This window comes from Actinomadura rayongensis, assembly GCF_009831215.1.
GTDB lineage: Bacteria > Actinomycetota > Actinomycetes > Streptosporangiales > Streptosporangiaceae > Spirillospora > Spirillospora rayongensis.
The window spans coordinates 848,315-904,543 of sequence record NZ_WUTW01000001.1 but is presented as its reverse complement, the minus strand read 5'-3'; the positions used below and the strand labels follow the sequence as shown (position 1 = coordinate 904,543).

Here is a 56,229-nt window from a genome sequence, read left to right as displayed (position 1 = left end):
GTCCGCGCGCTGGCCGCCCGGAACGTTCCCGTGCGGGCGCTGACCCGCGATCCGGGCCGGGCCGCGCCGGTCCCGGGCGTGGAGTTCACCGGCGGCGACCTCGGCCGTCCCGAGACGCTGCGGCCCGCGTTGGACGGCGTGTCCGCGCTGTTCCTGCTCCCCGGCTACCCCGGCCTGGAGACGCTGCTCGCCGACGCGCGGGCGGCGGGGGTGGAGCGGGTCGTGCTGCTGTCGGGCGGGTCGGCGGCGTCCGGCGACCGGACGAACGCGATCACCCGGTACATGGCCGAGTCGGAGGACGCCGTGCGGGCGTCGGGGCTGCCGTGGACGTTCGTCCGACCTGCCCAGTTCATGTCCAACGCGCTCCAATGGGCGCCGCAGCTCAAGGAGGGCGACGTGGTGACGGTGCCGTTCGCGGACGTCCGCGTCGCCGTGGTCGACCCGTTCGACGTCGCGGCCGTGGCGGTCGAGGCGCTGACCTGTGACGGGCACGCCGGGGGGATCTACTGGCCGACCGGCCCGGACTCGACCGTGGCGGCCGAGCGGCTGGCCGTCCTCGGCGACGTCCTCGGCCGCGACCTGCGGCTCGTCGCGCAGCCCGACGACGAGGCGCGCGCGGAGATGCTGAAGACCACGCCGCCGGAGTACGTGGACGCCTTCTTCGACTTCTACGTCAACGGCTCGCTGGACGAGTCGCCGGTGCGGCCGACCGTCCGGGATGTCACCGGCCGCGAGCCCCGCACGTTCGCGCAGTGGGCGGCCGAGCACGCGGACGCCTTCCGGTGACGGGTCAGCACGCCGCGTAGAGGACGGGCAGCGGAAGCGACCGACCCTGCGGGTCGGGTCAGCACGCCGCGTAGAGGACGTCGCGCAGCCCGGGCAGGTCCTCGCGGTCCGCGCGCCAGACCAGCCGCAGCAGCAGGTCGGGGGCGGGCAGCGCGAGCCGGATCAGCGTTCCGGTTGCCAGCGCGTCCGCGACGGCGAATCCCGGCAGCAGCGCGACGCCGAGCCCGCGTTCGGCCCAGGCGCGCATGACGGCGACGCCCCCGGCGTCCACGCGGTGCGGGACTGTCCCGAGGATCCGGTCGGCGGCCATCCGGAACGAGCAGCCCGGCACGTTGACCAGCAGGTTCTCCCCCGCGAGGTCGTCGGCGGCGAGCGCGGGACGCGCGGCGAGCCGGTGCCCGGGTGCCGCGACGAGCGCGAGCGGCACCGGGTCGAGGTCGGCGAACGTCAGCGGCTCGCGCGGGACGGGGAAGCCGAGGTCACCGAGCGCGGGCCCGGTGTCCAGGAGCAGGGCGGCGTCGAGGCGTCCGGCGGCGACGCCGTCCAGCAGCTCGTCGCGGCGCCCGGCGGTCGCGACCCGCACCGCGACCTCGGGGCGCCGCGCGGCGAGCCGGGCCAGCAGCGGCGGGACGTGGACGGCCGCCAGCGTCTCCAGCGCGCCGAACCGCAGCGCCGCCGGTTCGGCGCGGACCTCGCGGCGCGCCCGCTCGGCCTGGTCGAGGAGGCGGCGCGACCAGCCGAGCAGCCGTTCCCCGGCGCCGGTGAGCCGCATCCCGCGCGCCTCCCGCTCGAACAGGGCCACGTCCAGGGACCGTTCCAACGCCCGAACCTGCGCGGACACCGAGGACGGCGCCAGGTCCAGCGCGACGGCCGCGTCGGTGACCGTCCCGTGCCGGACGACCGCCTCGAAGATCCGGAGCTGACGCAGTTCCACCCGTCCCCCACCGTTCGACTTTCCCGAACGCAGCGTACGCAACGGCCGGTGGAGGCGGGGACGCGCGGCGCCCGACAGTGTCCGGCATGAAGCACCGGATCACTCTGCTCGGCATCTCGCTCGGTTATTTCATGGTGTTGCTCGACATGACCGTCCTGTCGGTCGCCGAACAGGATCTCGCGCGGTCGTTGCACACGTCCGTCGCGGGCCTCCAGTGGGCGACGACGGCCTACACGGTCGTGTTCGCGGCGCTGCTGCTGTCGTCCGGCGCGGTCGCCGACCGGTTCGGGGCGCACCGGGTGTTCCGGACGGGCGTCGCGGTCTTCGGCGCCGCGTCGCTGCTGTGCGCGCTGGCCCCGACGCTGGGCGTCCTGGTCGCCGTCCGGGCGGTGCTCGGCGCGTCGGCGGCGGCCTGCGTGCCCGCGTCGCTCGCGCTCATCGGCCGCCTGTACCCGGACCGGGCCGCGCACGCGCGCGCCGTCGCGCTCTGGGCGGCCGTCAGCGGGAGCGCGGTCGCGGCGGGGCCGGTGGCGGGCGGGCTGCTGGTGGGCCTGGCGGGCTGGCGGGCGATCTTCCTGGTCAACGTGCCGCTCGCGGCGCTCGTGCTCGCGGCCGTCCGGGGCGTCACGGCCCCGTCCGGGACGCGGCGCGTCGACGCGGCGGCCCAGTTCGCCGCCGCCGCGACCCTGGCCCTGCTCACCGACGCGCTGATCGCGGCGGGCGCGGGCGCGTGGCCGCACGCCGCCGCCGCGCTCGGGGGAACGGTCCTGGCGGCGGCCTTCTTCGCGGGCCTGGAGCGCCGGAGCGCGGCGCCCGTCCTGGACCGCCGGTTCCTGACGCGCCGCGTCCGCGCGGGCCTGACGGTCGGCGCGGCGGCGAACCTCGCGCTGACCGGCGACCTGTTCGTCCTGCCGCTGCTGCTGCGCGACCACGCGTTCGGGCCGGTCGCGACGGGTCTGGCGTTCCTGCCGCTGACGCTTCCGTTCGTCCTGCTGCCACCGCTGACCGGACGGATCGTCGCCCGCCACGGGCCCCGCGTACCGATCCTCGCCGGAACGACGCTGCTCGCAACGGGCGGAGCCGCGCTGGCGCTCGCCGCGCACGCGGGTTATCCCGCGCTCGTCCCCGGCCTGCTGCTCACCGGCCTCGGGATGCCGCTCGTCCTCCCGGCGCTGGTCGCGGCGATCGTCGGCGCCGCCCCGGCCGGGACGGCGGGCGCGACCGGCGGCGTGCTCAACGCGTCCCGGCAGGCCGGCGCCACGCTGGGTGTCGCCGCGCTGGGCGCGCTGCCCGCCCCGGCGGCACTCGGGCTGGCCGGGCTCGCCTGCGCCGGAGCGGGCGCTTGGTTCGCCCGGGCAAGGTGAGAAAGCGCACACTTACCACGTTTGTGCAGGTGACGTGGATCACCACCAAAGCGCTCGCTCGGTTTTGTCGACGGGTGTTATGGCGGGATACCAGGTCCATCACGGACAATGGGGACGTGAGCGACCTACCTCGCCGCGCGGTGACGCGGTCGGCAAAGCTGGCGTCCCTTCCGCTCGGGTTCGCCGGGCGCACCGCGCTGGGCCTCGGCAAGCGCACGCTCGGCCGGCCCGCCGAGGCCGTCGCGATCGAGATCCAGCAGCGCACCGCCGAGCAGCTCTTCAAGGTCCTCGGCGAGCTCAAGGGCGGGGCGATGAAGCTCGGCCAGATGCTGTCGATCTTCGAGGCCGCGCTGCCGCCGGAGATCGCCGGGCCGTACCGCGCCACGCTGACCCGGCTCCAGGAGGCCGCTCCCCCGCTGCCCGCGTCCGCCGTCCACAAGGTCCTCGCGGGCGCGCTCGGCCCGGACTGGCGCGACGCGTTCGCCGAGTTCGACGACAGCCCGGCCGCCGCCGCGTCCATCGGGCAGGTCCACAAGGCCGTCTGGTCGGACGGCCGCGCGGTCGCCGTCAAGGTCCAGTACCCCGGCGCGGGCAAGGCGCTGATCAGCGACTTCAACCAGCTCGCGCGGCTCGGGCGGCTGTTCGGCGTCCTCATGCCGGGCCTCGACGTCAAGACGATGCTCGCCGAGCTGAAGGAGCGCGTGGTCGAGGAGCTCGACTACACGATCGAGGCGGCGTCGCAGACGCGGATGCGCGAGGCGTACCCGCCGGACGACCCCGACTTCTACATCCCCGAGGTGATCGCGCAGGCCGGGGACGTCCTCGTCACCGAGTGGATCGACGGCGTCCCGCTGTCCAAGGTCATCAGCGACGGCGACCAGGACCAGCGGAACCACGCCGCGCTGCTCTACTGCCGGTTCCTGCTGTCGGGCGCCAAGCGCGCCGGGATGCTGCACGGCGACCCGCACCCGGGCAACTTCCGGCTGCTGGACGACGGGCGGCTCGGCGTCCTGGACTTCGGCGCCGTGGACCGCATCCCGCCCGCGTTCGCCGAGCGCATGGGCCGCCTGCTGCGCATCGGCACCCTCGCCGACATCGACGAGATCGAGCGGGCGCTGCGCGACGAGGACTTCATCCGCGAGGGCGTCACGATCGACACCGAGTCGCTGCAGGCGTTCCTCGCGCCGATCACCGAGCCGTTCATCACCGAGACGTTCAAGTTTAACCGCGAGTGGCTGCGGGACATGGCCGCGAAGGTCACGGACCTGCGGCCGACGAACGTCGTCCGGCAGCTCAACCTGCCGCCGGAGTACGTGATCGTCCACCGGGTGCTGTCGGCCGGGACGGGCGTGCTCTGCCAGCTCGAATGCGAGATCCCCGCGCGCGCCGAGTCGATGCGGTGGGTGCCGGGCTTCGCCGACCCCGAGCCGGCCGCGCCGTAGAACGGCGGAAGCCCGCGCGTTGATGAGACGCGCGGGCTTCCGGCAGGGCGCCGGGACGGGAGGGAACCGTCCGCGGGCGCCCCGGGAGGCCCGGCCGGGAGGCGCGCGATCCGTCGAAACCATCCCAGAAAGGACGGACGGCGCCTGCGACCGGCCGGGCACGTTCAGCGGCCCCGGACCGCCCCCGCAGGAGGCCCGGGCCGTTCGGCTACCGCTCCCGGACGCGGTGCTCCGGGAGTTCCCCGGGCCGCACCGGGGCGAGCAGCACGCGCCGGACGCGGGCGGCGCGGATCTGCGCGTCCCGGCGCGTCCGGCGCACGAGGGCCGCGCGCCGCAACCGCTCCGGGGCGGCCGTCGTCATCGTCATCTCTCTCCTCCACGGCGGGGCGGGGCGGCTTCGGCCGCCCCGCCCACCAGGTCAGACGCCGTCCGGCAGCGGGTGCTTCCGGGGACGGCCACGGGGCCGCTTGCGCGCGACGATCTCGCCGCGCACGAACAGCTCGCCGCCCCAGACGCCCCAGGGCTCCTTGCGCTCCATCGCGCCCGCGAGGCACTGCTTGCGCAGCGGGCACTCCAGGCACAGCGCCTTGGCGAGTTCCACGTCGGCGGGAGCCTCGGCGAAGAACAGCTCCGGGTCGGTCCGGCAGGGAAGGGTGAGGTCCTCTTCGCTCATCGCGAGAGCCCCCTGCGTCACGGTCACCCTTGTTCCTCTCGTTGGATTCCAACGGGTGTGTCGGTGGTCTTCGGGAAAACAAAAGGCCGCGGATCCGGTGATCGGATCCGCGGCCTGGGGGCTCGCCGGTGGTTCTAGACCGGTTGCCTCCAGGGGTACGGACCCGACACATCTCCCCGCGGGGAGAGTTCGGCCATCGCCGGGGAGCCGAAGCCGTCGAACGCACGCATGGCGTTGACGGACTCATGGCCGCCCAGCGGCGCCTGGACTCGCTGTGCGCTCGGACGCTGCGCGCCGGCGACGTCGCCCGTGACGGGCAGGACGTCGCGCCGCTGCAGACCGCTCGGCGTCACCGTGCCGCGAAGGGCCGGCCCGCCGTCGTTCAGGGACGCGCCAGAGCACGCGGCGGTCAGGCTCTGCCACGTTTTCGCGTAAATGGTGATCACCGGACTACACACCGCCTCTCTGGCGCATCGGGGCCGTTCGCACGGCCGGTTGATTGCTCGCGTCGAGCGTACGGCGCCCGCCGCGAAGTCGGCAAGATATTTTTGACCTGCGGTTTCGTGGTTCAGTTCACGTCGCGCGGCCCGAACTTCGGGCCGCGCTCCGGCGTCTCAGGCACCGGTGGTGCGGATGAGACCCTCCTGCATCACGGACACGACGAGCTGACCGTCCCGCGTGAACACCTGACCGCGGGCGAGGCCTCGGGCGTTCCCGGCGAACGGGGTGTCCTGCTGGTAGAGCAGCCAGTCGTCGGCGCGGAACGGCCGGTGGAACCACATGGCGTGGTCGAGGCTGGCGCCCATCGTCCCCTTCTCGCCCCACGCGAGGGCGTGGTTGAGCAGGACGGTGTCCAGCAGCGTCATGTCGGACGCGTAGGTCATCAGGCAGACGTGCAGCAGCGGGTCGTCGGGGAGTTCGCCGTCCACGCGCAGCCACACCGACGAGACGGGCGTGGCGAGCGACGGGTCCTTGATCGCCTCCCAGGTCAGCGGGGTCGCGTGCCGGACGTCGAACGGCCGGCGGCTCACCCACTTCTCCGCCAGCTCGGCGCCCCACAGCGGCGCGAACCGCTCCCGCGCGGTCGGCAGCGTCTCGGGCGCGGGCGCCTCGGGCATCACGGCCTGGTGCGTGATGCCCTCCTCCTCTACCTGGAACGACGCCGAGAGGCTGAAGATCGCCTTGCCGTGCTGGATCGCGAGGACGCGGCGGGTCGTGAAGGACCGTCCGTCCCGCACCCGGTCGACCGTGTAGACGATCGGCACGAGCGGGTCGCCCGGACGGATGAAGTACGCGTGCAGCGAGTGCACCTGCCGGTTGGGCGGCACGGTGCGCCCGGCGGCGACGAGTGCCTGGCCCGCGACCTGGCCGCCGAACACGCGCTGCTGACGTTCCTCGGGACTGCGCCCGCGGAAGATGTCGTTCTCGATCTGCTCCAGATCCAGCAGATCGAGCAGTTCTTTCAGGGACTCCTTCACATCGGCAAGTGTCCCAAACGTCCGACCATGCGTGCGTCGCCACCCCGTCCGCCACCGGCCGCGTTCGCCACTTCACAGCCGGTAAAGGTGACGAACCGCAGGTCCGGGGGCGTTTCAGGGGATTGAGCGCCGGACCATGCTGTCAACGTGGCTGCCGCCTCACCGATGGTGACCGTCGGCGTGCAGGGTTTTCGCCGTTGCCGTAACAGCCGCGCCACCCGCCGCAACGACGTGGGCACGACCGCCGGGCCGCAGGCGCTGCGGTCTCCGCTCCTACAGCGCGCCCGCCGTGACGATGGCCGCCATGACGCCGACGCGGTCGGGAAGTCGGTGAACCCGCTGCTGCCGATCGCGGGCCTCGTCTGCGTCGTCGCGGACGGCGTGATCCGCCGCAGCGTCGGCAGGTCCGCCGCGACGGCCATGGTGGCCGCCCCGGGGACGTACGGGCTCCTCGTCCTCGCGGGGGCGATCGCGGTGTTCGTCGCGGCGGTCGCGGGCCTCGCCGTCCGCCGTGGCCGTCGCCCGGGGCGACGCGTGAGACGCGGCCTTCGTGGCCGAGCGCAGACGCGGTCAGCCGAGCGTCCCTTGGAGGCCGGACGTCGCCCGGTTCACCGTGCCGTCGTCGCTGAACTCGACGCGCACCTCGTGCAGGCCGCGCATCCCGATCAGCATCTGCGGTTCCGCGACGGTGAGCGGCTTGATCCCGTAGGCGTCGAAGTAGCCGAGGACCATCGCGCGCATCGTCGCGTAGCGGACGGCGGCCGGGGTCAATTCCTGGAGGAACTGGGCGGCGGACAGCAGGACGTTGGGCATGAGCGCGATCGACGCGGCGGGCTCGGGGACGCGCGTGTCGGTGATCGCGACGTAGCGCTGGTCGTCGCCCTCCGGGATGCGGGCCAGGCCTCGCGCCTTTCCCCGGTGGACGGCGGATCGTGCGAGAAGGATGGCCGGGTAGATCTGGACGTCGCTCGGCGGAAGCGTCACCTCGTCGGCGGCGATGTGGTCGGCGCCGTGCTCGCGGGCGGCTTCGCGGACGCGTGCGGCGCCGTCCCAGTCGCCCCACGTCCAGGTGCCGGTGTCGGCGTGGAAGACGCCGATCTCGTGGGCCTCGGCGGTGAAGACGTCGCCGTAGCGGGCACGGCCGTCCTCCCAGACGGGCGGCCCGGCGGTCCAGCCGAGGGCGTGGAGGTGGTCGCCGAGGGCGACCGAGCCCCGGTCCAGCGCGGCGGCGGAGTCGCGGGCGAGATCGGCGAGCAGCGCGGCGGGGAAGAAGGTCGCGGCGGGGTCGTCGGAGGCCGGGGCGGGGCGGATCTCCTGCTGCTCCACGGGCCCGTCGGGGCCTTCGACCCGGACTTCGATCAGATTCCCGTCCTCGATGCGGGCGTGGACGCGGTGGCCGTCCTGCAGTTTCAGTTCCAGGCCGGCCTGGACGGGCTCGACGACGAGTCCGTGGTGGTCCGCGTAACCGGTGACCAGTATTTCGGCGTTCACGTTCGGCAGCAGCAACGCGGCCGTGCCGAGCGCCGTGCCGACTTTTGCCGGGTCAGGGACGGCGGCGGGAAGGCCCGGGTCGTCGGCGACCAGGAGCGTCAGAGCCCGTCCGCCGTGGGAGAAGTCGAACGCGCCGCGCGCGCCGAGCAGGCCCGTGGCGAGGAGCATGAGCGTCCGCGCGGCCCGCCTGGAATCGGAGAAATGGCCGAGGTCGACCATTCCGTGGGTCAGTTCGGGGACGGCGTGCTTCTCCCCCAGTTCCTTCAGCCGCAACGACGCCCGCAGGCCGGGTGCTCCGACCAGGCCGCTCTTGTCCCAGGCCCATTGGAAGGTGGCGTCCTCGGCATAGGACCCCAGCAGTTCCGCCGACCGTTCGTCACCGCCAATCCACGCGACCCCGAGCGCCGCGTCGTGCTCAACGGCCCCCGGCGGGAGGGCGGCGTTGAACGTGTCGTTCTGCTCGATCACCCAGCCGAGATGGGGAGCGGCGATTGCGAGCAGAGCGTTACTGAAAGTATCCATTCCGGGTGATCGTAGCGGGATCGCCCCTTACGCTCACCCGGTTCGTCACGGATGGACGAGTTCGCACTCGTACCCGCGCACCTGCCCGTTCTCATAGGCGTGGACGCGCTTGCAGTCGCGGGCCTGCGCGTATTTCGTGATGACGAGACGCCCGGGCCCGACACCGTCGCCGTCCGGCCCGGAGCAGTCGTTCGCCGGAACGAACGTGGACGACCTCATCGTGCTGACCGTCCTGTTCCTGTCCTCGCGCGCGACCGGCCGCCCGAAGCCATGGCAGATCTGGGGCGGCCAGCTCAGTGGTCAGGAGCAGAGGGAGAGGACGGCCGGGCCGTAGCGGTCGAGCTTCACCTTTCCGACGCCGGGGATCTGGGCCAGGTCTTCCAGGGTTTCGGGGGCGCGTTCGGCTATCGCCTGGAGGGTCGCGTCGGTGAAGACCACGTAGGCCGGGACGCGTTGTTCCGCCGAGATCTCGGCCCGCCAGTCCTTCAGCGCCAGCAGGACGTCCTCGTTCATCTCCGACGGGCAGTCCTCGCAGCGGCCGAGCTTGCGTTCCACCGCCGCCGTCAGCGGACGGCCGCAGACCCGGCACGGCTGGGGACCCTTGGCCGCGCGGCGGGGCTTCGTCCGGTCCACGGGCGGCGGGGCGTGCGTGGACGCCTTGGGCGTCAGGCCGTCCAGGAAGCGCGACGGCTGCCGTTGCCGTCCGCCGCCGGGCGAGCGCGCCAGGCCCCAGGACAGGTGCAGGTGCTCGCGGGCTCGCGTCACGCCCACGTAGAGGAGTCGGCGTTCCTCCTCGACCGCCGCCGGGGTGTCCGCGTAGATGATCGGCATCATGCCCTCGACCAGGCCGACGAGGAACACCGCGTCCCACTCCAGGCCCTTCGCCGCGTGCAGGGACGCCAGCGTCACGCCCTCCAGCGGCGGGGCGTGCTGGGCCGCCGCGCGGACCTCCAGCTCCGCGACGAAGTCCGGCAGGGTCGCGCGCGGGTTGTCGGCCGCCATGTCCTCGGCCAGCTGCGCCAAGGCGGCCAGGGACTCCCAGCGCGCCCGCGCCACGCCCGCGCCGTCCGGCGGTCGGTCGCTGAACCCCGCGCCCGACAGCACGTGCCGCACGGTGTGGATGAGGCCGGTGCCGTCGGTCTCGGCGTCCGCGCCGGCCCGGGACGCGCCGCGCAGCCGCACCACCGCCTCGCGCACCTCAGGACGCTCGAAGAACCGCTCCGCCCCCCGCACCACGTACGGGACGTTCTGCGACGCCAGAGCCGACTCGTACGCCTGCGACTGCGCGTTCACCCGGAACAGCACCGCGATCTCCCGCGCGGGCACGCCCTTCTCGATCAGCTCCCGCGCGCGGCGCGCCACGTCCTCCGCCTCGGCGATCTCGTCGTCGTAGGCGGTGAAGTCGGGTTCGGGGCCGGGCGGACGCTGCGCGACCAGCTCCAGCCGGTGCCGCCGCGCCTCCTCCCCGACCGCCCGGTCGATCACCCCGTTGGCCAGCGCGACGACCTGCGGCGTCGAGCGGTAGTCGCGGACGAGCTTGACCACCGTCGCGTCCGGGAACTCGCGCGTGAAGTCCAGCAGGTAGCGCGGCGTGGCCCCGGTGAACGAGTAGATCGTCTGGTTGGGGTCGCCGACGACGCACAGGTCGTCCCGGTCGCCGAGCCAGGTCGACAGCAGCAGCTTCTGCAGCGGGTTGACGTCCTGGAACTCGTCCACCACGAAGTGCCGGTACTGCTCGCGGACCTCCCGCGCGACCTCGGGATGCTCGCCGATCACCGCCGCCGTCAGCTCCAGCATCCCCTCGAAGTCGAGCAGGTTGCGCTCGCGGCGGAGCTGCTCGTACATCGCGTAGAGGTTGGCGACGTCCACCACGTTGACCGACGACTTGCGCCCGGCCCGCGCGACGCCCGCCGCGTAGTCCTCCGGACGGTGCTGGGTGACCTTCGCCCACTCGATCTCGTCCGCGACGGCGCGCAGCTCGGTCCCGCCGAGCGACACCCGGCACACCGACGCCGCCTCCCGGACGAGCGGGATCTTCGAGTTCAGGATCGTCGGCCGGTCGCCCCCGATCACGCGCGGCCAGAAGTAGGAGAGCTGGCGCAGCGCGGCGGCGTGGAACGTCCGGGCCTGGACGCCGGTCGCGCCGAGCCGGGTGAGCCGCCCGCGCAGTTCCCCCGCCGCCCGGTTCGTGAACGTCAGGGCGAGGACGCGCTGCGGGCTCATCCGCCCGGTGAGGATGGCGTAGGCGATCCGGTGGGTGATCGCGCGCGTCTTGCCCGTCCCGGCTCCGGCGAGCACGCACACCGGACCGCGCACGGCCTCGGCGACCGCGCGCTGTTCCGGGTCGAGGCCCGCGAGCACCGCCTGTGCGTCCATGGGGGTCATCTTTGCAGGAGGGACGGACGGAGCGAAGCGGAGCCGAGGGGTTGTGGATAACCTCCGGAATGCCGCACCCGGCGGCGCTGTTGTTCCAGACGCCGAGACGCCCGAGCAGCGAGGAGACGACGCACCGATGGCCACGCCCCTCACCATGTACACGACGACCTGGTGCGGATTCTGCCGCCGCCTGAAGTCCCAGCTCGCCCGCGAGGGCATCGAGATGGTGGAGATCGACATCGAGCGCGACCCCGCCGCCGCCGAGTTCGTGATGAGCGTGAACGGCGGCAACCAGACCGTCCCGACCGTCACGATCGGCGACGACGTGGTGCTGACGAACCCCAGCGCCAAGGAGGTCAAGCGGCACCTGGCCGAACTCGGCGCCCTTTGAGCGAACGACGTGGAGAGCCCGTCCGGACGGACGGGCTCTTCGCGTCTCAGAAGTCCGGCATGTGCGGCAGCGGCCCGCCGTACCAGCGCATGATGAGCTGGGCGGCGATGGACAGCGGGCCGGGCGCGATGATGTCGCCGGATTCGATAGCGGCGGTCAGCTCGTCCCGCGAGTACCAATCGGCGTCGGTTATCTCGGCGCTGTCCGGACGCAGGAGCGTCGAACCGTCCGCCCGCGCGAAGAACCCCAGCATGAGGCTCTGCGGCAGCGGCCACGGCTGACTGCCGAGGTACCGGACGTCCCGGACCTCGATCCCCACCTCTTCCCGCACCTCCCGCGCGACGGCCTGCTCCAGCGACTCCCCCGGCTCCACGAACCCGGCGAGGATCGAGCGGCGGTCGGCGGGCCACTGCGGGCCGCGCGCGAGCAGGACGCGGTCGTCGTCGTCCCGGACGAGCATGATCACGGCCGGGTCGACGCGCGGGTGGTGCTCGCTGCCGTCGTTCGGGCAGACGCGGACGTGCCCGGCGGACTCGACGCGCGTCTCCGTCCCGCAGCGCGGGCAGAACCGGTGCGTGGCGTGCCAGTGCGCGAGCGCGACGGCGAGCGTCAGCAGCCCCGAGTCGCGGTCGCCGAGCAGCGCGCCGACGTGCCGGATCCCGGCCGGTTCGGCGCCCTCCACGACGGGCAGCGGCCCGGCGACGGCGAAGTGCGGCGTCCCGTCGGGCTCGACGCCGAGCAGCCACGGGTCGCCGGGCGGGGCGTCGGCGGGCGCGACTTCGACCAGTTCGCTGCGGTCCGCGACGAGCGCGCGGCCCTTCTCCACGACGAGCACGCGGGCGCGCGGATCCTTCCACAGCGCGGCGATCCAGTCCGCGTCGCGGCGGCGGTCGCCCGCGCGGTCCAGGTCCCCGCGCGCGAGGGCGAGCCATTCCAGCGGCGTTGTTTCCACGATCGTCCCTAACGCAGTGCGGCGGCGAGTTCGTCCCACAGGTACGCGGCGGCCTCCGCGCCCTTCAGCAGCAGCGGGATCTCGACCTTCTCGTTCGGCGCGTGGATGCGGTCGCCGGCCAGGCCGACGGCGAGGAACACCAGCGGCGCGCCGAGGACGTCCGCGAGATCGGCCTCGGGCCCGCTGCCGCCCTCGCGGGTGAACAGGATCTCGGTGCCGAACGCCCGCTCCATCGCGGTGCGGGCGGCGCGCACGCCCGGCGAGTCGATCGGGGAGAAGCACGGCCGGACGCCGCCGCCCGGGATCCGCACCTCGACCGCGACGCCCGGCGGCGTGTGCGCGGCGACCCACGCGCGGAACTGCTCCTGGACGCGCACCGGATCCTGCCCCGCGACGAGCCGGAACGAGATCTTGGCGTGCGCCTCGCGCGGGACGATCGTCTTGCCGCCCGGCCCGGTGTGCCCGCCCCACATCCCGTTGACCTCGGCGGTGGGACGGGCCCAGACGCGTTCCAGCGTCGTATAACCGGCCTCGCCATATGCGGCGCGGCTGTTCCCGGCGGTGCGCAGCCACGCGTCCTCGTCGAACGGCAGCTTGGCGAACAGGACGCGTTCGTCGTCGGTCAGCGGGATCACGTCGTCGTAGAAGCCGGGGAGCGTGACGCGTCCGTCCGCGTCGTGCAGCGCGGCGACCATCGTCGCGAGCGCGTGCAGCGGGTTCGGGACGGCCCCGCCGAACGACCCGGAGTGCAGGTCGGTGTCCGGTCCGCGCACGGTCAGTTCGACCTCGGTGAGTCCGCGCATCCCCGTGCACATGGACGGGACGTCCTGCGCCCACATCGTCGTGTCGCTGATGACGACGACGTCGCACGCGAGCCGGTCGCGCCGCTCCCGCAGCAGGTCCGCGAAATGAACGGACCCGGACTCTTCCTCGCCCTCCACCAGCAGCTTCAGCGTGACGGGCGGCGCGGACGCCTTCGACGCGGCCAGCCCGGCGCGCAGCCCGACGGTGTGGAAGAAGATCTGGCCCTTGTCGTCGGACGTGCCGCGACCGATCAGCCGGTCACCTTGCCGGACGGGCGCGAACGGGTCGGTCTCCCATTCGTCCAGCGGCTCGACGGGCTGGACGTCGTGGTGCCCGTAGACGAGCGCGGCGGGCGCTTGCGCGTCGGCGGCGGGCCACTCGGCGAACACGGCCGGGTGGCCGCCGGTCTCCCAGACCTCGACGGTCGGGAACCCGGTGCGCCGCAGGTGCGCGGCGAGCCATTCGGCGGAGCGCCGCACGTCCCCGGCGCGGGCCGGGTCGCCGGACACCGACGGGATGGACAGCCACTCCGTGAGATCGGAGAGGAAGGCGTCGCGGTGCGCCGCGATATACCGGACTACGTCGTTCACCTGCCGGAATCCCCCTAGTGTCGTCTCTGCACACGCACTCTAGGGGAGGCGAGTCCGTGATCTACATAGATCCGCCGCTGTGGCCCGCGCGCGGACGGGTCTGGTCGCATCTGGTCAGCGACGTCTCCTACGACGAGCTGCACACGTTCGCGGCGCGGATCGGGATGCCGCCGCGCGCGTTCGACCGCGACCACTACGACGTCCCCGAGGACCTGTACGCGGCGGCGCTGGCGGCGGGCGCGCAGGCGGTCGGCTGCCGGGAACTGCTCCTGCGTCTCAAGGCGGCGGGGCTGCGCCGGCCTAAGCGCCGAGGAGCATGAGTTCGGTGCGGATGTTGGCGCGGGCCCGGTCCTCGAAGCGGGCGCGGGCCTCGGGCGTCCGGTAGAGGGACGGGACGTCGGCGAGCCCGTGCAGAACCTCGGCGCGCGCCGCCCGGAAGATCTCCTCGGGGACGAACGCGTACTCCTCGCGGACGGCGGCGGCGTACGCGGCGTAGGCGTCCGGTTCCGCGCCGAGGACGGCCAGGTCCGCGTCGCACAGCACCGCGCCGTTGCCGTCGCCCTCCTCGGGGTCGTGGTTGGTCGTGAGCCGGACGAGCCGGACGACCTCCGCGACCGTCGCCTCCGCCAGGTCCGTCCCGCCGAGGATCCGGGCCGCGAGGCGGGCGCTGCGCTCCTCGTTGTCGGCGCGCTGCGGGTCGTACACGGCGTCGTGGAACCAGGCGGCGAGCCTTACGGCGTCGGGGTCCTCGGCGTGGGCGGCCAGCTCGTCCACGAGGTCCAGGACGGCGGCCAGGTGCGCGCCGGTGTGATAGCGGCGGTGCGGTTCGGCGTAGCGTTCGGCGAGGTCGGCGCCGATGCGGCGGGCCTGCTCCCCGGCGAGCGCGACCCAGCGGTCAACGAGGTCCATGCCGTCCATCCTCCCCGACGATCTCCCCGGTTCCCGCACGCGCCCGGTTCCGGCCGCCCTATGATGACCACGCTCTGTTAGGCAAGGCTTACCTCACTGAAGGGGCGGTCGTGGCCGCGCTGTACCTCGTCGCCGGGAAGGCCACCGACTCCGTGGACCACGGGTTCCTGCCCGCCGCCGCGCGGCTCGGCGTCCCGGTCGTGCTGCTCACCGACCGTCCGGGCGACCACGCGTTCGACGGGCCGGTCGTGCGCTGCGACGTCACCGACGTCCGGTCGATCGTCGCCGCCGTGAACGACCCGCTCGCTCTTTTCAGCAACAGCGACTTCCTCCAGACGCCGGTCGCGCTCGCCGCCGCCTATTTCGGGCTGCCCGGCAAGGACTGGCGCGCGGCTCTGCGCGCCAAGGACAAGGCGCTCGCGCGCCGCCATCTCGCCGGTCTCGACCCGGTGTTCTGCGCCGCCGCCGACGCCGTCCCTTCCGACGCGCCGTACCCGCTCGTCCTGAAGCCGCGCGGCGGCGTGGCCAGCGAGGACGTGTTCCTCGTCGCGGACGCGGCCGAACTCGCGGCCCGCCGCGCCGAGATCGCCGCCCGCCGGGACGACCCGCTGATCGTCGAGGAGTACCTGCCCGGCGAGCTGCGGACTCTCGAAACCCTCGGCGACGGCGTCGAGACGCGCGTCCTCGGCTCGTACCGGACGCGCCTGTCCCCGCCCCCGCACTTCATCGAAGAACGCCTCGACTGGGCCCCGCCCCCGCCCGAGACCCCGCAGATCCTGCGGCAGCTCGCCGCGCTCGGCGTCGGCTTCGGCGCGTGCCACACCGAGTTCACCGTCCACGCCGGACGCGCGCGGATCATCGAGGTGAACTACCGCCTGATCGGCGACCACTGCGACTTCCTCATGGCCGACCTGCTGGACGTGCCGCTGTTCGAGCAGGTCCTCAACGTGCACCTAGGCCGCCGACTCCCCCCAGCAACACCCGCACCCGACCGGCACGCGGCGGCCGAGGTCGTCCTAGCGACCGTCCCCGGCACGCTGACCGCCGCACCCGACGTCGAGACCGTCCGAGACGGCGCCGTCCACGTCTCCTACCGCCCCCAACGCGCCGTCGGCGAGACGATCGAGATCACCCGCACCAACCGCGACTACCTCGGCACGATCCGCGCGATCGGCCCGGACCCGGCGACGGTCGACGCCGCGATCGCCCGCTACCGCGCCACCCGCACCTGGACGGTCACGTGACCGAACCGCACGGCGCTAACCAGGCACCACGCCACCCCGCCCGCGCGGCCGAAACGGACGCCGGTCACCCGGACGGCCGCGCGCCCGAGGCACAGCTCGCCGCCCGCGTCCTGGACGCCCTTCTGCGCGAGAACTACGCGGGCCTGAGCACCCGCGTCCACAACGGCGTCCTCAGCCTCCCCGGCCGAGACGTCCCCCTACGCCCCGGCACAACGTCCGACTGGACGTGCGAACCCCCGCTCAGTCGGGACGGTCGTCTGCGGCAGGGCGCGGCGGGTGGGGGCGGACTGTTGCTCGACGATGTGTTCGCGGCCGTTCGGGCGCTCGCCGACCCGCGTGACGACGTGGCCGCGTTCGAGCGCGAGTGTCGGGACGCGCTCGCGGCGCGGCGTGTCCACGACGCGATCCAGCCGGGTGTGCTGGCGCGGTTGCGCGGCGCGGACCGGCTCGGGCCCGGCGTCTTCTACGACACGCTCGCCGCGTTCACCGACCATCCCGTCCATCCGCTCGGCCGCGCGCGGACCGGACTGACGGCCGCCGACCTGGAGCGGTACGCGCCCGAGCACGCGCCGGAGTTCGCGTTGCGCTGGACGCGGGCGCCGCGCGTCGAGGCCGCCGGGACGCCGCCGCCGTGGTGGCCCGGCGACCTGTTCCCCGTGCATCCGCTCACCGCGCCTCTGCTGGACGGCGAGATGACCGGCCCCGCCACGCCGGTGCGGCCGACGCTGTCGATGCGGACGGTCGCCGTCGACCCGCTGACGCACGTCAAGGTCCCGCTGCCGACGAGCACGCTGGGCCTGCGGAACCGGCGGACGATCGTCCCGGCGACGCTCGCGGACGGCGCGCTCGCCGAACGGGTGCTGCGCCGCGTCCTGGGGCGCGAGCCGCACCTGCCCGTCCTGCTCGCCGACGAGCAGACGTACGGGCACGCCGGGTCGCCGCTGCTCGGGTACCTCGTCCGGCGGTTCCCGGCCGAGACCGCGGACGAGCACGTCGTGCCGGTCGCCGCGCTGCTCGCCGAAGACCCCGAAGGCGGCCCGGTCATCGCGCGCTGGGACGTCGCGACCCTCTTCCGCGCCTACCTCGACGCCCTCTTCAGCGTAAACGTAACGTTGTTCCGGTACGGGATCGCGCTGGAAGCGCATCAGCAGAACGTCGCGCTGGTGCTCGGCGACGACCCGCGCGACGTCCGGCTGCTCATCAAGGACAACGACGGAATGTTGGCCGACGCACCGTTCACCGACATCCGGATGCGCACCCGCGACCCCGAAGCGCTGGCCCGCGTGTTCACCACCATCACGCTCCGCCTCTGCGCCGCCGCCCCCGCGTTCGAGCTGGAAGCGCGGGGCCTGCTGCCGGACGCGGTCGCGCTCGTCCGGGACCGCCTGGACGCCGCGCTCACCGCCGAGCACCGCGCCGCCGCGCGGCAGGGCCCCGACGTGGCCGCGTTCCTGCGCGCCCGCACGCTGGACGCGCCCCGGCTGCCGACCAAGGCCATGCTCACCGCCGGAACGCTCGTGGACAAGGCCCGCATCGGGGCCGCCGACATCAACAAGCACTACGGCCCGAGCGGGCCGAACTACCTCCGGGACGCGACGTGCTGCTGACCCACCGGACCGTGACCGCCGACGACGCCACGGCCCTCGCGCTGCTGAACTGCCTCGTCCGCGAGGTCTGCGCGCCCGACCGCCAGGTGTGGCGGGACGGCGGACGGCTCGTCCTGCGGCTCCCCCGCGCCGGGGTCCGGCTGCGCGCGGGCCTGGCGCGGCCTCCGGTGGGCCCGACGTTCCGGCTCGTCCCGCCGGTCGAGGAGCGGCGCGGCGACGCGTGGGAGCCGGCCCGCTGGGAGCGGATCGCCGACCTCGCCGCAGGCGAGCTGGAGCTGGCGACCGGCCGCGCGAACCCCGAGTTCCCCGCCCAGGTCCGCGACAGCCGGACGGCGCTCGACGCGATCCTCGCCGCGCGCGCCGGCGTCCCGGACGACCCGGACCCCTACCTCGCCTCCGAGCGCTCCCTCGTCGCCGGGCACCGGTTCCATCCGTCGCCGAAGGCCCGGCAGGGCGCGCCCGCCGACTGGCTGCCGTACGCGCCCGAGGCGCGGGCGCGGTTCCGCGCGCACTGGCTCGCGGTGCGCGCCGACGCGGTCGCCGAGGGCGGCGACCCGGCCGCGTTCGCCGCGCTGGACGCGCCGCCGGTGCCGCCCGGATACCGTCCGCTTCCGGTGCATCCGTGGCAGTTCGCGCTGCTCGCGGCGCGTCCGGTGCTGCGGCGCGCGCTCGCGGACGGCGTCGTGCGCGACCTCGGCGCGGGCGGCCCGCTCGTGTACCCGACGTCGTCCGTCCGGACGGTCCACGTGCCCGACGCCGACCTGTTCCTCAAGTTCAGCCTGGACGTGCGGATCACCAACTGCGTCCGCAAGAACGCCTGGTACGAGCTGGAGGGCGCGGTGCTGCTGGACGGCCTGCTGCGCCCGGTCTTCGCGGGCCTGGACGCCGACCTGCTCGCCGAGCCCGCCTACCGGACGGTCGCCCTCGCCGACCCGCGCCTCTACGAGGGCTTCGGGACGATCGTCCGGCAGGGCGTGCGCGGCCTGCCCGGCACGCCGCTGCTCGCCGCCGCGCTCGCCGACCCGTACGGGACCGCGCTCGCCGGGCTGCCCGCGCTCGCCTCGCCGGACGGCGCGGCGCGCTGGTGGGACGCGTACGTGCGGCTGACGCTGCGTCCCGTCCTCGCCGCGTACCTCGACCACGGCGTCGTGCTCGAACCGCATCTGCAGAACGTGCTGATGACGGTCGATGACGACGGAATGCCCGTCCGCGCGGTGTTCCGCGACCTGGAGGGCACCAAGCTCACCGCCGGACGCTGGGACCTGCGCGGCGTCCCGGCCGCCGTCCGCGACGCCGTCTCCTACGACGCCGAGCGCGGCTGGAACCGCGTCGTGTACTGCCTGTTCGTCAACCACCTGGCGGAGGTCGCGGCGGCCGTGGCCGACCTGCATCCCGCCCTCGACCGCGACCTCTGGCGGACCGTCCGCCGCGCCCTGACCGGCTCCGGCTACGCCGACCGTCCAGGCGTGCGAGCGCTCCTGGCGGGCGTCCCGTTCCCCGCGAAGGCGAACCTGCGCGCCCGCTGGGCCCGCGACGCCGACCGCGCCGCCGCCTACGTCCCCACCCTCAACCCCCTCTGAGCCCGAGGCCGCGCGGGACACCGGCCGCGCCGCGGGTCACGGCCCCGGCGCTCGCACCGTCCCGAACGCGAAGGCACGCGACGGCGAGCCGGGTCCCCGCGCACGGCGCGCCCGAACGCGTCGGCCTCGCGCTCAGCGCGGCTTGAACGCGAGGTCGTGTTCGGCGAGGGCGGCGCGCAGTGCGCTGAGGGCCTTCGGGCCCATGCCGTGCAGGTCGGCGATCTCGCGTTCGGTCGCGGTCGTCAGGCTCTCCAGGTCGTCGTGGCCCGCCGCCGCGAGGGCGCGGCGGCGGGGGCGGAGATTTTGGGCAGTTCTGTGGCCATTTGTTCCTTCTGTGGCTAGCACCGGCGGGGCTGATGCCGTTATATCCGGGTAGTCCGACAGAAGACGCTCGCGAGGGAGGCCGCCGTCATGCCGCTGGAGACGATCCGGACGCTGGCGGGCAACCTCCTCGCCGGCACCGCGCGCCCCGACCGGCTGGCGCGCGTCCCGTTCCAGCTGACGCGGTACGGGCCCGTCCCGGCGGTCGTCGGCGCGATGTCGGCGCTGCGCTTCCCGCACCGCGTCGCGCTGATCGACGAGCGCGGCACGCTGACGTTCGCCGAGCTGGAGCGCAAGGCCGCCGCGCTCGCCACCGCGCTGCGCGGCAGCGTCACCGGGGACGGACGGATCGGCGTCCTCGCCCGCAACCACCGCGGCTTCGTCCTCGCCGTGCTGGGCCTGTCGCGGCTGGGCCACGACGTCGTCCTGCTGAACACCGACTTCTCCGCGCCGCAGCTCGGCGCCGTCGCCGAGCGCGAGGGCATCGCGCTGCTGCTGCACGACGCCGAGTTCGACGGGCTGGTGGACGAGTCCGGATTCGCCGGGGTCCGCGTCCACAGCTACGGCGACGCGCAGCTCGGCTCGCTGATCGAGGACGTCGAGCCGGTCCCGTTCTCGCCCGAACGTCCGGGCCGGCTCGTCATCATGACGTCCGGGACGACCGGCACCCCCAAGGGCGCCCGCCACGACTACTCGCTGCCCGCGCTGCTCGCGGGCGGCCTGTCGTTCGCGCGGCGCGCGCCGATGCGGTCGGGGTCGCCGGTGGTCGTGGCGCCGCCGCTGTTCCACGTCCTCGGCTTCGGGTTCCTGATGATGGGGCTGGCGCTCGGCTCGCCGGTCGTCCTGTCCTGCCGGTTCGACCCAGCCGCGACGCTCGCGGCGATCGAGCGGCACGAGGCGGGCACGCTCGTCGCCGTGCCGATCATGCTGCAGCGGATGCTGGACGTCCCGTACGGGCCGCGCCCCATGTCGCTGAAAACGGTGATGTGCGGCGGATCGGCGCTGCTCCCACATCTCTCGGAGCGGTTCATGGACGAGTTCGGCGACGTCCTGCGCAACCTCTACGGCGCCACCGAGACCGGCTGGGCCACCATCGCGACCCCCGCGGACCTGCGTGAAGCGCCCGGCACGGTCGGCCGCCCGTCCCTCGGCATCAAGGTCGGGATCCTGGCCGAGGACGGCCGCGAACTCCCCCCGGGCGAGACCGGCGAGATCTACACCGGCGGCGGCCTGCGCTTCACCGGCTACACCGGCGGGGGCGGCAAGGACGTCCGCGACGGCCTGACCGCGACCGGCGACCTCGGCCACCTGGACGCCGCCGGACGCCTGTTCGTGGACGGCCGCGCCGACGACATGATCGTCTCGGGCGGCGAGAACGTCTTCCCCGGCGAGGTCGAGGACCTGCTGAGCCGGCACGAGGACGTCGCCGAGGTCACCGTCACCGGCGTCCCGGACGACACGTTCGGCGAACGCCTGGCGGCCCACGTCGTCCTGACCCCCGGCGCCACGACGACGGCCGACGACCTGCGCGACTACGTCAGACAGCGCCTGGCCCGCTACAAGGTGCCGCGCGACGTCGTGTTCGTCCCCGAACTCCCCCGCACGAGCACCGGCAAGGTCCGCCGCCGCTCCCTCCCCGACGCCTGAGGCGTCAGGCGGCGCGGGACTTGGCGGCCAGGCAGATGCGGGCCAGGTCGTTCAGCGCCTCGGCGCGGCGCTCGTCCAGGGTGCGGCCGTCGTCCGGCGACGCTTCGGCGAGCGTGTCGATCACCAGCGAGAACACCGGCCACTCGTGCGGGTTGATGGCGCCCTGGAAGTCGACCGGGCCGTCGGCGAGAGCGTCCAGGTCGAGGTTGCGCGCGAACGTGGCGAGCGCCGCCTCGGCCGCGACGACGCCGATGCGCATGGCCAGCGCGGCGGGCTCGCGGCCCGGGGGAAGCGCGGTGCTAGAAAGCATGTTCGACAAGATAGAACACACGAGCGAGCCGAGTCGAACGTTTGGACGAGTAAGTCGCCCCTTTCACCCAACATTCGCCTGAAGGTGCAGGTACGAGTGGGTGAAGTGGAGTTCGCCGTCTTTCCGGACGGGCCGCATCCCCGTCGCCGGACCCCCCGCCAGCTCGCCGGTCAGCTCCGCGCGGATCTGGTCGGCGACGTCCGACGGCGTCCGCGCGGACGCCAGCCACGGCTCCAGCGGCCGGACGATCTCGTACCGGTCCGTGCGCTTGACCTCGGCGCCCGCGTCCTCGACCAGCGCCGCGATCGCCCCGGCGGTGAGCAGCGTGCCGTGCGACGGGTCGCGCAGCCGCTCGATGCGGTCCGGGTCGCCGTCGAGCCCGTCCGGTCGGACGATGTCGGCGATGATCAGCGCCGCGCCGGGCCGGCCCACCCGCGCCATCTCGGCGATCATCCGCGCCGGGTCGGCGACCTGGTGGACGGAGAACCGCGTGATGATCAGCGTGTACGACTTGTCCAGGTAGGGCAGCGCGGTCGCGTCGCCGAGCGTGAACGTGACGTTCGTCAGCCCGGCCCGGTCCGCGTCGCACTTGCCGCTCGCCAGCATCGCCGGGGTGAGGTCGAGCGCGGTGACGTGCCGGACGCGCGGCGCGAGCGCCCGGCCGACGATGCCCGTCCCGGCGGCGACCTCCAGCACGACGTCGTCCAGGTCGAGTTCGGGGTCGGCGAACGCGATCAGCCGGTCCAGATGGTTGACGAACGCGCCGTTCAAAGTCGGATCCGCGAACGTGACCGCCTGCTTGGTGAACTCGGCAACGATTCTCTCGTCGTGGGTCGTCGGCACGCCGCCTCCTCGGGTTCCTGCCCACGGATCATCCCGGAATCGCGCCCGCCTGACCAGTGCCGGTGACGGTCATCACGCGTTTCGGCCGGTCAGTAAGGTGTATATCCCGCCGCCTGGGCCGCCGGGGACCGCTTGAGGTAGTCCACCGCGAGCTGCGTCGAGCACACCTGCGACGGGTGGTGCGACGGACGCAGATAGATCAGCCCCTCCTTGAGGAAGAACATCGCCATGCCCGGGATCTGCCCGCGCCGCACCGACTTGCGGTACGAGCGGTAGATGCGCGGCAGGGTCACCGGCCCCTTGATCGCCGGGTCGCGGCGCAGCAGGTCCACCGTGCCCGCCGCCAGCGTGGACGACAGCAGCGCCACCGCGATCGCCCACGACACCGCGCGCAGCGGGTACTTGCCGCCGAGCTGCTCGAACACGTCGAACACGACCGACCGGTGCTCGACCTCCTCGGCGCCGTGCCAGCGGAACAGGTCCAGCATCACCGGGTCGGCGCCGCACTCGTCCAGCACCGTGTTCTTGATGATCCACTCGCCGACGACCGCCGTGTAGTGCTCGATCGCGCTCACCGCGCCCAGCTCGAACAGCAGCCGCCGCCGGAACCTGCGCGGCGAGCGGCGCGCCAGCTCGGCCATCTTCTTCGCGCGCTCGGCGAGCTGCGCGTGCGCGGGGCCGGTGATGTGGTCCGTCGGCAGGCCGTTCTGCGCGAGCAGCTGGTCCAGGACGCCCTGGTGGTTGCGCGCGTGGACGGTCTCCTGCCCGATGAAGTCCTTGATCTCGGCGCGCAGCCGCGGATCGTCCAGGTACGGCGTCGCCTCCTGCACGCACTGGACGAACCATTTCTCGCCCGTGGTCAGCAAAATTTGGAAGAAATTCACCATATGGGTGGCGGCGGGTGCGTCCGGGATCCAGTGGACGGGCGTCCGCGACCAATCAAAAGTGACGCGCCTCACTTTCATCGGCGGATGCCGTTCATCCACCGCCGCGTTCACCGTGGGAACCCCCATCGTCCCGTCACCCCTTTCGTGCTGGTCGTCACGGGCATACGCAACCACGCGCCCCGGCACGGCGCCACGGAGTGGATTGATAAAACAGGACGCGTTCTCCGCCGTGTGCGCGCGTTTTCCCACTGGAATTCCACGGCGCGCCGGTCAGGTCGCGGGAACGGTTTCCAGCAGCGCGGCGAGCCCGGCGGCGTCCAACAGGTCGGCTGGGCGAATTGTCCGGTTGGCTCGGACGTAGTGGAACGCGGCGCTCACCCGCTCCAGCGGCACGCCCGTCAGCTCCGCCCACGCCAGCCGGTACGCGGCGAGCTGCACGGCGGCGGCCTCGGCGTCGGCGTCGGACGGGAGCGCGCCCGTCTTCCAGTCCACGACCTCGTAGCCGTCCGCGCCGGAGCGGAACACCGCGTCCATCCGGCCCCGGACGAGCCGGTCCCCGATCATCGTCTCGAACGGGACCTCGACGTCCAGCGGCTCCCGCGCGGCCCACTCCGACTCCTCGAACCGCACGCGCAGCTCGTCGAAGTCGGTGTCGGGGGCGGCCTCGGCGTCGGTGGCGCCGGGCAGCTCGTCCAAGTCCAGCAGCCGCTGCTGCCCCCAGCGACCCTCCAGCCAGGAGTGGAACGCGGTGCCGCGCCGGGCGTGCGGCGCGGGCGGGCGCGGCATCGGACGGCGGATCTGCCGGGCCAGCGCCGCCGGGTCGCGTGCCAGCGTGACCAGCGACGACACCGTCAGATGGGCGGGCAGCTCGACCTGGAGGCCGTCCCCGCCCCGGCCCCGGTCGCGCTCGGCGAGCAGCAGTTCCACGTCCCGCGCCCACGCCGACATGCGCAGCCGGTCCGGCTCGGCGAGCCCGTCGCGGCCCGCCCACGGACGGCTCCGGCCGCGCATCGCGTCCTCGACCATCCGCGCCGCCTCCACGATCGCCGCATAGCGCGGGCCGGTGTCGGGCTGCGGCGGCCACGCGCCCTCCTCGGCGCGCGCGAGCAGGGGGTTCATCGCGCCGTCCTCCGGCGGCTCGGCCCACGCCGCGACCGTGCCCGCGCCCTCCAGGCACACCGCGCGGATCTCCTCCAGGAACGGCGACGGCCCGAGCGGACGCCCCGACGCGCCCCACCGGTAGCCGGTCGCGATGAGCAGGCTCGACGCGCGCGTCACCGCGACGTAGGCGAGCCGCCGCTCCTCGCGCAGGTCGCGTTCGGCGCAGGCGGCGTCGAACGCGGCGAGGTCGTCCTTCTCCAGGCCGCGCAGGACGGGCAGGTCCGCGCGGTCGCCGCGCAGCGGGAACGGCAGGACGCGGGCGTTGGCCGTCCAGCGGGTCGCGTTCTGCGGCGGCGAAGGGAACACCGAGCCCTTCGCGGGCGCCCCGTTCTTCTGCGCCGCCGACGCCAGCCCCGGCACGATCACGACCGGCCACTCCAGGCCCTTGGACGCGTGGACGGTCAGCAGCTTCACGCTGTCGGTCTCGCCGACCCGTCCGGCCTCCAGCCCGAACTCTTCGGACTCGGCGGCCGACAGATAGGCCAGGAACGCGCCGAGCGTCGGGTCCTCCGCGTCCCCGGCGAACGCGGCGGCGGCGTCGACGAACGCGTCCAGGTCGGCGCGGGCGGTGACGGGGTCGAGCCCGGACCGCGCGGCGACCTCGATGTCCAGCCCGAGCGCGCGTTCCACCTCGGTGACGAGGTCGGGCAGCGCCAGCCCGGCCTGGGAGCGCAGGTGCCGCAGCTCGTCGCGCAACCGGCGCAACCGGCCGTACCCCTCCGGCGAGAACGTGGCCGGCGGGCCGAGATCGTCCAGCGCGTCGATGAGGCTGCCGGTCTCCTGGTTCAGCTCGGTGACGAGCCGGCTCAGCGGATCTTCCTCCCCCGGCGGCGCGGCGTCCGGCGGCGTCTCGGGCGGCGTGATGTCGCGGGCGGCGTCCAGCGCGAGTTCGCGGGCGCGGCGGCCGAGCGCCACCAGGTCGCGCGGGCCGAGCCGCCAGCGCGGGCCGGTCAGCAGCCGCGCCAGCGCCGCCCCGGCGGACGGGTCGTGCATCACGCGCAACGTCGCGACGACGTCCTGCACCTCCGGGACGGTCAGCAGCCCGCCGAGCCCGACGACCTCCACCGGGATCCCGCGCGCCTCCAGCGCGCGCCGGATCAGCGGGAACTGCGAGCGCTTGCGGGCGAGGACGGCGATGTCGGACCAGCGCAGCGGCTCGTCGCTCGGCTCCCCGTCCGGCGCTGTTTCCGAGAGCGGCAGCGTGAGGATGCGGGCGGCGATGCGCTCGGCCTCGTCCTCGACGGTCGGCAGCAGCGCGCACTCGACCCGTCCGCGCGCCTCCCGGCCCGCGCCCGGCGTCAGCACCGGCACCTGCGCGGTGTCGGCGCGCAGTTCCTCCTGGACGCGTGCGGCGGCGGCGAGGATCCGCTCCCCGTTGCGGAAGCTGCGGCTGAGCTGCCGGACGGGCGCGGGCTCGGCGGGCCGTCCGCGCGGCCCCTCGATCGCCGGACGGCGCGGGAAGTCGTGCGCGAACCGCAGCAGGTTCCCCGCGCTCGCCCCGCGCCAGCCGTAGATCGACTGGCACGGGTCGCCGACCGCCGTCACCGGGTGCCCGCCGGCGAACAGCGACCGCAGCAGGACCAGCTGCGCCTGGCTCGTGTCCTGGTACTCGTCCAGCAGCACGACCGAGAACCGCGACCGCTCGATCATCCCGACCTCGGGATGCCGGGCCGCGATGCGCGCCGCGAGCGCCATCTGGTCGCCGTGGTCCACGACCTCCCGGTTGCGCTTGGCCTGCCGGTACGCCTCGATCAGCGGCAGGAGCTGCTCCCGCACGGCCTGCTTGCGGACGATGTCGCGCTGCGGGTTCAGCGGCTTGGCGAGCGCGGCGAACCGGGCGTCCAGCCACGCCCCGACGCGCCGGACGTCCTCGGGCCCGCGCAGGTGCTCGGCCAGGTCGCCCGCCAGCTCCATGACGGCCTTGGTGACCGTGTCGGGCGACCAGTCCACCTGGTCCATCGGGCCGTCGTAGGCGTCCACGACCCGCGAGCAGAGCTGCCACGCGACCGCCGGGGAGATCAGCCGCATCGTCGGCTCCAGCGCCTCGCGCAGCGCGTGGTCGCCGAACAGCCTTGCGGCGTAGGAGTGGTACGTCGCGACCATCGGCTCGCCGTGGCGCAGGTCGTCGCCGCCGAGGCGTTCCAGCTCGTCGTCGGGCAGCGCCTCGAACAGCGCGTCCAGCCGCTTGCGGACGCGCACGGCCAGCTCGGCGGCGGCCTTGCGGGTGAACGTCAGCCCGAGCACCCGCTCCGGCCGGACGAACCCGTTCGCCACCAGCCACACCACGCGGGCCGCCATCGTCTCGCTCTTGCCCGACCCCGCGCCCGCGATCACCGCCATCGGCGCCAGCGGCGCCGCGATCACCTCCGCCTGCTCGCGCGTCGGCTCCGGCAGCTCCAGCAGGCGCGCCAGCTCCGCCGGAGTGATCATGAACCGACCCGTCCCCCCTCGTCGTGCACCGGACAGCACGACCGTACGGGACAGCTCCGACACTTCTCGTTCACCCGCGCCTGGAACACGTCGCTCGCCATGCCCGTCGCCACGATCTCGACCAGCTTCTTCGGCCACTCGGGGTCGGCGTCCTCGCCCGGCGGCGGCTGCTCCTGCTCGCGCGCCCTCGCGGTGAACGCCGCCTTCCCGACCTGGACGAGCTTGGCCCCGCCCGGCTCGATCAGCCCGTGCCGCTCGAACGCGCCGAGCATCACCGCGTACTGGTACACGCCGAGCTGCGGGTGGCGCGCCAGGTCCTGCTCCGGAACCCGCGCGGCGGACGTCTTGATGTCGATGATGACGGCGCGTCCCTGCTCGTCCCGCTCGGCCCGGTCGATGCGGCCCTTGATGACGACGCGGCCGAGGTCCACGCGGAACGACTCCTCCAGCGCGACGACCTCGTTCGGGTTCTGCCGGTGCCAGGAGAGGAACTTGTCCACCATCGCCGCCGCCTGGTCGCGCTGCTTCTCCGAGTACCAGGCGCTGCGGAAGTCCAGGTCGTTCCAGATCTCGTCCAGGCGGCGCGCGACGTCCACCTCGGTGACGCCGTCGTCCGCGCCCGCCATCTCCGCCACCGCGTGGACGACCTTGCCCATCGCCGCGTACTCGTTCGGGCCGCCGTCCTGCGCGCCGACCGCCGAGGTCAGCAGCCAGCGCAGCCCGCACGTCGTGAACGTCTCGACCTGGGACGGCGACACCTGGATCTGCTCGCCGTCGCCGAACGCCGGCCCCGGATCCGACAGCGCGGTGATCGCGTACCACTGGTCGGGGCTCGCGCCGCGCACCCCGGCGCGGGCGAGGCGGGCGAGGTGGCCGGCGGCGGCGCGGCGCAGCGCCTCGGGACGGGACGGGTCCGCGACCACCGACCGCAGGTCCGCGACGAGGGCGGGCAGCGACAGCCAGCGCGTCTTCTCGTCCAGCCGCGACCGCTCCAGCGCGCCCGGGACCAGCTCGTTCAGGAACCTCGACGGGCGCTCCTCGGAGTCCTCGCCGCCGACGGCCGTCACGACCAGCCGCTTCCTTGCCCGCGTCGCGGCGACGTAGAACAGGCGGCGTTCCTCGTGCAGCATCTTCGCGGCCATCGACGCGCCCGCCGCCGTGCCCGGCTCGATCTGGGTGCCCGCCGCGTATTCGAGCAGTTCCTCCAGGCCGAGCAGGGATCCGCGCAGCCGCACGTCCGGCCAGACGCCCTCCTGGACGCCCGCGACGACCACGACGTCCCACTCCAGGCCCTTCGCGCGGTGCGCGGTGAGGATCCGGACGGCCTCGCCCTCGGGTGCGCGGTCGGCGAGCGTGTCGCCCGCGATCTCCTGGCCCGCGATGTCGTCCACGAACAGCTCCGGGCCCGCGTGCGGGAGCCGGTCGACGAACCTCGCGGCGTGGTCGAACAGCGCGACGACGGCGTCGAGGTCCCGGTCGGCGGACGCCCCGCGCATCCCGCCCTTCACGCTCTGCTCCAGCAGGACGTCGGCGCGTCCGCTCGCGCGCCACACGTCCCACAGGACGTCCTCGGCGGACCCGCCGCGATCGGCGCTCTTGCGCGCGGTCTCGATGAGCTGCGCGATCCGTTCGGCGGGCGCGCGGACCTTCTCGTGGACGAGCGCGAGTTCGCCGACGTCGCTCACGGCCGCGACCATCAGCTCGCCGAGCGTCCGGTTCTGGCCCGCGATCTCCTCCAGGTCCCGCAGGGCGCGCTTGAGGCGGCGCAGGGCGAGGGCGTCCGCGCCGCCGAGCGGGCCGGTGAGCAGGTCCTCGGCGACCTCTTCGTCCAGGAAGCCCTTCTTGAGCGCGGCGCGGAGCAGCAGCAGGAACGGGCGGACGGCGGGCTCGGCCATCAGCGGCACGTCGTCGCCCGCCACGATCGCCGGGACGCCCGCCTGCGCGAGCGCTCTGCGCAGCGCCGGGACTTTCTGCGCCGCGCTCCTCACCAGCACCGCCATCCGCGACCACGGGACGCCGTCGAGCAGGTGGGCGCGGCGCAGCTCGTCCGCGACGAGCGCGGCCTCCTGGCTCTCGGAGTCGGCGATGACGGCGTGGACCTCGCCCTCTTCCATCTCCGGCGGATGCAGGAGCGCGCGGTGCTCGTCCCCGGCACGCGGGGACGCGGGCAGCCGCTGCGCGACGCGCCGGGACGCGGCCAGGATCGCCGGTCCCATCCGGCGGCACGTGCGCAGCGCGACGACGGGGGCCGGCGCGCCGGTGATCGTCCGGAAGCGGTCGGGGAACTCCTGGATGCCGCGGACGTCCGCGCCCCGGAACCCGTAGATCGACTGGTCGGGGTCGCCGACGACGATCAGGTCGCGTCCCTCGCCCGCCAGCTTCTGGAGCAGGTCCTCCTGGGCGGGGTCGGTGTCCTGGTACTCGTCGACGAACACCACGTCGTAGGCGTCGCGCTCGCGGAACAGGGCGTCCTCGTCCACGAGGGTGCCGGCGGCCTCCTGGATGAGCTGGCCGTAGTCGAGCGTCGGGACGGGATCGACGTCGAACCGCGCCGCGTACCGCTCCATGAACGCGCCGATGGCCACCCATTCGGGACGTCCCCGGATCTTCCCGAGCCCCGCGAGGTCGTCGCCGTAGATCCCGCGCTCGGCGGCCCGCAGCATGAAGTCCCTTAGCTCCTCGGCGAACCCCCGGGTGGCGAGCGTCTCGTGAAGGTCGTGGGGCCAGTCGCGGGCACCGTCCGCCCGCTCTCCCTCCAGCAGCCGCCGCACTTCGAGAAGCTGCTCGGGCCCCGACAGCAACCGCGGCGGCTCCGTCCCCCGCGCGACGGCGTCCCGATGGAGCAGCGCGTACGCGTAGCTGTGGAACGTGAGCGCCAGCGGCGTACGTGTCGTGCGCCGCAGCCGCCCGGTGATCCGCTGCCGCAACTCGCCCGCGGCCTTACGGCTGAACGTCAGAACGAGCACCCGTTCCGGATCAACGTTCCGGTTCTCGATCCGCTCCACGACCGCCTCGACGATCGTGGTGGTCTTCCCCGTCCCGGGCCCCGCGAGCACGAGCAGCGGCCCGCCGTCATGCTCCACGACACGCCGCTGCCGCTCATCGAGCTCCGGCGCCGCGACTCGGCTGGGACCGGCGCGGCGCACGAGACGGTAAGACCCTGGCGGCACAAGAGACGATTTCAGCAGAAGATCGCGACACTTGTGTCCACGCCGCCCCCAACACGAGCAACGAACCACCAGGCCGCCCGGAAACCCACACAGCCGAAACCAGCCACGGCGAACACACGCGCACACCCGCACAGCGCACACAACGCGTCCCGAACCCACCCTCGCACAACACCCCGCCCCAACCCCGCCACTTCAAGCAAGCGCGCGCACCAAGCCTCACACCAACGCGCCACGCCAGCCCGAAAGCCCAAGCACGACCAACGCCGCGCCAGTCCGCCCACGCGCACAGCACCCGGACTCCATGGCCCACACCCCAAGCGCCCGAACACAACACGCGAACCCAACACACAGACCCGAGCGCGCGGACGCAGCGCGCGGACGCAGCACACGGGGACCCAGCGCGCAGACGCGGCGCGCAGACCCGGCGCACGGACCCGGCGCGCAGACCCGGCGCACGGACCCGGCGCACGCAGGCGCGGCGCACGGACCCGGCGCACGCAGGCGCGGCGCACGCAGGCGCGGCGCACGCAGGCGCGGCGCACGCAGGCGCGGCGCACGCAGGCGCGGCGCACGCAGGCGCGGCGCACGCAGGCGCGGCGCACGCAGGCGCGGCGCACGCAGGCGCGGCGCACGCAGGCGCGGCGCAGAAGCCCAGGACGCGGCGCGGCGCCTGGGAGAAGGTGCGGCAGTCGGCCTTGCGCAGAGCGCCTCTTGGACCAGGTGCGTGGGGCGTGCCGCGTCGGGGGCGTGCGGAACGTGGCTCGCGCGGCGGGTGCGGTCGGCTGCCGGGCGGGCGTGAGGTGGGTGGGCGTCGGGTCAGGCGCGTAGGGCCAGGAGGAGGTCCACCCGGTCGTCCAGGGACGAGAGGTCGCGGCCGGTGAGTTCTTCGATGCGGCGGATCCGGTAGCGCAGGGTGTTGACGTGCAGGTTCAGGCGGCGGGCGCAGGCCGTCCAGGAGCCGGAGCAGGCGAGGAACTGCGCGAGGGTGCCGAGCAGGTCGCTGCGGTAGCGCCGGTCGTAGGCGGTGATCGCGCCGAGGACCTGCTGGCGGAAGCCGCGGCGGGCCTCGGCGGGGAGGCGTGCGAGCAGCGCCTCGTGGGACGCGGGGAGCGTCGCGCCCGCCGCGGACGTCTCGGCGTCCAGGCGCCGGACGACGATCGCCATCACCCGTGACAGCGTCGTCTGCGCCGGGACGGCCACGAGCGGGACCCCGTACCGCTCGCACGCCTCCACCAAGTCGTCGGGGACGGGCGCGGCGGCCTCGCCCGCGCCGAGCGCCGCGATCCCGCGCGCCGCGAGCGACGCGACGAACGGCACCGAGTCGTACGGCCCGCGTCGCCACATGAGCCCGGTGAGGACGAGTTCGCCGCCGTCCAGGTAACGGCTCGGATCGGGCAGGTCCGTGACGAACACCTGACGCACCGGACGGTCGAGGGCGGTCGCGCAGGCGAGCGGCCGGAGCGCCAGGTCGTCGTCCTGGAGCAGGTCAGCGGTCTTCACGGGAGGAACGTACGAAACATTTGTTCGGGCCATGTGCCCGGACGGTTACGGGTGGGAAACATGGGGTGCTTTGTCCTTTCATGTGCCGTCCCAGCGGGCCCGGCGCATGTCCACGCGCCGCCCGTCGGGACGCAGCGGCGTGCCCTCGACGCGGTACTCCTCCAACGCGCGGATCTCATGCCCCGACGGCGGGGACCCGTCGGCGCGCAGCACCCGCCACCAGGGGACACCGCCGCCGAACAGAGACATGACCCGTCCGACCTGCCGCGGCCCGCCGGTCCCGATCATCTCGGCGACGTCGCCGTACGCCATGACCTTGCCGGGCGGGATGCGCTCCACGGTGTCCAGCACGGCCTCGGCGTAGTCATCGGGGTCCATGCCGAGATTGTCGCTCATCCCCCGCCTCCCGACTCAAGCCCAACTCCACCCTGTGGAAAACCCACCCCCGCGCGGGACGTTGCTCCCGACGGCCTCACGCCAGCCACGTTCGGCTCACAGCGCGATCAGGCGGACACCAAAACAACCTCAGTCGTCGAACAGAGACGTCTCACGACGCCGCCGAAGCAAGATCGGGATCGCCGCGAACATGCCGAGCGCGGCCAGCGCGGCGGTCACGATCGTCGCAACGATCACGCCGGTGCTCCGGTGGACGACCTTCACAGGATCCGACGATCCAGCAGCAAAGTGCCTCCCGGCGGGAAGCCCGAAGCCGGTCCCGTGGTGGCCGACCAACGCGTCGGAAGCGATCAGGGCGGCATAGGCGTCCGCTCGCCCGAACCCGACACCGGTGTCATAGCCGCGCTTCGGCCGGTGCTGCGTCCCGGTCGTGATCGCCTGCTCGACCAGCGCGGGCGCCATGCGCGGATGACGAGCCCGGATCAGGGCCGCCACGCCGGACACGAACGCGGTAGCAGGGCTGGTGCCGTCACCGACCCAGTACTGCCCGCCCGGCCCCGCCCCGATGATCCGGACGCCGGGCGCGGAGACGACGACGGCCGAGTTGCGGTTGGAGAATCCGGCGTGCTGTCCGTTCGCGTCCACGGCCGCCACCGAGATGACCCCGGGGAAGGACGCCGGATAAGTGAACTTCGTAGCCGCCTTCGCCGAACACCCCGACCGCTCCATCCCCTCAACCCCACCCAACCGCGCCGATCTAGCCAGCGGCTGTGCCGTGCTGTGCGGCTGGACGGCGTTCGGTGCGCATGCGGGGCGGGACGGGCCGGGTGTGCGCGTGTCCTCGCCGTTGTTGCCTGCTGCGGCGACCACGACCGTTCCGTGGGCGAGCGCGTAGGCGACGGCCTCCCGTTCGGCGCGGGTCGGGTAGGAGCGGCCGAGCGACAGGTTCAGGACGTCCGCGCCGTGGTCCACCGCATACCGAATGCCGGCGGCGATCGTGCCCGCGAAGCGCGGTTCGCGGGTGAACGCGGTGAAGCCCGGCTCGTCGCGCTCCAGGATCACGCGGACGGACAGCAGCCGGGCCTCGGGAGCCACACCCGTGACGCCGTCCGCATTCCCCAGGCCGTGACCGTGCCCGGCGATGATCGAGGCCATGTTCGTCCCGTGGACGCGGCGCGGCTGCGTGCCCGGCGGATTCGCGCCCTCGGTGTAGTCGGGGCCCTGGGTGACAGAGCCGACGAGGTCGGCCTGCGCGCCGTCCACGCCGGAGTCGAGGACGGCGACCGTGACCCCCGCGCCCCGCGTCAGCCGCCAGGCGCGCGGGACCCCGAGCGCGTCGAGGACGGGCGCCATCGCGTTGCGCACCTGATCGGCGCGCACCGGGCCCGCGACGCAGGCGACGAGCAGCACGACCACCGCGACGGCGCACCCGACCCCGCGCGCGGCCCGCCTCCAACCCCTCATTTCTATCGGCCGACAGAAAGAAATCTCACCAATCGGACGGCCAAAGGGCGCCATTTCAATCAGTCGACCGATAGAAAGCGGCTGCGGCGGGCAGCCGGTAGGTGGAGTAGCTATCGGCCGACCGATAGAAACACCGGACGAGCGGCGGCGCGGCGTCAGCATGAGAACTGCCCGTTGTCGCAGGTCAACGGAACGGGCTTGGCCAGCGGCGTGAGGATCGCCGACGCGAGGCGGCGCGTCAGCGAAGTCAGGTCGGGCTGGGGGTGCGCGCGGCGCGGGCGGCCGTCGGCGTAACCGGCCGTCGCCGCGACGACGTAGGGGCCGTCGTGGCCGAAGGCGGCGGTCTGCCGCGCCTTGTCCGTGAAGCGTTCGGCCAGTGAGCCGGGGAACGTCAGCGTCCGGAGGCCCAGGGCCGCGCCGCGCGGCGTCAGGCGCTCGGCGGCGTGGCGTGCTCGCGGCGCGTCCGGCAGCACGACCACGCCGACCGTCACCGCCAGGCCCTGCGACTGGTCCAGATAGGTCGCGCGCAGGACGGCCCGGCAGCGCAGCGCGTCCAGCGCTCTGGCCACCGCCGCGTCCACGGCGGAGGCGCAGCGGGTGTCCGGTGCGATGCCGAGGCGGCGCGCCGTCGCCCGCGCGCCGTCCAGCGTGTACGGAAGCGACGCGGGAAAGATCCGCCCGGCGGGCCACGTCCGGTACCGCGCGGCGATCTCCGCCGACCGTGCCGCGACGGCCTCGGCCCGCGTCGGCGACCGAGTCAGCTCGGCCGTCAGCCGCGCCACCGACAGCGCGAGCGCGACCGCGCACCCGACCGCGACGGCCACGACGAGCGCGGTCGGCGTCCGGCGCACGACCCGCCCGGACGGCGGCGGCTCCACATCGGGAGCGGAGATCTCGGCTCGCGACACGAGCGGAGCGTAACGGACCTCATACCGGAGGGGAATCGCCCGGCGGCAGCGAATTCACCAGGTCCGGCCGCAGGCACCCGCCGCGTCCGGCGATCGCGCACCCGCAACGCCCGGCAGAGACGCCTCAGCCGCCCCGCACTGCGCGCGACCCGACCGGCGGCGACGAACCCGCCCGGTCCGGCCGCAGCCATCCCGCCGTCTACGGCGATCGCGGACCTGCGGCCGGCGGAGGCGGCTCGACCGCGCCGCGCTGTGGGCGGACCGTTGCGTCAGGCAGCGAGGCGGTCATCTCCGGTGCACGAACCCGTCGCCTCCCGTGGCCGCGAATCTGACGGGGCCGACCGGGAACGTCCGTCGGGCGCGGGCCATCCACACCCGCCGGAGGCGGCTCAGGCGCGTCTGGGGGCGGGGAGCTTGCCGCGTTCGGGGGCCGTGGGTCGGGGTGCCTGCCAATGAGGCGGGGCGTTCGGGTACGGAGGGCATGCCCGGGTCGGGGAGACGGCGTGTTCTGGTTGCTAGTCGGGCGGGGTCAGGGGTGGGGCGTCGGCAGGCTCTGGGGGCGGGCCGGGCGTTTCCGGTGGAGGCGGATTTGCCGGGGCTCTTGGGGGGTTCGGTGGTGGGCTTGTCGGGCCCTGTTGGGGCTGGAAAGTCGTCGGTGGGGGGCCAGACATGGCGAACTGGGGAGCCATGGTGGGCGCGGTCGGGCGGGGGTGGCGGCGGAGCAGGGTCAGGGCTATCAGGACGCCGGCCGCCGCGCCGCCCACTCCGCCGACGATCACGAGGACCATGACCGGCTTCATCCAGGCGGGACGGTCGATGATCGCCACCGGGCCGGACGTGCCGCCGAAACGCTCGGCTGCTCGTTTGCCCGTCTGGGGTGGTGAGCCGGCCAGGCGGGCTGCGGCGGCCAGGGCTCGGGCGGCGCCGACCTCGCCGTAGCCGACGTCGGGGCTGTAGCGTCCGCCGCCTTGTGCGCTCTGGACGAGGGCCTGTGCGACCAGGGCGGGGGCCAGGCCTCGGTGTTCTGACCGGATCAGGGCCGCTATGCCGGAGACGACGGCGCTCGCGTCGCTGGTGCCCGCGCTGACGAAGTAAGCCTTGCCCGGGCCCGCAATCGTCAGGCCCTCGCCGGGGGCGGCGACGAGCGCGGAGTAGTTGCGGTTGGAGAACTCGGCGCGCGTCCGGCCGTCGGTCGTCGCCGCGACCGCGATCACGCCGGGGTAGGACGCCGGGTAGGAGTAGGGGGCGAAGCCGTCCTGGTCGAGGCCGCCCAGCTTGTCGCCATCGTTGCCCACCGCCGACACGACCACGACGCCCTTGCTGATCGCGTAGGCGATCGCGGCGCGTTCGGCGGGGGCCTCGCCGGTCCGGCCGAGCGAGAGGTTGATCACGTCCGCGCCGTGGTCGGCGGCGTAGCGGACGCCCTGCGCGACCGAGTTCCGCGACGCCTCCGTCGACCGGTAGCGCGCGTAGCCGGCGTCCTCCGGCTCGGCGAGGACGCGGATCGCGAGAATCTTGGCCTGCGGCGCCAGCCCGATCACGCCCGACCCGTTCCCCGGTCCGTGCCCGTGGCCCGCGATGAGCGACGCCATGCCGGTGCCGTGGAGGCGTTTGGGCTTCGTCCCCCGGTCGGCGTCCTTGATCATGTCGGGGCCGGTGACGACGGATCCTGCCAGGTCGGCCTGCAGCGGATCGACGCCGCTGTCGACGACGGCCACCGTGACCCCGGCGCCGCGCGTCGTCCGCCACGCCTTCTCCGCCTCGATGAGCTGCAGGAACCCGTACTGCCGCTCGCGGATCCCGTCGGCGGACGCGGGAGCCGACGGGAGCAGGGCGAAGGCGGCGGCGAGGAGGGCCGCGCCGCGGACGAGTCGCATCGTCAGCACCGCCAATCGGCGCCGCCGCACGACGGCAGCGGACGGGCCGCCAGCGTCCGCCCGATCTGCGCCGCGAGCTGCGGCGCGACGCCGAACGGGTCACCGGGCAGCGGTTTCGTGATCGCGCTCGCGGGACGTCCGTCGAACAGGCCGGAAGCGGTCAGCAGCAGGTACGGCCCCGCGCGCGTCGAGGTCCGGTTCATGCGGGACGCGTCGGTGAACGGCGCCGACGCGGTCCCCGGGAAGGCCGCCGCGCGCACCGAAGGGCCGAGCCGCCCGTCCCCGGACGACGCCTTCTGCAGCTCGCGGAACGCCCGGTCCGCCCCGAACGGATCGGGGAACGCGACCACGGCGACGGTCGTCACGACCCCGCCCAGCGCGTCCGCGTAGGTGGCGCGCAGCGCGGCGCGGCAGCCGTTGGCGGTCAGCAGCGGGACGATCTGCGCGTCGACGGCGTCCGGGCAGCCGGTGTCGGGCAGGATCCCGAGCCGCCGCGCGGTCTCGCCGGGCCCGCCGCCGGGCTGGTAGGGCAGCGTGCCGGGGAAGATCCGGCCGACGGGCCAGGCGGACCAGCGGCGGGCCACGTCCCGGTTCGCGGCGCGTTCCAGCTCCGCCGCCGTCGGGTCGCGGTGCAGCGTCACCCAGCCCGCGACCGCGGCGATCCCGGCGGTCAGCAGCAGGCAGGACGCCGCCGCGATCGCCGCGACCGCCCACTGGCGGGCGGTCAGGCCGAGCCGGGTCGGCGGGGGCGTCCAGGGCGCGTCGGGGGGACGGGCCGGAAGCCGGGGGGAAGGGGGCAGGAACGCCACAACAGTCAAGATTAGCGATTGTTCCCGCCATCGCGCCCTTTCCTCAGCGCCGGGACCGCAGTCCCCGCCGGATCATGGCGGCCTCCGCGTGGATGCGTGCCTCGGTGGCGAGCAGATCGGTCTCGGCCTTGTCGGTGCGCATCCGCGCCCTGGTCTCGCGCAGGCTGGGCGTGTGCTTCGTACGGCGCTTACGGAACAGCATGACGGGCTCCTCTCGTCGGACGCCTCGTCCCCGTTCCGGGACGGTCCATGCCCGTCCGGGCGTTGACATGCGCGTTCACAGGCGCAGGGCAGGCTTCGGGAATGCGCGAGCCGCATGGCAAGGTTGTGCGATGACAGGACGATGCCGTCCGCCCCCTTCGAGCGTCAGCACAGGAGCAGTCACCGTGTCGTTGCCACCTCTGGTCGAGCCCGCAGCGGAGCTCACCCGCGACGAGGTCAACCGTTACTCGCGACATCTGATCATTCCGGACGTCGGGATGTCCGGGCAGAAGCGCCTGAAGAACGCCCGGGTCCTGTGCGTCGGCGCCGGCGGCCTCGGCTCCCCCGCGCTCATGTACCTGGCGGCGGCGGGCGTCGGGACGCTCGGGATCATCGACTTCGACGTCGTGGACGAGTCCAACCTCCAGCGGCAGATCATCCACCGGCAGTCCACGCTCGGGCTGCCCAAGGCCGAGTCGGCCGCCGCGACCGTCCGCGACATCAACCCGCTCATCGACGTGGTCGTCCACAACACGGCGCTGGACCGGGACAACGTCCTGGAGATCTTCTCCGGCTACGACCTCATCGTGGACGGCACCGACAACTTCGCCACCCGCTACATGGTGAACGACGCGGCCGTCCTGCTCGGCAAGCCGTACGTGTGGGGCTCGATCTACCGGTTCGACGGCCAGGCGTCGGTGTTCTGGGCCGAGCACGGCCCCTGCTACCGCTGCCTCTACCCCGAGCCGCCGCCGCCCGGCATGGTCCCGTCGTGCGCCGAGGGGGGCGTGCTCGGCGTGCTGTGCGCGTCCATCGGGTCGGTGCAGGTCAACGAGGCGATCAAGCTGCTCACCGGCATCGGCGAGCCGCTCGTCGGACGGCTGCTCATCTACGACGCCCTGGAGATGAACTACCGCTCGGTGAAGGTCCGCAAGGACCCCGAGTGCCCGCTGTGCGGCAAGAACCCGACGCAGACCGAACTGCTGGAGGACTACGACGCCTTCTGCGGCGCGGTGTCGGACGAGGCCGCCGAGGCCGCGAAGGACTCCACGATCTCCGTCCACGACCTCAAGGCGCTGCAGGACCGCGGCGAGGACATCTTCCTCGTGGACGTCCGGGAGCCCAACGAGTACGAGATCGTCTCCATCCCCGGGGCGACGCTCATCCCGAAGGGCGACTTCCTCAACGGGTCCGCGCTGGAGCGGCTGCCGCAGGACAAGAAGATCGTCCTGCACTGCAAGTCCGGCGTCCGGTCGGCGGAGGCGCTCGCGGTCGTGAAGAGCGCGGGCTTCTCCGACGCCGTCCACGTCGGCGGCGGCATCGTGGCCTGGGTCAACCAGATCGACCCGAGCCTCCCCAGCTACTGACACTCCCCGACGGCGCCCCTCCGCTCCCGCGAGCGAAGGGGCGCCGTCCCCTTTTCACCGGTCGCCGACGCGGCGGACGGCGCGCGAGAGCCGCCACGTGCCCGCGAGGCCCAGCCCGCTCAGCGTCACGCCGACCGCCAGCCCGCCGGACGGGTCGTCGTTGAGCGAGAGAAGGCAGTACGTCAGGACGCCGCTGGAACCCGCGGTCGCGGCCATGACGCCGCCGGCGCGCACGCGCGCCCGGACGGCCGCGCGGCGGCCGAGCCGAGCACCGCGCGACCCGGCGCGGGACGCGCGGGCCGCCGCCCTGGACGCACGCGACACGACGCGGGACGCACGAGCCGCAGCGCGGAACGCGTAGGACGCACGAGACGCGACGCGGGACGCGCGGGTGCCCGCGCGGGAGGCGCGAGACGCGGCGCGTGATGCGCGAGATGCGGCGCGGGATGCGTGCGAGGTGGCGTGGCGGGTGGCGCGGGTGGTGAGGGTCGCGACGGCGGCGAGGGTGAAGGCGAGCGCGGTGGCGAGCTTGAGCAGGCGCGTCGGACGGTCCGCAAGGACGGCCTGCAGTTCTTCGGCGCGGACGGCGGCCCATTCGGCGTCGCGGTAGCGCGCGTGGGCCGACCAGACGACGAGGCGCCGTGCGAGCCAGGGCGCCAGCTCGCTGCACTCCCCCGCCGCGAGGCCCGTCGCGACGGCGCAGACGAACTCGGTCGCGTTCACGTCGTGTCCCCGGCGGGGCGCGGACGGAGCAGGCGGAACAATGTTCCGGATGCCGGGCGCGGGCGGAAGAGGCGGCGGAACGTCGTTCCGGGTGCGGGACGGGACGGGCGGGGCGTCCGGTCGAGGGCGGCGGGACGGCGTTCGGCGAGCAGGGTCCGCGCGGCGGCGAGGCCGTCGGGGTTCAGGCGGTAGAAGCGGCGGCGCGGGCGGGACGGGTCCGGCGCCGCGTCCTCCCAGCGCGCCGCGACCCAGCCGGCGTCCTCCAGCCGGTCCAGCACGCGGTAGACGGTCGGTCCGGCCCGCCGCGTCGTCTTCATGAGATCCCAGCCGTGGACCTCGCCGCCCTGCCGGTGCACCTCGACCAGGACTTCCAGCACGTCCAGGAGAGGCCCGGTGACCCGCTGCACTCCGCTCACATCCTTAATGTACCTAGCTACATCAAGGCGGGTCCAGGTCGAGGCGCCACTCGCACACCCGCATCGAAGGGACGCGCGGATACAGGAAGTCCGTCTCGCCGAGCAGCGTGAACCCCGCCTTGCGGCACACCGCGTTCGACGCCGGATGGTCCACCGACGGGAACGCGTACAGGAAGCGGCGCCCGGCCACGTCCCGGAGCCGCGCGACGAGGGCGCGAGCCGCCGCCGTCGCGACGCCGCGCCCCTGGAACCCGGGCAGGACGGTCCAGCCCGTCTCGTACACGGCCTCGTCGCGCCAGGTGCGCTCCCAGTAGCCGATCGTCCCGATCCGCTCGCCGTCGACCTCGACCACGAACATCTCCACGACGCCCGGCTCGGTGTACGACAGGTAGCGCTGATGGCGGCCGAAGACCTCCCACTCGGTCTCCGGGCCGCCCAGATGGTCCGTCATCTCCGGCGCGTTCAGCCGCCGCAGCAGCTCGAAATCGGCGTCGTGCCAGCGGTCGAGCCGCACCGTCTCCAGGCCGTCCCCCATGCGGCCGACGCTAGCCGACGCCGGCCGCGCCCGGCCCGGGGAACCGCCGCGACACGGCTCAGCGCGAGCGCGGCGTATACGGGATGTGCAGGATCTCGGCGAGGTCCCGCAACGTCAGCTCGAAAAGCGGTTCGGCGTCGTCCAGGGCGAAATCGAGATGCCCGAAGACCTCCATGCTGATCACGCCCTCCAGCCGCACCCAGCAGTTCAGGAAGATCTGCAGGACGGCGAGCGGAAGGTCGATGCCGACCGTTTCCCGGTAGCGCGTGAGCTGGGCGCGCAACGACGGGTCCAGCTCGTCGTCGGACGCCACCGGGAACGGGTGCTTCTCCCAGAGGTGCAGGAAAAGCTGCATGAACGTCATGGCGAACTGACGGCCGCACTCGTCGGCGAAGTCGATCGGCCCCTCGTCGTCCAGCGCGGGCGGCGGGGCGCCGAACAGCAGGGCGAACTCGCGCGGATGGGCCAGGCACCATTCCCGGAAGACGCGGCCGACCGTGAGGAACTTGGGGCCGATCTCCCGGTTCGGGAGGGCGTTCATCCCCTTTTCCAGCTCGTCGGTGATCTCGCGGAACAGTTCCGCGACGAGATGGCGCAGCAGTTCACCGTGACTGCCGAAATAGCGGTAGAGACCGGGCGCGGTCATGCCCATCTCGCGGGCGATCGCCCGCAGCGTGACCCCGGCGACGCCGTCCTCGACGAGGATCCGCCGCGCCGTGCGGGTGATCTCGTCCACGGTCGCGGCGCGCTGCCGTTCCCGCCGGCTCTCCATCGCGCCCTCCTCCACCGCTTGACGCCCCACCGGAGCCATGCGATGTTAACACCGTTCACGAGTTAACACCGTTTACTGGAGCTAAGCAGTTTCACGGAGGGGCCCATGCTGGAACGCTGGGGACGACTACTGCACCGAAGGCGCAGGCCAGCACTCGTCCTGTCGGTGATCGCGCTGGTCATCGCCGCCGTCTGGGGCACCGGCGTGTTCGGCGCGCTCAGCTCGGCCGGCGGGTTCACCACGCCGGGCAGCGAGAGCGCCGCCGCGGTCGACGCCGCCGAGAAAGCGCTCGGCCGCGACACGACGGACGTCGTGGTGATCTACCGGGCGCCGCAAGGAAAGAACATCGACGACCCGTCCGTCCGCGCCGCCGTCGACCGGCAGCTCGGCGCGCTGCCCGAAGACAAGGTCGCGAGCGCCGCCACCTACTGGTCCACCCGCTCGCCCGCGCTGGTCAGCCACGACCGGACGGCCACCTACGCCGCCCTGCGCCTCGCGGGCGCCACCGACCAGGCCCGCTCGGACGCCTACGAGGCCCTGAAGCCGCGCCTGGAGCACGCCGACGGCCTGACGGTGCGGCTCGGCGGCCCCGTCGCGACCGAGGCGGCCGTCAACGACCGCGTCAGCGCCGACCTCGGCCGCGCCGAGAGCCTGTCCCTGCCGATCCTGCTGATCCTGCTGGTGGTGATCTTCGGCGGGCTGGTCGCGGCGAGCCTGCCGCTCGTCATCGGCGGCGTGGCGATCCTCGGCTCGTTCACCGCGCTGCACGTGCTCACCGCCGTCACCGACGTGTCGATCTTCGCGGTGAACATCACGACGTTCCTCGGCCTCGGCCTCGCGATCGACTACGGCCTGTTCATCGTGTCCCGGTTCCGGGAGGAACTGGACGGCCCGGACGGCGTCGAAGGCGCCCTCGGCCGCACGATGGCCACCGCGGGGCGGACGGTCCTCGTCTCCGGCGTCACGGTCGCGGTGTCGCTGGCCGGGCTGACGCTGTTCCCCCAGATGTTCCTGCGGTCGATGGGCTTCGGCGGCGTCGCGACCGTCCTCGTGTGCGCGGCGGCGGCGCTGACCGTCCTGCCGGTCCTGCTGGCCCTGCTCGGACGCCGCGTCGACGCCCTGTCGTTCCGCCGCCGCAAGCCCGCGCCGAAGCCCGAGGAGCAGGGCTTCTGGTACTGGCTCGGACGCGGCGTCATGCGGCGTCCCGTCCTCGCGCTCGCCGGGATCGTGGTCGTCCTGCTGGCGCTCGGCTCGCCGCTGCTGCGCATCTCGTGGAGCGGCAACGACGCCCGCGTCCTGCCGGCCGGCGCCGAGACGCGCGTGGCCGCCGACGCGCTGCAACACGACTTTCCGGGCGGCGCGACCACCCCGATCCGCGTGATCGTCACCGGGATGCAGCGGCCCGGCGACGTCACCGGGTTCGCCGGGACGCTCGCCCGGATCCCGGGGGTCGCCGGGGCCGACGTCGCCCGCGTCCGCGGGGGCGCCGCGGAGATCGACGTCCGGTACCCCGGCGACCCCAACTCCGGAACGGCCCGGCGGGTCGTCGCCGACGTCCGGGCCGCCGCGCCGCCCCCCGGGGCGCGGGTCCTGGTCGGCGGCGAGACGGCCGAGCTGACGGACAGCCTGAGCGCGCTCGGTTCGCGGCTGCCCTGGCTCGGGCTGACGGTCGGGCTCGCGACGTTCGTCCTGCTGTTCCTCGCGTTCGGTTCGGTCGTGCTGCCGTTGAAGGCCATCGTGATGACCGCGCTGTCGCTGTCGGCGACGTTCGGGATCGTCGTGCAGATCTTCCAGGAGGGGACGCTCTCGGACGTCCTCGGCTTCACCGCGACCGGGATGCTCAACCCCGCGATGCCGATTCTGATGGTGGCGATGCTGTTCGGTCTCACGATGGACTATGAGGTGTTCCTGCTGTCCCGCGTCCGCGAACGGTACGACGCCACCGGGGACGTGACGGCGTCCGTCGCATCGGGCCTGCAACGAACCGGGCAGATCATCACCGGGGCCGCCGCGCTGTTCATCGTGGTGATGGGCGCGTTCTCCACGTCCGGGGTGTCGTTCATCAAGATGACCGGCGTCGGCATGGTCGTCGCGATCGCGCTGGACGCCACCCTGGTGCGGATGCTGCTCGTCCCTGCGGCGATGCGGCTGCTCGGCCGGGTCAACTGGTGGTCGCCCGGCCCGCTCGCCCGGCTCTACCACCGCTACGGCATCCGCGAGGAGGCCGCGCCGCCCCCGGCGCTCGAACCGGCCGGAACGTGACCGGGAAATCACGGAAAGTGCTTGTGATCACAGGTCCGGCCCCCGGAGGATGGGGACATCTCAGCGCTTTCCCCGGAAGGCGCGTCCCCTGATCCCCGTGGCGGCGCGGTGCGGAGGGCATCCGCGCCGTCACGGTCAGGGGCGGGTTCACCGTCCCGTCGCCGCCCGGTCGCACGCGCGAGACGGGCGGCATGAATAATCCGGTGACCATGGTCAACCTTTTCGTCAAGGCCGCGTCCGTCGCCGCGCTGGCCCTGCCCCTGTGCCCCGCCGCCGCGTCGGCCGCCGAGCACGGCGCGACGACCGTCCACGGCCCGTCCTACGTCTACGACACCGCCTACTCCGCCGCCCGGACGACCGTCTCCGTCCGGTCGCTGCACGGCTGGACGATCGTGGCGCTCAAGGTCGCCGGCCTCCCCGCCGCGGCGGCCGGGAAGACGTTCGGCGCCCACGTCCACGTCAACCCGTGCGGAGCGGATCCGGCCGCCGCCGGCGAGCACTACCACTCCCCCGACGCGCCCGCCGGGGTGCCGCACCGGTTCGCCGAGATCTGGCTGGACGTCACGGTCGGGCGCGGCGGCACCGGACGGTCCGTCGCGGCCGTCCCCTGGACGATCAAGCCGGGCGCGGCGGGATCCGTGGTCGTCCACGCCAAGCCGACCGATCCGGACACCGGGGACGCGGGCGCGCGGCTCCTCTGCACGACCGTCCCGTTCGGTTCCTGATCACGCGGTCTTGCGGCCCCGCGGCTTGGCCTTCGCCTTCTTCTCGGGCGCGGCCTCCTTGCGCGGGGCCGGCTTCTTCTCCGCCCGGCTCTTCTTGGCCGCCTCGACGCTGGCGCGCAAAGCGCCGAGCAGGTCCGCGGCCGGGGCCTCCTCCTCGGGCGCGGCGGGACGCGTCACCTCGCGTCCCTCGACCTTGGCGTCGATGACGGCCTGGAGCGCCTCGCGGTAGGCGTCCTTGTACTCCGACGGGTCGAAGTCGCCCTGCATCGACTCGATGAGCGAGGACGCCATCGTCAGCTCCTGCTTGCGGACCTCGATCTCCTCGTTCATGAACGGGAAGGACGGCGCGCGGACCTCGTCCGGCCACAGCATCGTCTCCAGCACGAACACGTTGTCGCGGACGCGCAGCGTGGCCAGCGACTCGCGCTGCCGCAGCGCCACCTTGACGATCGCGACCTGCCCGCTGCCCGCCAGCGCGTCGCGCAGCAGGACGTAGGGCTTGGCCCCCTGCTGGTCGGGCTCCAGGTAGTACGACTTGGCGAAGTAGATCGGGTCGACCTCGGCCGCCTCGACGAACTGCAGGACGTCGATGCGCCGGCTCGTGGACAGCGGCAGCTCGGCGAAGTCCTCGTCCGTGAGCACGACCATCTCGCCGCCGGGCAGCTCGAAGCCCTTGGCGATGTCGCCGTAGGAGACCTCCTCGCCGTCGAGCGTGCAGACCCGCTTGTAGCGGATGCGTCCCCCGTCGGTGCGGTGCACCTGGTGGAAGGAGACGTCGCGCTGCTCGGTGGCCGAGTACAGCTTCACCGGGATCGTGACCAGCCCGAACGAGATGGCGCCCTTCCAGATACTGCGCATGTCGGACCCTTACCCGCAGGACAGTTCTCACTAGCGTCATGGATAGATTCGTTTTGGCGTTCCGGCACCCTTCCGGCCTTTTTCCCGGAACCCCGGTCCGGGTAGGGAGCCGGTATGAGCTTGCCGTGGCCGCTCCCGCCGATGACGGCCGTCACCGGGGACCTGCCCGCCGACGGCGCGCGCTGGGCCCTGGAGCTGAAGTGGGACGGCGTGCGCGTCCTCGCGCGCACGTCGGGCGGCGCCGTCCACGCCGCCGGACGGCGCGGGACCGAGGTCACCGGCCGCTACCCCGAGCTGTCCGGCCTCGCCGACCTGCTCGCCGGGCGCGACGCCGTGCTGGACGGCGAGGTCGTCGCGTTCGAGGACGGCCGGCCGAGCTTCGGGCGCCTCCAGCACCGGATGCACGTCGAGCGTCCGCCGGCGCGGCTCGTCCGGGACGTGCCCGTCCGCTATGTCGTCTTCGACCTGCTGTCCCTGGACGGCAAGGCGCTCCTGGACCGGCCCTACACCGAGCGCCGCGCGCAGCTCGCCGACCTGGACCTCGCCGCCAGCGGCCCGGTGGAGGTCCCGCCCTACCTGGACGGCTCCGACACCGGCCAGGTCAAGGAACTGCTGGACTTCACGCTCGAACAGCGGCTTGAGGGCCTGCTCGCCAAGCGCCTCGACTCGCCGTACCGGCCGGGCCGCCGCGTCCCGGACTGGCGGAAGGTCAAGAACTTCCACACCCGCGAGGCCGTCGTCTGCGGCTGGAAGCCCGGCAAGGGCCGCCGCGAGGGCGGGGTCGGCTCGCTGCTGCTCGGCGAGTACGACGCCGCCGGGCGCCTGGTGTTCCTCGGCCACGTCGGCACGGGGTTCACCGACCGCGTCCTGGACGACCTCGGCGCCCTGCTCGCCCCGCTCGCCCGCGCCGACAGCCCGTTCGCCGAGCCGCTGCCGCGCGAGCTGACCCGCGACGCCCGCTGGGTCGAGCCGCGCCTGGTCGGGGACGTGGCGTACGGCGCGCTCACCGGGGAAGGACGGCTGCGGTTCCCGACGTGGCGCGGCCTGCGCGACGACAAGGACCCGCGGGAGGTGACCCATGAGCAGTCGTGACCGGACGGGCGTGACCGTCGAGGGACGGGATCTCACGCTCTCCAACCTGGACAAGCCGCTGTTCCCCGATTTCACCAAGGGCGAGGTGATCGACTATTACGTCCGGGCGGCGCCGGTGCTGCTGCCGCACGTCCGGGCGCGCGCGGCGACGCGGATCCGCTACCCCGACGGCGTGGACGGCCAGAGGTTCTTCGAGAAGAACGCGCCGTCCCACACGCCCGACTGGGTGCGGACGGTGACGATCGCGACGCCGGGCAGCTCGCGCGGCCGGGAATCGGTCGACTACGTCGTCGTGGACGACCTCCCGACGCTGGTCTGGTGCGCCAACCTCGCGGCCCTGGAACTGCACATTCCGCAGTGGCGCGTCGGCCCGCGCGGCGCCCGCCGCGACCCCGACCTCATGGTGTTCGACCTGGACCCCGGCCCGCCCGCCGGCCTGGTCGACGCCTGCCGCGTGGCGCTGCTGCTGCGCGACCTGCTCGCCGCGGACGGCCTGGAACCGCTGGCCAAGACGAGCGGCAAGAAGGGAATGCACCTCTACGTGCCCGTCAAGGAGACCGGCCGGACGTCCGAGTACGCCAAACGCGCCGCCCAGCGCCTGGAGGGCGAGCACCCGGACCTGGTCGTCAGCAAAATGGAGAAGAAGCTGCGGACCGGCAAGGTCTTCGTGGACTGGAGCCAGAACAACCCGGCGAAGACGACGGTCGCGCCCTACTCGCTGCGGGCGGCGGCGCACCCGTCGGTGTCGACGCCCGTGACGTGGGCCGAGGTGGAGGCGTGCGCGGACCCGTCCGACCTGGCCTTCACGCCGGACGAGGTCCTGGCCCGCGTCGAGAAGGACGGCGACCTGCTGGCGCCGCTGCTGGACGAGCACACCACCGCGCTCCCCTGAGCACGGGGAACCCATCGAGAGGGGAAGCCGATGAGCGAGAACAGCGGGATCGGGCCGGACGACGAGACGCCCGAGGCGGACGCCGCCGAGCAGCGGGCCGCGCTCCGGCCGGACGAGGAGCCCACCGTCTGGCCCGGGAACGTTCCGGACGAAGCGAACGAAGCGGACGTATCTGAACAGGGTCACGAGATCCCCGACGACGAAGACGACTACCGCTGACCGGCGACACGCCCGTTCTGCGGCCATCTCCTGCGGTTTCAGCCCCGGGAGCGATCGCACCCTGACACCATGACCTGGGCGTCGCTTGATGACCATGAGGTTACTGACGCGTAGGATAAGGACACAGTTTCCGCGACGGGCGCCCCTCCCGTCGCACTACCCGGTGATCGGAGTGTGAGGTGGCCGCTACCCCGGACGCCCGCCCCCGTGGCACGAGGCTGCCGCGGCTGGCACGTCGCAGGCAGTTGCTCGGCGCGGCGCAGGAGGTGTTCGTCGCCCAGGGCTACCACGCCGCGGCGATGGACGAGATCGCCGAGCGGGCCGGGGTCAGCAAGCCGGTGCTCTACCAGCACTTCCCGGGCAAGCTGGAGCTGTACCTGGCGCTGCTGGACGAGCACGCCGAGTCGCTGGTGAAGACCGTCCGCGACGCGCTCGGGTCCACCACCGACAACAAGCTGCGCGTGCAGGCGAGCATGCAGGCGTTCTACGACTTCGTGGCGGGCGAGGGCGAGGCGTACCGGCTCGTGTTCGAGTCGGACCTGCGCAACGTCGCCCCGGTCCGCGCCCGCGTCGACCGCGCCAACCAGCAGTGCGCCGAGATGATCGCCCAGGTGATCGTCGAGGACACCGGCTGCCCCGAGGACGAGGCGCACCTGCTCGGCATGGGCCTGGTCGGGATGGCCGAGGTCAGCGCGCGGTACTGGCTGGGCCAGCACCGTCCGATCCCCAAGGAGACCGCCGAGTCGATCATCGCGCGGCTCGCCTGGCGCGGCATCTCGGGCTTCCCGCGCACCTCCTAGGTTTCACTGCGGGCGAAGCGGCCGGGGCGCGAACCGGCCGCTCCGCGTGCCACGATCGAGACCGGGACGCCCGTCCGGGGCGGCACAGGCGAGAGGGGGCGGCCGTGCAGGTGCGCATCGGCGTCCAGTACGTGGCGCGGGAACTCGTGGTCGACACGGCGCAGAGCGCGGCGGAGGTCGAACGGGCCCTCGCCGACGCGCTGGCGGTGGAGAACGGCGTTCTCGTCCTGGCCGACCGCAAGGGCGGAAAGGTCGTCGTACCCGCCCGGCGGCTGGGCTATCTGGAGTTCGGCGAGGACGAGGACCGCCGCGTCGGTTTCGGCGGCTCCATCTGATCGCGACGTTTGAACTCCGCTGAGCGGGCACACCGTCACCTGACCGAACGGTCGCGCCGCCCCACGGCACGACCTGGAACGGAAGGGTGATCGACTCATGGTCCTGACGGTTCTCTGGTTCATTCTGGTGGGTGCCGTCATCGGTGCCCTGGCCCGTCTGATCGTGCCGGGCCGCAACCCCATCGGCATCCTGCTGACGATCCTCATCGGCATCGTCGGCGCGGTCCTCGGCGGCGTGGTCGCGCACGCGCTCGGCGCCGGATCGGTGATCGCGTTCGTGTTCTCGGTGGTGATCGCGGCGCTCGGGGTCGCGGGCATGACGTCCGCGCGCGGCGGCCGGTGGGGCCGTTCGTACTAGACCCCCTGCCAGGCCCGAGGCCCCCGTCGTCCCCCGCGACGGGGGCCTCGCCATGTCGCGGGACGGGCCCCACGACGGCCGTCCCCGGACATGACGCGAAATCGGGTGGCCGAAAGTGGCCAGAACCTCGATGAAACGGTAAAATCGCTTGTCAGATCGGGCCTGGTGCCCGGGCATGGAATACGGCGAAGGCGGGAACCGTTAGCACCAGTGATCGGCCATTGGTGTACTCAAACCGAGGTCGGTACACTGCGTCGCGGAGTGTGACCGCACGCAGCCACAGCGAGTGACTGCTTTCAACCCCTGACTGCGGTCGCCCAAGGAATGATCGACGGCTGGTCCCTCCCGCATGAGCGCGCGGACACGGGACGCGGACGGCGGCCCGGAACCCGACCGGCGCCGCGACCCGTCCGCCCCCGTGGCGGACCCCTTCGGCCCGCCGCCCCGGCGCGGCCGGGGTACCACCGCGGCGCCGCGCACGGAGCGAGGACCCCGCACTATGGAGGCTGAAAGCCCTGACTACCTTTCGTGAACTCGGGGTCCGACCCGAGATAGCAGACGCCCTGGAGATCGAGGGCATCGTCAACGCGTTCCCGATCCAGGAGCTGGCGCTGCCGATCGCCCTCGGCGGGCACGACATCATCGGACAGGCCCGCACCGGCACCGGCAAGACCCTCGCCTTCGGCGTGGCCCTGCTCCAGCGGATCACCCACGGCGGCAAGCGGCCCCAGGCCCTCGTCGTCGCCCCGACCCGCGAGCTGGCCAGCCAGGTCACCGACGACCTCGTCGTCGCCGGCGGCAAGATCGGCACCCGCGTCCTCGCCGTCTACGGCGGACGCGCCTACGAGCCGCAGGTCGAGGCGCTGCGCGCGGGCGTCGACGTCGTCGTCGGCACTCCCGGCCGCCTGCTCGACCTCGTCAAGCAGAAGCACCTGGACCTGTCGGAGATCGGCGTCCTCGTCCTGGACGAGGCCGACCGCATGCTCGACCTCGGGTTCCTGCCCGACATCGAGCGGATCATCGACCGCATCCCCGCCCAGCGGCAGACGATGCTGTTCTCGGCGACGATGCCGGGCGAGATCGTGTCGCTGTCGCGGCGGTACCTGACCCGTCCGACGAACGTCCGCGCCGAGTCGCACAGCGAGTCCGACGCGACGCCGCAGGTCGTGCAGCACGTGTGGCAGGCCCACCAGATGGACAAGCCCGAGATGCTCGCGCGCATCCTCCAGGCGGACGGCCGTGGTCTCACCATGGTCTTCTGCCAGACCAAGCGCGCGTGCGACCGGGTCGCCGGCGACCTCGCCCAGCGCGGGTTCGACGCGGCGGCCGTCCACGGCGACCTCGGGCAGAGCCAGCGCGAGCGGGCGCTGCGCGCGTTCCGCAACGGCAAGATCGACGTGCTGGTCGCGACGGACGTCGCCGCCCGCGGGCTCGACGTGGACGACGTCACGCACGTCGTCAACTACGAGTGCCCCGACAGCGCCGACACCTACGTCCACCGCATCGGCCGCACCGGCCGCGCGGGCAAGGAGGGCGTGGCGGTCACGCTGGTCGACTGGTCCGACCTGCCGCGGTGGAAGCTGATCAACGGGACGCTCGGGCTGCCGTTCGCGACGCCCGAGGAGACCTACTCCACGTCCGAGCACTTCTACGCGACGCTCGGCATTCCGTCCGGTACGACCGGAACGCTCCCGAAGGAGCAGCGCGGCGAGCGCGCCGGGCTGGACGCCGAGGAGCTGGAGGACATCGGCGAGACCGGGCGCAACCGCAGCCAGGCCCCGCGGGAGCGGGAGCGCGAGCGCGAGCCCGAGCGTCCGGCCAAGCCGCGGCGCAAGCGGAGCCGCACCCGGACGCGCGCGGGCCAGCCCGTCGCCGAGGGCGCGGCCGACACGGCGACGGAAACGGCGACCGGTGGTGCGACCGACACGGCCGCGCCCGCCGAGGCCGCCGCCCCGGCCGCCGCTCCGGCGGAGGCGCCCAAGCGCGCCCGGCCCGCCCGCAAGCGGACCCGGGCCGCCAAGCCCGCCGCCGACCAGCCCGCCGACAAGGCCGTCGACAAGGCCGTCGCGCAGGCCGCCGAGCCCGCGCAGCCCGCCGCACCGGCCGCCAAGGCCGCGCCGCAGGCCGCGCAGCCGACCGAGGCGTCCGGTGACACCGTGGTCACCGAGCGCACCCGCACCCGGACGCGCCGCCGCACCCGCGCCGGCAAGTCCGCCGACCACGACCCGTACAACTCGTGAGCCCCGGCCCCGCCGTCGTGCGGGGCACGGCTCAGCGCAGCGCCAGCGCGGTCCTCGGGCGGTCCGTGACGAGGACCGCCACCCGGGGATCGCGCAGGAAGCGCCGGATCAGGCGCTCGGCGTTGACCGTCCACAGCATCACCGGATAGCCCGCCCGCGCGCACTGGCGCAGCACGCCGACGCGCGCGAGGCGGTGGTTCAGCGCCACCATGTCGGCGCCGGACGCGCGGATCGCCCGCAGCGGCGCCAGATCGCCCGCCGCGCCCCGCTCCAGCATCCCGCGGCCCACCGACAGCGCCGTGGACGCGTCCGGGAACTCCTTCTTCACGCACCGCAGGACGTCCGCGTCCCGGGTCGTGACGACGAACCGTCCCGGGCCGAAGATCTCCATCGCGAGCCCGACCGTCTCGTGCTCGACGCCCGGCTCCTTGAGGTCGAGATGGCCGCGCGCACCCCGCGCGATGATCTCCATCGCGGCGCCGACGGCGGGCACCGGACGGGCCGTGATCTCCTCGATGCGCGCCCGGCTCAGCCGCCGCAGCGGCAGCCCGCCCACCTCGGGATCGTGGTGGACGACGAGGCTCCCGTCCCCCGCCCGGCGGACGTCGATCTCGACGTACTCGGCGCCGGACGCGACGGCCTCGTGCAGCCCGGTCACGCCGGCGCTGTCCCGGCGGTGCGCGGAGATCTCCGGTAGCGGCCCCACGGACCGGACGTTACCACCGAAGCCTTGTGACCGGTGTTCTCGCCGCCGCGTTTAGTATGGTGGCGCTCTGTGAGCACGCCCCCGTTCCTGACCCTGCCCCCCGGCGTCCGCCGGACGTCCGTCCAGACCTCGCGCGGCACGTTCGCCGCGCTGGAGGCCCTGCCGGGGTCGGGCGTCGTCGAACGCGGCCCGGCCCTGCTCGTGCCCGGGTTCACCGGCAGCAAAGAGGACTTCATCGCCGTCCTGCAGACGCTCGCGGCGTCCGGCCGGCGCGTCCTCGCGATCGACCAGCGCGGCCAGCACGAGAGCCCCGGATCGCCCGACGACCCGTCGGTGTACGCGCGGCCGGAGCTGGGCGCGGACGTCGCCGCGATCGCCGAGACGCTCGGCCCCGAACCCGTCCACCTCGTCGGGCACTCGTTCGGCGGGCTGATCGTGCGGGAGGCGGTCCTCGCGGACGCCGTCCTGCCCGCGTCGCTGACGCTGATGAGCTCGGGCCCCGCGGGGCTCGTCGGCCCGTCCGCCCGCCGCGCGGCGGCGCTGCGGGACGCGATCCCCGAACTCGGCATGGAGCAGATCTGGACGCTGGCGATCGAACCCGAGGCGGTGGAGCGCGGCGTCCCGGCCGACATCATCGCCTTCCTGCGCAAGCGGACCCTCTCAAACTGCCCGACCGGCCTGCGAGCGATGGCCGACGGCCTGATCACCGCCCCCGACCGCGTGGAGGAGCTGGCCAAGCGCTCCCGCGACGACGGTTTCGGCGTCCTCGTCCTGTACGGCGAGGACGACGACGTCTGGCACCCGCGCACCCAGGCCGAGATGGCCGAACAGCTCGACGCGACCCGCGTCGTGATCCCGAGCGCCGCCCACTCCCCCGCCGTCGACGCCCCCGAGACCACCGCCGCCGCCCTGACCACCTTCTGGAACACCGCCGAACGCCGCCTCCGCTAATTGAAAAGATGTTCTTGACCTGACGTCGGAGAGTGCACTTCTGCAGCACTCCGGAGGCGGTGAGCAGCCTGTGGACGCGAACCCGGAACCTCTCAAACGGCTGCTCAACAGCGGTGTCGCCCATGCGCCGACGACTCCGGAAGAGATCCGGCAACGACTTTCCGCCGCAGCGAAACGGGATACACGCCCGCAAAAACCCCATTTCCCCACGCCACGTCCAGAGTCTGAACCAGAGACGGCATCACCCGGCCGCCCGACGTCCGTTCCGCAGGGATCGAGGAGCGGCTCGCCGCCGAGCGGATCACGGTCGACGCGCTCGCGGGGAACCTGCGCGTCGTGGTGACCGGCCGGGGCGAACCGGTTTCCCTCCAGGTGGGACGCGACGCGCTTCGCGGACCCGAGGCGGGCGGGCTGGGCCTCCGCATCGCCGAACTGATCACCACCGCGCGGCATGAAGCCGACCTCCGCCGCGAAGCGATCGAGGCGGACGCCCCGGCCCGCCCGACCGGAAAGAGCGAGCCGTGACCGCCCCCACCGATGCGGACCACTGGCGAAAGCGCAACGACGCCCTGCGCGCCGAACTGGTCTCCGCGATGCGGCGCACGGAACATCTCGTGGCCGCGAGCGACGACCTCCTGGCCGCGCACGAGCGGTTCAACGAAGAATTCCGGAGCCGCTCCTTCACCGCCGAGATCGCGCCGGGGCTGGGGTCGGTCACCGTGACGGGCGACGGCGCGCTCACCATCGACCTGGACCATGTCACGGCTGCGACCTCCGACGTCCCCCGCCTCGGCGAACGGATCCTGGCCGCCCTCGCCGCGGCCGAACGGGAGATGACCGAGGCGGCGGCGAGCGAACGCAAGCGCCTGAACAGGGGTTGAGCATTGACCGCACCGCGTCCCGGCCGGCACCGCATGACCGCCTCCAAGAAGTGGCCGAGCAAGGCCGGCACGATCGTCGACATCGGCATCAGCACGGTGGAGGTCCTGGGCGCCAAAAAGGCGCTTGATGCCGCGAAGAGGATGAAGGGCGACCCGGAAGCGATACTCCGGGTGGCCGACAAGTGGCGCGCGGCGGCACAGAGCGTCAAGGACGCGGAGGAACCTCTCTTCAACGCGTGGAACTCACTGACCGCCGACTGGACGGGCGGAGCCTATGACGCCTTCCGCTGGCATATGACGCGGAACGCGTCGGTGGCCGATCTCAACGCGGCGAGCCTCTTCGCGGCGGAGGGCGCGCTGCTGGATCTCGCCCTCGAAGTCACCAATGCCTACAACCTGGCGGTCGATCTCACCACGCTCGCGGCGGGCCGCATCGAGCCCGCCCTCAGCGGCTTGACGTGGACGTCCAACAAGAAGGCGGACAAGCCGACGATCTCCCGTGCCCTGCTCGACTACGTCGAAGCGGTCAACAAGGTCGACACCAGCCTTCGGACGACCCTCATGACCACGAAAGTCGGACTGGCCCGCTTCAAGGCGGAGCTGAGCAAGTTCAGGAGCCCGGCGGAATTCCCGGACGGCGCGGGCGATCCGAAGCGGTGGCTCCCCAAGTGACCGCGGGTCGTTGGCGCATCGTGGGGCGGCGGGCAGCCGCGCCCGCCGGGATCCTCGCGGTCGTGGGCCTCGGCGGATGGTTTCTGGGCAGCGAAGGCACCCCGGACACGGGCCCGAAGCCGTCCCATGCCCCCTCCTCGCCGACCACGAGCCCTGGTTCCTGGCCCGCCTTTTATGATCCCCCGGATCCCTGCACGCTCATCGATCCGGCGAAGGTCGACGAACTCCGGCAGCTCGCCGAGGTGAAACCCAAGAAGAAGGACGTCGTCACGGTGCCCGGCACGTGCACCTGGGAACTCGACCGTCCCGGCGGCACGACGTCCGTCATCGTCAAGATCAATGATCTGCGCACGCGCACGACCCAGCAAATTCCGGGCGCGCCGCCCTGGGCCACGATGAAATGCGCCGGCACGGTCCTGCGGGCCGACGGCGGTCAGTACTGCCAAGGAACCGACCGGCGGTCCTTCCTCTCCGTCAGCCGCCGCAATCTCTATGCCTGGGTCATGTGGGCGGACACCGCGGTGAGCCGCACCAGACCCGACGGAAGACGCGTCGCGGTGGAGAACCGCGTCAACCGGCAGCTGGCCGACCAGCTTCTCGCCCGCCTGCCCGGCTGAGAACGACCATCCGGAGGAGTGTCCACGTGACCGCCAACGAGTACAAGGCACGCGCGCGAATGATCCGCAGGAGCGGCGACTACATCAACGACGCCGTCAACTCCTGGTCGAACGCACCGCTCATCCTCGACGGGGCGGCCCTTCCGGCCAACTGTTTCGGGATCGTCGGCGAGGAGGTCGGACTGCGGGACGAATACGAACTCTGGCGGGCGAAGACCATCGTCGAGTTCAACGACGAGACCAACGTCCTCATCCGCAACCGGGAGGCGGTGTACGCCACGGCGGACCGCTATGAGGGCGCCGAGAGGAAGGCGACCCAGCACGTCAACGGCCTTCCGCGGCACCGACCGGAGATCGACAACGACGGCAGCGACTACGAGTCCCGGTACGGCTGGGCGCGGGACGCCTGACCCGGGGGTGGGCGGGGCGGGGTAGTAATGGCACACTTACATCGGTTCGATCGATCAACCGATGCGGAGGCGTGCCGATGTCCGCGACCGTCCAGCCCCCTGAGAGCGTCACCTGGCGCGTTCACATCGACCGGTCCATGTGGGTCGGCGGCGTGCGGAGTCTCATGCTCCAGGCGTTGCATCCGCTCGCTATGTGGGGGGTCTGGCAGAACTCCACGTTCCAGGAGGATCCGTTCGGGCGGCTGCAGCGCACGGCGGACTTCGTCGGGACGGCGACGTTCGGCGCGCCCGACGAGATCGACGCGCTCGCCGCGCGTGTCCGGGGCATCCATCGCAGCTTGCGGATTCTCAACCATGACACGGGGAAGCGGGAGCGGCTGGACCAGCCTGAGCTTTTGCTCTGGGTCCACTGTGCGGAGGTCTACTCGTATCTGGAGGTCGCGCGGCGGTCCGGGCTGCCTTTGACGGCCGCGATGGCGGACCGGTATTTGGACGAGCAGCGGCATACCGCCACGTACGTGGGCCTGCATGTCGAGGACGTGCCTGGGAGCGTCGCGGAGATGGAGGACTACTTCGCGTCGATGCGGCCCGTGCTGCGGGTGACCGAGGAGGCGGCGGCGACCGTCCGGTTCCTGCTGTGGCCGACGCTGCCGCCGGAGTTGCGCTTTCTGAGCGCGGGCAAGCCGGGGTACTTCCCGTTCGGTGCGCTCTGCTATTACGCGCTGCCGGACTGGGCGCGGCGCATGTACGGGACGCTGCCCGAGGTGCCGCAGCCCGCCGTGACGGCCGCGCTGCGCTCGTTCCGGACGGCGCTCAGCACGGTGCCCGAGCGCGTCCACGACCGCGCGTTCGCCAAGCCGACCCGGGCGATGCTGGAACGTGCCCGGCAGCGGCTCGCCGGCGAGGGGTACGACCTCGCGCGCGGGCTCTACGGCCTCCGCGACCCCCGCCGCTGGCCCGCCCCCGTCCCCGCCTGACCGCCCGTGTCTCGGCGTCGGACGGGTTAGGAGACTGCTGCCCAGGGTTCCTTGGCGGGGGCGGCGGCGCGGCCTTCGGGGCAGTGGCGGGCGAAGTCGCACCAGGCGCACAGGCTGCCCGGACGGGGTGGGAAGAGTTCGTCGTGCGGGGCGTGGTCGATGGGCGCGTCGCCGGAGCGCGGTTTCGGAACACGGTTCCGGTAGGCGGTGTCGGCGGCCTCGGCCTCGGCGGCGATCGACTCGGCGCGGCGGAGTTGGCGGTCCAGGGACGCGTCCGAGTGCTCCCAGGCGGCGACCTCGCCGGTCGGCAGGTGGTGCAGTTCGACCGTCCGGCAGGGGCGGCGCAGCACTCGC

Annotated in this window: 57 protein-coding genes and 2 pseudogenes (2 of these 59 only partly in view); 26 read left to right on the top strand and 33 right to left on the bottom strand. The window is 73.3% G+C overall.

The features are described 5' to 3' along the window. Positions 1–786 carry the 3' portion of an NAD(P)H-binding protein gene (locus GQ466_RS04355; RefSeq protein WP_161101445.1) on the top strand. It extends 45 nt beyond the left edge of the window, so 786 of the gene's 831 nt are visible here — the last part of the coding sequence; its start codon lies off the left edge, out of view; the stop codon is at positions 784–786. Between the two features lie 58 nt (positions 787–844). Here GQ466_RS04355 and GQ466_RS04350 read toward each other — a convergent pair whose 3' ends face one another. Continuing rightward, the gene (locus GQ466_RS04350; RefSeq protein ID WP_161101444.1) at positions 845–1,720 is read right to left on the bottom strand and encodes a LysR substrate-binding domain-containing protein; all 876 of its coding nucleotides are present in this window, start codon (positions 1,718–1,720) and stop codon (positions 845–847) included. An 86-nt stretch (positions 1,721–1,806) separates the two neighbouring features. Between GQ466_RS04350 and GQ466_RS04345 the strand changes: the two genes are divergently transcribed. Both GQ466_RS04345 and GQ466_RS04340 read left to right on the top strand, forming a co-directional pair. Beyond that, on the top strand, positions 1,807–3,084 hold the full coding sequence (locus GQ466_RS04345; protein ID WP_161101443.1) for an MFS transporter: 1,278 nt from the start codon (positions 1,807–1,809) through the stop codon (positions 3,082–3,084). 116 nt (positions 3,085–3,200) lie between these two features. After that, a complete protein-coding gene (locus GQ466_RS04340) occupies positions 3,201–4,526 on the top strand; it encodes an AarF/UbiB family protein (protein ID WP_161101442.1) in 1,326 nt (441 codons plus the stop codon). 208 nt (positions 4,527–4,734) lie between these two features. On the opposite strand, the gene GQ466_RS04335 is transcribed toward GQ466_RS04340, so the two are convergent. The 7 genes from GQ466_RS04335 to GQ466_RS04305 form a co-directional block, all read right to left on the bottom strand. Next, positions 4,735–4,893 carry a hypothetical protein gene (locus GQ466_RS04335; RefSeq protein ID WP_161101441.1) on the bottom strand — a complete coding sequence of 53 codons (159 nt, stop codon included), beginning with the start codon at positions 4,891–4,893 and terminating at the stop codon, positions 4,735–4,737. A gap of 51 nt (positions 4,894–4,944) precedes the next feature. Further along, positions 4,945–5,199: a WhiB family transcriptional regulator gene (locus tag GQ466_RS04330; RefSeq protein ID WP_103564692.1), complete on the bottom strand. Its 255-nt coding sequence runs from the start codon at positions 5,197–5,199 to the stop codon at positions 4,945–4,947. Positions 5,200–5,333: 134 nt separating this feature from the next. Then, positions 5,334–5,645 carry a hypothetical protein gene (locus tag GQ466_RS04325; RefSeq protein WP_161101440.1) on the bottom strand — a complete coding sequence of 104 codons (312 nt, stop codon included), beginning with the start codon at positions 5,643–5,645 and terminating at the stop codon, positions 5,334–5,336. Between the two features lie 168 nt (positions 5,646–5,813). Next, positions 5,814–6,677 carry an acyl-CoA thioesterase II gene (gene tesB, locus GQ466_RS04320; RefSeq protein WP_161101439.1) on the bottom strand — a complete coding sequence of 288 codons (864 nt, stop codon included), beginning with the start codon at positions 6,675–6,677 and terminating at the stop codon, positions 5,814–5,816. A gap of 570 nt (positions 6,678–7,247) precedes the next feature. After that, positions 7,248–8,690 carry a DUF6882 domain-containing protein gene (locus GQ466_RS04315; RefSeq protein ID WP_161101438.1) on the bottom strand — a complete coding sequence of 481 codons (1,443 nt, stop codon included), beginning with the start codon at positions 8,688–8,690 and terminating at the stop codon, positions 7,248–7,250. A 45-nt stretch (positions 8,691–8,735) separates the two neighbouring features. Next, the gene (locus tag GQ466_RS04310; protein ID WP_161101437.1) at positions 8,736–8,909 is read right to left on the bottom strand and encodes a hypothetical protein; all 174 of its coding nucleotides are present in this window, start codon (positions 8,907–8,909) and stop codon (positions 8,736–8,738) included. Positions 8,910–8,990: 81 nt separating this feature from the next. Further along, a complete protein-coding gene (locus GQ466_RS04305) occupies positions 8,991–11,066 on the bottom strand; it encodes an ATP-dependent DNA helicase UvrD2 (protein WP_161101436.1) in 2,076 nt (691 codons plus the stop codon). Between the two features lie 136 nt (positions 11,067–11,202). Between GQ466_RS04305 and GQ466_RS04300 the strand changes: the two genes are divergently transcribed. Next, positions 11,203–11,457: a mycoredoxin gene (locus GQ466_RS04300; RefSeq protein ID WP_161101435.1), complete on the top strand. Its 255-nt coding sequence runs from the start codon at positions 11,203–11,205 to the stop codon at positions 11,455–11,457. Positions 11,458–11,503: 46 nt separating this feature from the next. On the opposite strand, the gene nudC is transcribed toward GQ466_RS04300, so the two are convergent. Both nudC and GQ466_RS04290 read right to left on the bottom strand, forming a co-directional pair. Continuing rightward, complete coding sequence (nudC, locus tag GQ466_RS04295; protein WP_337193311.1) at positions 11,504–12,409, bottom strand: NAD(+) diphosphatase; 906 nt, start codon at positions 12,407–12,409, stop codon at positions 11,504–11,506. A gap of 8 nt (positions 12,410–12,417) precedes the next feature. After that, positions 12,418–13,803 carry a dipeptidase gene (locus GQ466_RS04290; protein ID WP_161101434.1) on the bottom strand — a complete coding sequence of 462 codons (1,386 nt, stop codon included), beginning with the start codon at positions 13,801–13,803 and terminating at the stop codon, positions 12,418–12,420. 56 nt (positions 13,804–13,859) lie between these two features. Here GQ466_RS04290 and GQ466_RS04285 point away from each other — a divergent pair, with 56 nt between their 5' ends. Further along, on the top strand, positions 13,860–14,123 hold the full coding sequence (locus GQ466_RS04285) for a DUF4031 domain-containing protein (RefSeq protein ID WP_161101433.1): 264 nt from the start codon (positions 13,860–13,862) through the stop codon (positions 14,121–14,123). Here GQ466_RS04285 and GQ466_RS04280 read toward each other — a convergent pair. Further along, positions 14,104–14,712 carry an HD domain-containing protein gene (locus tag GQ466_RS04280; protein WP_161101432.1) on the bottom strand — a complete coding sequence of 203 codons (609 nt, stop codon included), beginning with the start codon at positions 14,710–14,712 and terminating at the stop codon, positions 14,104–14,106. The genes GQ466_RS04285 and GQ466_RS04280 overlap by 20 nt on opposite strands. 110 nt (positions 14,713–14,822) lie before the next feature. Here GQ466_RS04280 and GQ466_RS04275 point away from each other — a divergent pair, with 110 nt between their 5' ends. Genes GQ466_RS04275 through GQ466_RS04265 form a run of 3 tightly spaced genes read left to right on the top strand, consistent with a single transcriptional unit; the run spans position 14,823 to position 19,143 of the window. Then, positions 14,823–15,956: a siderophore biosynthesis protein gene (locus GQ466_RS04275; RefSeq protein WP_161101431.1), complete on the top strand. Its 1,134-nt coding sequence runs from the start codon at positions 14,823–14,825 to the stop codon at positions 15,954–15,956. Beyond that, a complete protein-coding gene (locus tag GQ466_RS04270; RefSeq protein ID WP_161101430.1) occupies positions 15,953–17,563 on the top strand; it encodes an IucA/IucC family protein in 1,611 nt (536 codons plus the stop codon). The genes GQ466_RS04275 and GQ466_RS04270 overlap by 4 nt, the downstream gene beginning before the upstream one ends. Further along, positions 17,554–19,143, top strand: a complete 1,590-nt coding sequence (locus GQ466_RS04265) for an IucA/IucC family protein (protein ID WP_161101429.1) — start codon at positions 17,554–17,556, stop codon at positions 19,141–19,143. Before GQ466_RS04270 ends, GQ466_RS04265 begins: the two co-directional genes overlap by 10 nt. 132 nt (positions 19,144–19,275) lie before the next feature. Here the strand turns inward: GQ466_RS04265 and GQ466_RS04260 are convergent, their stop codons facing one another. Continuing rightward, complete coding sequence (locus GQ466_RS04260; protein ID WP_161101428.1) at positions 19,276–19,488, bottom strand: helix-hairpin-helix domain-containing protein; 213 nt, start codon at positions 19,486–19,488, stop codon at positions 19,276–19,278. Between the two features lie 66 nt (positions 19,489–19,554). On the opposite strand from GQ466_RS04260, the gene GQ466_RS04255 reads away from it, so the two are divergent. Continuing rightward, on the top strand, positions 19,555–21,111 hold the full coding sequence (locus GQ466_RS04255) for an AMP-binding protein (protein ID WP_161101427.1): 1,557 nt from the start codon (positions 19,555–19,557) through the stop codon (positions 21,109–21,111). Between the two features lie 4 nt (positions 21,112–21,115). Here GQ466_RS04255 and GQ466_RS04250 read toward each other — a convergent pair whose 3' ends face one another. The 13 genes and pseudogenes from GQ466_RS04250 to GQ466_RS30600 form a co-directional block, all read right to left on the bottom strand. Next, complete coding sequence (locus GQ466_RS04250; RefSeq protein ID WP_161101426.1) at positions 21,116–21,421, bottom strand: hypothetical protein; 306 nt, start codon at positions 21,419–21,421, stop codon at positions 21,116–21,118. A gap of 63 nt (positions 21,422–21,484) precedes the next feature. Beyond that, entirely contained in the window at positions 21,485–22,264 is a 780-nt protein-coding gene (locus GQ466_RS04245) for a methyltransferase domain-containing protein (RefSeq protein WP_161101425.1), read from the bottom strand. Positions 22,265–22,353: 89 nt separating this feature from the next. Next, complete coding sequence (locus tag GQ466_RS04240; RefSeq protein ID WP_237417593.1) at positions 22,354–23,229, bottom strand: metal-dependent hydrolase; 876 nt, start codon at positions 23,227–23,229, stop codon at positions 22,354–22,356. 192 nt (positions 23,230–23,421) lie between these two features. Further along, on the bottom strand, positions 23,422–26,742 hold the full coding sequence (locus GQ466_RS04235) for an ATP-dependent DNA helicase (RefSeq protein ID WP_161101423.1): 3,321 nt from the start codon (positions 26,740–26,742) through the stop codon (positions 23,422–23,424). After that, positions 26,739–29,888, bottom strand: coding sequence for a UvrD-helicase domain-containing protein (locus tag GQ466_RS04230; RefSeq protein WP_161101422.1), 3,150 nt, complete (start codon positions 29,886–29,888; stop codon positions 26,739–26,741). The genes GQ466_RS04235 and GQ466_RS04230 overlap by 4 nt, the downstream gene beginning before the upstream one ends. A gap of 840 nt (positions 29,889–30,728) precedes the next feature. Beyond that, positions 30,729–31,034 (bottom strand): annotated as a pseudogene (locus tag GQ466_RS33065) (PucR family transcriptional regulator); the annotation flags it as partial. 33 nt (positions 31,035–31,067) lie between these two features. Then, positions 31,068–31,445: pseudogene (locus GQ466_RS33060) on the bottom strand (PucR family transcriptional regulator ligand-binding domain-containing protein); the annotation flags it as partial. A gap of 45 nt (positions 31,446–31,490) precedes the next feature. Next, positions 31,491–31,808 (bottom strand): MGMT family protein, encoded by a 318-nt coding sequence (locus tag GQ466_RS04220; protein WP_237417592.1) that lies wholly within the window; start codon positions 31,806–31,808, stop codon positions 31,491–31,493. Between the two features lie 129 nt (positions 31,809–31,937). After that, on the bottom strand, positions 31,938–33,272 hold the full coding sequence (locus GQ466_RS04215) for a S8 family serine peptidase (protein WP_237417591.1): 1,335 nt from the start codon (positions 33,270–33,272) through the stop codon (positions 31,938–31,940). Between the two features lie 155 nt (positions 33,273–33,427). Beyond that, entirely contained in the window at positions 33,428–34,180 is a 753-nt protein-coding gene (locus tag GQ466_RS04210) for a hypothetical protein (RefSeq protein WP_161101421.1), read from the bottom strand. Positions 34,181–34,695: 515 nt separating this feature from the next. Further along, the gene (locus GQ466_RS04205) at positions 34,696–36,057 is read right to left on the bottom strand and encodes a S8 family serine peptidase (RefSeq protein WP_202419963.1); all 1,362 of its coding nucleotides are present in this window, start codon (positions 36,055–36,057) and stop codon (positions 34,696–34,698) included. 2 nt (positions 36,058–36,059) lie between these two features. Next, positions 36,060–36,875, bottom strand: coding sequence for a hypothetical protein (locus GQ466_RS04200; RefSeq protein ID WP_161101420.1), 816 nt, complete (start codon positions 36,873–36,875; stop codon positions 36,060–36,062). 34 nt (positions 36,876–36,909) lie between these two features. Then, positions 36,910–37,068: a hypothetical protein gene (locus GQ466_RS30600; protein WP_202419962.1), complete on the bottom strand. Its 159-nt coding sequence runs from the start codon at positions 37,066–37,068 to the stop codon at positions 36,910–36,912. 184 nt (positions 37,069–37,252) lie between these two features. Between GQ466_RS30600 and moeZ the strand changes: the two genes are divergently transcribed. Beyond that, positions 37,253–38,434, top strand: a complete 1,182-nt coding sequence (gene moeZ / locus GQ466_RS04195; RefSeq protein ID WP_161101419.1) for an adenylyltransferase/sulfurtransferase MoeZ — start codon at positions 37,253–37,255, stop codon at positions 38,432–38,434. A 54-nt stretch (positions 38,435–38,488) separates the two neighbouring features. On the opposite strand, the gene GQ466_RS04190 is transcribed toward moeZ, so the two are convergent. From GQ466_RS04190 to GQ466_RS04175, 4 genes are read right to left on the bottom strand one after another with little or no spacing between them, the layout of a single operon-like run. Next, the gene (locus GQ466_RS04190) at positions 38,489–39,157 is read right to left on the bottom strand and encodes a hypothetical protein (RefSeq protein WP_161101418.1); all 669 of its coding nucleotides are present in this window, start codon (positions 39,155–39,157) and stop codon (positions 38,489–38,491) included. Then, on the bottom strand, positions 39,154–39,573 hold the full coding sequence (locus GQ466_RS04185) for a helix-turn-helix transcriptional regulator (RefSeq protein WP_161101417.1): 420 nt from the start codon (positions 39,571–39,573) through the stop codon (positions 39,154–39,156). Before GQ466_RS04185 ends, GQ466_RS04190 begins: the two co-directional genes overlap by 4 nt. Before the next feature lie 22 nt (positions 39,574–39,595). Beyond that, positions 39,596–40,108: a GNAT family N-acetyltransferase gene (locus GQ466_RS04180; RefSeq protein WP_161101416.1), complete on the bottom strand. Its 513-nt coding sequence runs from the start codon at positions 40,106–40,108 to the stop codon at positions 39,596–39,598. A 58-nt stretch (positions 40,109–40,166) separates the two neighbouring features. Next, the gene (locus GQ466_RS04175) at positions 40,167–40,880 is read right to left on the bottom strand and encodes a TetR/AcrR family transcriptional regulator (RefSeq protein WP_161101415.1); all 714 of its coding nucleotides are present in this window, start codon (positions 40,878–40,880) and stop codon (positions 40,167–40,169) included. Positions 40,881–40,985: 105 nt separating this feature from the next. Between GQ466_RS04175 and GQ466_RS04170 the strand changes: the two genes are divergently transcribed. Then, entirely contained in the window at positions 40,986–43,142 is a 2,157-nt protein-coding gene (locus tag GQ466_RS04170) for an MMPL family transporter (protein WP_202419960.1), read from the top strand. Between the two features lie 203 nt (positions 43,143–43,345). After that, positions 43,346–43,867 carry a superoxide dismutase family protein gene (locus GQ466_RS04165; protein ID WP_161101414.1) on the top strand — a complete coding sequence of 174 codons (522 nt, stop codon included), beginning with the start codon at positions 43,346–43,348 and terminating at the stop codon, positions 43,865–43,867. Here the strand turns inward: GQ466_RS04165 and ku are convergent, their stop codons facing one another. Next, on the bottom strand, positions 43,868–44,725 hold the full coding sequence (ku, locus tag GQ466_RS04160; protein ID WP_161101413.1) for a non-homologous end joining protein Ku: 858 nt from the start codon (positions 44,723–44,725) through the stop codon (positions 43,868–43,870). It lies immediately after the preceding gene. 114 nt (positions 44,726–44,839) lie between these two features. On the opposite strand from ku, the gene ligD (GQ466_RS04155) reads away from it, so the two are divergent. From ligD (GQ466_RS04155) to GQ466_RS04130, 6 genes are all read left to right on the top strand, one after another. Beyond that, positions 44,840–45,817, top strand: coding sequence for a non-homologous end-joining DNA ligase (gene ligD, locus GQ466_RS04155; protein ID WP_161101412.1), 978 nt, complete (start codon positions 44,840–44,842; stop codon positions 45,815–45,817). Beyond that, positions 45,804–46,709, top strand: coding sequence for a non-homologous end-joining DNA ligase (gene ligD / locus GQ466_RS04150; RefSeq protein WP_161101411.1), 906 nt, complete (start codon positions 45,804–45,806; stop codon positions 46,707–46,709). The genes ligD (GQ466_RS04155) and ligD (GQ466_RS04150) overlap by 14 nt, the downstream gene beginning before the upstream one ends. A 30-nt stretch (positions 46,710–46,739) precedes the next feature. Then, positions 46,740–46,928, top strand: a complete 189-nt coding sequence (locus GQ466_RS04145; RefSeq protein ID WP_161101410.1) for a hypothetical protein — start codon at positions 46,740–46,742, stop codon at positions 46,926–46,928. A 179-nt stretch (positions 46,929–47,107) separates the two neighbouring features. Continuing rightward, positions 47,108–47,728 carry a TetR family transcriptional regulator gene (locus tag GQ466_RS04140; RefSeq protein WP_161101409.1) on the top strand — a complete coding sequence of 207 codons (621 nt, stop codon included), beginning with the start codon at positions 47,108–47,110 and terminating at the stop codon, positions 47,726–47,728. Between the two features lie 104 nt (positions 47,729–47,832). Beyond that, positions 47,833–48,063: a DUF3107 family protein gene (locus GQ466_RS32640; protein ID WP_161101408.1), complete on the top strand. Its 231-nt coding sequence runs from the start codon at positions 47,833–47,835 to the stop codon at positions 48,061–48,063. 97 nt (positions 48,064–48,160) lie between these two features. Beyond that, positions 48,161–48,421: a GlsB/YeaQ/YmgE family stress response membrane protein gene (locus tag GQ466_RS04130; protein ID WP_161101407.1), complete on the top strand. Its 261-nt coding sequence runs from the start codon at positions 48,161–48,163 to the stop codon at positions 48,419–48,421. 497 nt (positions 48,422–48,918) lie between these two features. Here GQ466_RS04130 and GQ466_RS32635 read toward each other — a convergent pair whose 3' ends face one another. Then, positions 48,919–49,134 (bottom strand): hypothetical protein, encoded by a 216-nt coding sequence (locus tag GQ466_RS32635; protein WP_337193310.1) that lies wholly within the window; start codon positions 49,132–49,134, stop codon positions 48,919–48,921. On the opposite strand from GQ466_RS32635, the gene GQ466_RS04125 reads away from it, so the two are divergent. After that, the gene (locus GQ466_RS04125; RefSeq protein ID WP_337193391.1) at positions 49,033–50,661 is read left to right on the top strand and encodes a DEAD/DEAH box helicase; all 1,629 of its coding nucleotides are present in this window, start codon (positions 49,033–49,035) and stop codon (positions 50,659–50,661) included. The genes GQ466_RS32635 and GQ466_RS04125 overlap by 102 nt on opposite strands. 31 nt (positions 50,662–50,692) lie before the next feature. Here GQ466_RS04125 and GQ466_RS04120 read toward each other — a convergent pair whose 3' ends face one another. Next, positions 50,693–51,367, bottom strand: coding sequence for a glycerophosphodiester phosphodiesterase family protein (locus tag GQ466_RS04120; RefSeq protein WP_161101406.1), 675 nt, complete (start codon positions 51,365–51,367; stop codon positions 50,693–50,695). A gap of 69 nt (positions 51,368–51,436) precedes the next feature. Here GQ466_RS04120 and GQ466_RS04115 point away from each other — a divergent pair, with 69 nt between their 5' ends. The 7 genes from GQ466_RS04115 to GQ466_RS04085 all read left to right on the top strand — a co-directional run bounded on the left by GQ466_RS04115 (position 51,437) and on the right by GQ466_RS04085 (position 55,875). Further along, positions 51,437–52,318: an alpha/beta fold hydrolase gene (locus GQ466_RS04115; RefSeq protein WP_161101405.1), complete on the top strand. Its 882-nt coding sequence runs from the start codon at positions 51,437–51,439 to the stop codon at positions 52,316–52,318. A 336-nt stretch (positions 52,319–52,654) separates the two neighbouring features. After that, positions 52,655–52,843 carry a hypothetical protein gene (locus GQ466_RS04110; RefSeq protein WP_161101404.1) on the top strand — a complete coding sequence of 63 codons (189 nt, stop codon included), beginning with the start codon at positions 52,655–52,657 and terminating at the stop codon, positions 52,841–52,843. Next, entirely contained in the window at positions 52,840–53,199 is a 360-nt protein-coding gene (locus tag GQ466_RS04105) for a YbaB/EbfC family nucleoid-associated protein (protein WP_161101403.1), read from the top strand. The genes GQ466_RS04110 and GQ466_RS04105 overlap by 4 nt, the downstream gene beginning before the upstream one ends. A 3-nt stretch (positions 53,200–53,202) precedes the next feature. Next, entirely contained in the window at positions 53,203–53,871 is a 669-nt protein-coding gene (locus GQ466_RS04100; RefSeq protein ID WP_161101402.1) for a WXG100 family type VII secretion target, read from the top strand. 62 nt (positions 53,872–53,933) lie between these two features. Next, positions 53,934–54,488, top strand: a complete 555-nt coding sequence (locus tag GQ466_RS04095) for a DUF3558 domain-containing protein (RefSeq protein ID WP_161101401.1) — start codon at positions 53,934–53,936, stop codon at positions 54,486–54,488. Positions 54,489–54,514: 26 nt separating this feature from the next. Next, positions 54,515–54,898, top strand: coding sequence for a hypothetical protein (locus tag GQ466_RS04090; protein ID WP_161101400.1), 384 nt, complete (start codon positions 54,515–54,517; stop codon positions 54,896–54,898). 77 nt (positions 54,899–54,975) lie between these two features. Further along, a complete protein-coding gene (locus GQ466_RS04085) occupies positions 54,976–55,875 on the top strand; it encodes an oxygenase MpaB family protein (RefSeq protein WP_161101399.1) in 900 nt (299 codons plus the stop codon). A 26-nt stretch (positions 55,876–55,901) separates the two neighbouring features. Here GQ466_RS04085 and GQ466_RS04080 read toward each other — a convergent pair whose 3' ends face one another. Continuing rightward, positions 55,902–56,229, bottom strand: the 3' end of a protein-coding gene (locus GQ466_RS04080) for a RecB family exonuclease (protein WP_337193309.1). The gene runs 545 nt beyond the window's last position; only the last 328 of its 873 coding nucleotides appear in the window; the start codon falls outside the window, past its right edge; its stop codon occupies positions 55,902–55,904.

Excerpts from the sequence above, each read along its gene's own strand:
- GQ466_RS04345 (WP_161101443.1), top strand. The coding sequence starts at position 1,807 with ATGAAGCACCGGATCACTCTGCTCGGCATCTCGCTCGGTTATTTCATG.
- GQ466_RS04335 (WP_161101441.1), bottom strand. The coding sequence starts at position 4,893 with ATGACGATGACGACGGCCGCCCCGGAGCGGTTGCGGCGCGCGGCCCTC.
- GQ466_RS04330 (WP_103564692.1), bottom strand. The coding sequence starts at position 5,199 with ATGAGCGAAGAGGACCTCACCCTTCCCTGCCGGACCGACCCGGAGCTG.
- GQ466_RS04315 (WP_161101438.1), bottom strand. The coding sequence starts at position 8,690 with ATGGATACTTTCAGTAACGCTCTGCTCGCAATCGCCGCTCCCCATCTC.
- GQ466_RS04310 (WP_161101437.1), bottom strand. The coding sequence starts at position 8,909 with ATGAGGTCGTCCACGTTCGTTCCGGCGAACGACTGCTCCGGGCCGGAC.
- GQ466_RS04305 (WP_161101436.1), bottom strand. The coding sequence starts at position 11,066 with ATGGACGCACAGGCGGTGCTCGCGGGCCTCGACCCGGAACAGCGCGCG.
- GQ466_RS04300 (WP_161101435.1), top strand. The coding sequence starts at position 11,203 with ATGGCCACGCCCCTCACCATGTACACGACGACCTGGTGCGGATTCTGC.
- GQ466_RS04280 (WP_161101432.1), bottom strand. The coding sequence starts at position 14,712 with ATGGACCTCGTTGACCGCTGGGTCGCGCTCGCCGGGGAGCAGGCCCGC.
- GQ466_RS04255 (WP_161101427.1), top strand. The coding sequence starts at position 19,555 with ATGCCGCTGGAGACGATCCGGACGCTGGCGGGCAACCTCCTCGCCGGC.
- GQ466_RS04250 (WP_161101426.1), bottom strand. The coding sequence starts at position 21,421 with ATGCTTTCTAGCACCGCGCTTCCCCCGGGCCGCGAGCCCGCCGCGCTG.
- GQ466_RS04240 (WP_237417593.1), bottom strand. The coding sequence starts at position 23,229 with ATGAAAGTGAGGCGCGTCACTTTTGATTGGTCGCGGACGCCCGTCCAC.
- GQ466_RS04235 (WP_161101423.1), bottom strand. The coding sequence starts at position 26,742 with ATGATCACTCCGGCGGAGCTGGCGCGCCTGCTGGAGCTGCCGGAGCCG.
- GQ466_RS04220 (WP_237417592.1), bottom strand. The coding sequence starts at position 31,808 with ATGAGCGACAATCTCGGCATGGACCCCGATGACTACGCCGAGGCCGTG.
- GQ466_RS04215 (WP_237417591.1), bottom strand. The coding sequence starts at position 33,272 with ATGAGGGGTTGGAGGCGGGCCGCGCGCGGGGTCGGGTGCGCCGTCGCG.
- GQ466_RS04205 (WP_202419963.1), bottom strand. The coding sequence starts at position 36,057 with ATGCGACTCGTCCGCGGCGCGGCCCTCCTCGCCGCCGCCTTCGCCCTG.
- GQ466_RS30600 (WP_202419962.1), bottom strand. The coding sequence starts at position 37,068 with ATGCTGTTCCGTAAGCGCCGTACGAAGCACACGCCCAGCCTGCGCGAG.
- GQ466_RS04180 (WP_161101416.1), bottom strand. The coding sequence starts at position 40,108 with ATGGGGGACGGCCTGGAGACGGTGCGGCTCGACCGCTGGCACGACGCC.
- GQ466_RS04175 (WP_161101415.1), bottom strand. The coding sequence starts at position 40,880 with ATGGAGAGCCGGCGGGAACGGCAGCGCGCCGCGACCGTGGACGAGATC.
- GQ466_RS04170 (WP_202419960.1), top strand. The coding sequence starts at position 40,986 with ATGCTGGAACGCTGGGGACGACTACTGCACCGAAGGCGCAGGCCAGCA.
- ku (WP_161101413.1), bottom strand. The coding sequence starts at position 44,725 with ATGCGCAGTATCTGGAAGGGCGCCATCTCGTTCGGGCTGGTCACGATC.
- ligD (WP_161101412.1), top strand. The coding sequence starts at position 44,840 with ATGAGCTTGCCGTGGCCGCTCCCGCCGATGACGGCCGTCACCGGGGAC.
- ligD (WP_161101411.1), top strand. The coding sequence starts at position 45,804 with ATGAGCAGTCGTGACCGGACGGGCGTGACCGTCGAGGGACGGGATCTC.
- GQ466_RS04145 (WP_161101410.1), top strand. The coding sequence starts at position 46,740 with ATGAGCGAGAACAGCGGGATCGGGCCGGACGACGAGACGCCCGAGGCG.
- GQ466_RS04130 (WP_161101407.1), top strand. The coding sequence starts at position 48,161 with ATGGTCCTGACGGTTCTCTGGTTCATTCTGGTGGGTGCCGTCATCGGT.
- GQ466_RS04085 (WP_161101399.1), top strand. The coding sequence starts at position 54,976 with ATGTCCGCGACCGTCCAGCCCCCTGAGAGCGTCACCTGGCGCGTTCAC.